Genomic DNA, 57671 nt, shown 5'->3' on the forward strand with positions numbered 1-57671 from the left:
CGATCGACATGTTGCAGAGGGTCATCCGCTCTTCCATCGACATCGCCTCGACGGCGGAGCCGCCGTACTCGTAGGCGAAGCCGGCGCCGCCGTTCACGCCGAGGCGGCGGATGATCTCGAGGATGACGTCCTTGGCGGTGACGCCAGCGCCGAGGACGCCGTCGACGTCGATCCGCCTCACCTTCAGAGGGTCGAGCGCGAGGCACTGCGAGGCGAGGACGTCCCGCACCTGCGACGTGCCGATGCCGAACGCGATGGCGCCGAAGGCCCCGTGCGTCGACGTGTGGCTGTCGCCGCAGGCGATCGTCAGGCCGGGCTGCGTCAGGCCGAGCTCGGGTCCGATGACGTGGACGATCCCCTGCCGGTCGGAGCCGAGGGCGTGGAACGGAATTCCGAACTCCACGCAGTTCCTCTCCAGCGTGGCGAGCATCTCTTCGGCCATCGGATCGGCGAAGGGGCGCTCCTGCGAGGAGGTCGGAACGATGTGGTCGACGGTCGCGACGGTCCGGTCCGGGAAGGCGACGCGAAGGCCGCGGAGACGAAGCATGTCGAACGCCTGCGGGCTCGTCACCTCGTGGACGAGGTGCAGCCCCACGAAAAGCTGCGTCTGCCCCGTCGGGAGGATCCGTACCGTGTGGGCGTCCCAGACTTTCGAGAAAAGCGTCGCGGCCATGAAGCGGGAAACGGTAGCACCCGCGTCAAGGCGAAACGGTTCGGGCGAGAGTCGCCGCCTTCGCCTTCGGCGGGCCGTGCGCCGGAGGCGGCTTCCCTACGCGGGCTGCCCCCGCTCCACGGCGAGCCGGACGAATCCGGCGACGAGGGCGGCGAGGCGTTCTTCGCCGCGGGCCTTCGCCGCTTCGAGCTTCTCGCCCTCCGTAGGCGACTCGCGGAGCTCGAAGTAGTACTTGATCTTCGGCTCGGTTCCCGAGGGGCGAAGGGTCACGCGCGAGCCGCCTTCCAGAAGGTACGCGACGACGTTGGACTTCGGCAGGCCGGGGACGCCCGCGCGGTAGTCGCGGGTCTCGACGACCGCGAGGCCCCCGATCGAGGCCGGCGGCGCGGCGCGGAAGCCGTCCATGACCGCCGCGATCGTCGCGGCCCCTTCGGCGCCCGGAATCGTCACGCTCTTCTGCGCCGAGAGGAAGAGGCCGTGGGCCCGCTGGATCTCCTCGAGGTAGCCCCACGCCGTCACTCCCCGGGCGCGGCACCAGCCGGCGAGGTCGGCGAAGACGAGCGCCGCCGAGATGCCGTCCTTGTCGCGGACGACGTCGCCGACGGAGTAGCCGAGCGCCTCCTCGTAGCCGAAAACGGTGGTCCGGCCTTCGGTCCGCTCCAGCTCGAGGGCGCGGTTCTCGATCCACTTGAAGCCGGTCAGCGTCTCGGCGTAGGCCGCGCCGAGGTCGCGCGATGGCGCCGGAGCTGGCTGGAGGAGACGATCGTCGTGACGACGAGCGGCCGTTCGGGCCGTGGCGTCCGCCACGTGAGGCAGTAGGCGCCGAGGAGGACGCCGAGCTCGTTGCCCGAGAAGAGGCGCATCCGGCCGTCCCGGTCGCGCGCGCCGGCGGCGAGGCGGTCGGCGTCGGGGTCGTTGGCCAGGAGCAGGTCGGCGTTCGTCTTCTCGCAGAGCGCGAGGGCGAGGTCGAGGGCGCCGGGCTCCTCGGGGTTCGGGAAGCTGACGGTGGGGAAGGCGCCGTCCGGCTCGTTCTGCTCGGGCACCGGATGGACGTTCGAGAAGCCGGCGCGCGCGAGCGCGTCGAGGGTGAAGCGGGCGCCGACGCCGTGCATCGCGGTGTAGACGATGCCGAGGTCGCGTCCCGGACCCGGATGGAGGACGAGGGCCGAGATCGCCTCCTGGTACCGGTTGGCCAGGTCGTCTCCGAGAGGGATAAAGAGCCCGCGCGCCTCGGCGTCGGCCCGGGAGAGGAACGGAATCGCGTTCGCCGGGCCCGACGCCGCGATCTCGGCGGCGATTCCGGCGTCGACGGGCGGGACGATCTGCGCGGCGTTGTCCCAGTAGACCTTGTAGCCGTTGTAGGCGGGCGGGTTGTGGCTCGCCGTGACGACGACCGCGGCGGCCGCGCCGAGCTCTTTTGCGGCGAAGGCGCCGAGCGGCGTCGGGGCGAGGTCGACGAAGTAGTGGACGCGGATGCCGTGCCCCGCGAGGACCCCGGCGGTGTCGAGGGCGAAGGCGTCGCTGCCGCGACGGGCGTCCCGGGCCACGACGACGCCCCGTCGGGCCGCGTCCGGCACCGTCGCGAGGAGGTGCCGGGCGACCCCGGCCGTGGCCCGGCGGACCACGGCCCGGTTCATCCGGTTCGGCCCGGCGCCGAGCAGGCCCCTCAGGCCGGCGGTGCCGAATTCGAGCTCGCCGCGAAAGCGGTCTTCAAGCTCGTCTTCGGCACCGCTCGCCAGGAGGCGGTCCAGCTCGCGGGCGGTAACGGGGTCGGGATCGGAGTCGCGCCAGGCGCGAGCTTCATCGAGAAGGGCAGCGTCCATCCGGGCGATGGTAGGGGGGGGGGGGGGGGGCCGGGGGGGCGGGGGGCCCGGGGGGGGGGGGGCCGCCGGGGGGGGGGGGGGCCGCCGGCGGGGGGGGGGGGGGGGGGCCGGGGCCGGGGGGGGCGGGGGGCCGGGGGGGGGGGGGGGGGGGCGGCCGGGGGCGGGGCGGGGGGCGGGGGCGGGGGCCGGGGGGGGGGGGGGGCGGGGGGGGGGGGGGGCGGGGGGGGCGGGCGGGGGGGGGGGGGGCGGGCGGGGGGGGGGGGGGGGGGGGGGGGGGGGGGCGCGGGGGGGGGGGGGCGGGGCGGGGGGGGCGGGGGGGGCGGGGCGGGGGGGCGGGGGGGGGGGGGGGGCCGCGCGGGGGGGGCGGCGGCCGGGCGGCGCGCGGGGGGGGGGGGCGGCGGGGGGGGGGGGGGGGGCGGGGGCGGCGGGGGCGGGGGGGCCCGGCCGCCGGGGGGGGGGGGGGCGGGGGGGGCGTGGGGGGGGGGGGGGGGGGGGGGGGGCGGGGGGCGGGGGGGGGGGGGGGGGGGGGGGGGGGGGGGGGGGGGGGGGGGGGCGGGCCGGGGCGGGGGGGCGGGGGCGGGGGGGGGCGGGTGGGGGGGGGGGGGCGGGGGGGGGGCGGGGGGGGGGGGGGCGGGGGGGGGGGGGGGGGGGGGGGGGGGGGGGGGGGGGGGGGGGGGGGGGGGGGGGGGGGGGCGGGGGCGGGGGGGGGGGGGGGGGGGGGGGGGGGGGGGGGGGGGGGGGGGGGGGGGGCGGGGGGGCGGGGGGGGGGGGGGGGGGGGGCCGGGGGGGGGGGGGGGCGGGGGGGGGGCTGGGGGGGGGGGGGGGGGGGGGGGGCCGGGGGGGGGGGGGGTCCCGGGGGAGCGGGGGGGCCGGGGGGGGGGGGGGGGGGGTACAGGGGGGGGGGGGGGGGGGGGGGGGGGGGGGGGGGGGGGGGGGGGGGGGGGGGGGGGGGGGGGGGGGGGGGGGGGGGGGGGGGGCGCCGTCCGCGCCTACTGCACCTCGCAGAAGCAGTGGGCGTAGATTCCCTCGGGGTCGTTCCAGACGGAGAGGCGGTCGGCCTCGTTCGCGACGGCCCGAAGGATCGCGGCGCCCGGGCCTGACCGGCTCCGGGGCCGGCGCGAGGACATAGCCAAACGCCGCGGCGACCCGGGTGGCCGGACCGACAGGCCCGCCATCAGCTTCTCCTTGAACGACTGTTCCTTCTCGACGTACGTCACCTGGTACGTCTTGCCGAGCTTCGCCTTCTCTGCCGCGGAGGCAATGGCTTCCTGCAGGCCGCCGAGCTTGTCGACGAGGCCGCGTTCCTTTGCGTCGGCGCCGCTCCAGACCCTGCCGCGCGCGATCTTGTCCACGTCGTCGCGGCTCATCTTGCGGGCCGTGCTCACCCGGGTCAGGAACTCCTCGTAGCCGTGGTTGATCATCGTCTGGATCGTCTCGCCGAGCCTGGGGTTGAGCTCGCGGTCGATCCGCAGAGACCCGGCCCAGGAGGTCGTCCCGACGCCGTCGACGTGCATGCCGAGGTACTTCGCGAGCGGCTTCTCGACGGTGGGGAACATCCCGAAGATGCCGATGGAGCCGGTGATCGTCTCGGGGCTGGCCCAGATCTCGTCGGAGGAGGTCGCGATCCAGTAGCCGCCCGAGGCGGCGACGCTCCCCATCGAGACGACGACGGGCTTCTTCGCTTCCTGGGCGAGCTGGAGCTCGCGGCGGATGACCTCGGAGGCGAAGGCGCTGCCGCCGCCGCTGTCGACGCGGAGGACGATCGCCTTGACCTTCTCGTCCTGCCGGGCCTTCCGGATGAGGGCCGCGGTGGAGTCGCCGCCGATCCGGCCCGGTCCGGCCGACCCGTCGACGATCTCGCCCTTCGCGACGACGACGGCGACCTTGTCGCCCTTCCCGTTCGCTCCGGGCCTGTCGGTGCCGAGCGCCTCGAGGTAGTCGGCCATCGAGACCTGCTTGAACGACTTCGACTTCTCGTCCTCGCCCGCGAGGGCGATCATTCGCTTGCGCACCTCGTCGCGGGCGGCGAGCTTGTCCACCAGCTTCGCTTCGAGGGCGATCTTCGCCGTGTCGCCGCCGGTGGCCTTCAGGAGCTCCGGCATTCCCTCGATGAAGGCGGTCAGCGCTTCCGGCGTCGTCTTGCGCGCCTTGGCGACGCTGGCGAGGTAGGCCCGCCAGATGTCGCCGAGCCACTCGAGGTCGGCTTCCTTCGCCTCGGGAGACATGTCGTTCCTGAGGTAGGGCTCGACGGCCGACTTGTACTCGCCGACGCGGAAGACGTTCCAGGTGATCCCGAGACGGTCGATTCCCTCCCGGTAGTAGGTCCGGTAACGGCCGAAGCCCTCGATGAGGACGATGCCGTCGGGGTTGAGGAGGATCTCGTCGGCCTGCGCGGCGAGGTAGTAGCCGCGCATGTCGAAGCCGTCGCCCGCGGCGATCACCTTCTTGCCCGACTTGCGGAAGTCGCGCAGGGCGGCCGCGGCGTCCTCGAGGACCGTCATTCCGGCCCCGCCCATCTCGTCGAGGTTCAGGTAGACGGAAGAGATCCGCTTGTCGTCCTTGGCGGCGGCGAGGGCGTCGAGGACGTCCTTCAGGAGGGTCTCCCCTGACCGTTGCCGGCGAGGCCGGCGAGGAGGTCCTGCGGCGAGCGGGCCGCGACCTGCTCGACGAGGTTGCCCTTCGGGGCGACGACGAGCGCGGCCCCTTCGGGACCTTCGGGCCCCCGGCGAGAAGGCGGCGGCGAGGAGGCCGACGACGATCACGAGGAAGAGGACGTTGACGAAGACGCGGCGGGACTGGTCGAGGCCGCGGCCCAGGGCCGGAGGACGCGGCGGGGAGGGAGCGGGGGCGGGTGTCGTTCATCGGGCTCATTCCTCTTTCGGAGGACTGTACGGAGGAACGGGCGCCGGGGGTTCGAGAGAGGTCGCAGCGGAGGGCCGGTGTGCGCGAGCCGCTCAGGCCCGCGGAACGAGGTGGATCGACGGCGCCTTGATGACGGCGAAGACTTCGGCGCCATCCTCCAGGGCGAGCTCGGTCCGGGAGGCACGGGTGACGAGGGCCGAGAGGCGGGTGCCCCCGCAGGTGAGGACGATTCTCACGAGCGGTCCCTCGGGGGTGACGGCGATGACGACGCCGGGAAGGTGGTTTCGGGCGCTGCTCCGGGCGCCGCCGCCCCGTTCCAGGACGACGTCCTCGGCGCGGAGGAGGACCCAGACGTCTCCTCCCAGCCCCCGGTCGACGGCAGCGAGGCGCAGGCCGTGCGCTTCCACCGTGACGAGGCCGTCGCCGGCCCCGACGACGCGGCCTGCGAGGACGGTGTCGACGCCGACGCAGCGGGCGACCTCCCGGTCGGCCGGGCGTTCGAAGACGTCCGCCACGCGCTCGTGCTGCCGGATCCGGCCGTCCACCATGACGGCCATCCGGTCGCCGAGGGCGAGCGCCTCGATCCGGTCGTGCGTGACGACGACGGCCGGGACGCCGAGCCGGAGGAGGAGGGCGCGCAGCTCTCCACGGAGCTCTTCGCGGGTCGGTCCGTCGAGCGCCGAGAGGGGTTCGTCGAGGAGGAGGAGGCGGGGAGAGGGGGCGATGGCGCGCGCGAGGGCGACCCGCTGTCGCTGGCCGCCGGAGAGCTCGGACGGGCGGCGCGCGCCGAGGCCTTCGAGCTTCAGGAGGGCGAGCATCTCGGCCGTCCTGCCGGTCCGCTCGGCGGCCCGGATCCCGTGCAGGCCGAACGCGACGTTCTCGTGCGCCGTCAGGTGGGGGAAGAGGGCGTATTCCTGGAAGAGGAGGCCGACCCGGCGCCTGCGGGCCGGGAGGAACAGACCGGCGGGAGGTGTCGAGCCACGTCTCGCCGCAGCAGGCGATCGTCCCCTCGTCGGGGCGGTCGAGCCCGGCGAGGGCGCGCAGGACGGTCGTCTTTCCGGAGCCCGACGGGCCGAAGAGGACCGTCACGGGGCCGTCGCCGCCGGGGAGGACGAGGTCGGCGGAGATCGCCGGCCCTCCCCGGAACCGCCTTACGAAGCGGGCTTCGAGCGGTGCGGCCATGCGGAGACGGTTCGGCGCTGCAGGGCGTAGGTGGCGGCGAGGACGGCGAAGGAGACGGCGAGGAGGACGAGCGAGGTGGCACCGGCCGAGTCGTAGTCGAGGGCCTGGACGTGGTCGTAGATGGCGACCGAGACGGTCCGGGTCTCTCCCGGAATGTTCCCGCCGATCATGAGGACGACCCCGAACTCGCCCAGGGTGTGGGCGAACGAGAGGACGATGCCCGTGACGACCCCGGCGCGGGAGAGGGGAAGGACGACCCGGTGAAAGGTCCTCGAAGCGGGAGGCGCCGAGAGAGGCGGCGGCCTCGAGGAGCGACCGGTCGACCGCCGCGAACGAGGCGGCGAACGGCTGGACCGCGAACGGAAGGCTGTAGAGGACCGAGGCGACGAGAAGCCCCTCGAAGGTGAAGGGGAGCCGCGCGCCGAAGAGGGACTCGACGGCACGCCCGACCGGGCCGTGCGGCCCGAGCAGGAGAAGGACGTAGAAGCCGAGAACGGTCGGGGGGAGGACGATCGGAAGGGCCACGACGGCCTCGACGAGCGGTTTCCAGCGGGCGGTCGAGAAGGCGAGCCAGGCGGCCAGCGGAAGGCCGAGCGCGACGAGCACGGCCGCCGTGGCGGCCGAGAGCTTCAGGCTGAGGAGAAGGGCCGGAACGTCGACGCTCAGCGCGCGCCTCGCGGGCCGGGGCGGAGGAGCACGGGAAGGCGCTGGCGAGGGGCTGGGCGGCACGGGCCGGGATTATCGCGCCCGGCGGGGAGCGGGAGGCCGGCTCCGGGCGGCGGGAAGCCCGGGTGGGAATCCCCGGTGAACCTGATTGACGCCGGTGGCGCGGAGGTACCGTTCCCATGTAAACGATTACATACGCGATGACGCGGCGTCGCCGAACCGCCCCCCGGGACCAGCAACGCCGGACGCAGCGCCGCCGAGGCCGGCCGCCGCCGGGTGTCACGATCCGGGACGTCGCGCAGGCCGCGGGGGTCTCCGTCGCGACGGTCTCCCGCGTCGTCAACGGGACGGCCGTCGTGAAAGACGCGACCCGGCTCCGGGTCGAGGCGGAAGTCACGCGCCTCCGGTATTCGCCGAACGCAGCCGCGCGCAGCCTGATCACGAACAGGACGAGCACGATCGGCGTCGTCCTGCCCGACATCTGGGGCGAGTACTTCTCCGAGGTGATCCACGGGATCGACCTCACGGCGAGGCAGGCCGGGTATCACGTCCTCGTCTCTTCGTCCCACAGCGACGTCGCCGAGACCCGGGACGTCCTGCGGGCGATGCACGGACGGGTCGACGGCGTCATCGTCATGTCGCCGAACGCCTCGCCCCGCGAGCTCGAGGGCTGCCTTCCTCCCTCGCTTCCGGTCGTCTTCCTGAACTCCGCCCCGGGAATCGCTCTTCACGCGTCGCTCCACGTCGACAACCGGGGAGGGGCGCGGGCCATGGTCGCCCACCTCCTCGACCTCGGCCACCGGCGCCTCGCCTTCGTCACGGGCCCGGCGTCGAACTTCGATGCCGCCGAGCGCCGTCGCGGGTGCCGGGACGCCCTCCGCGCGGCGGGCGTGGCGCCGGACGCGGTGACCGAGATCGAGGGGAATTTCGGGGAGGAGTCGGGCCAGTCCGCGGGAGAGTCCCTCGTCCGGCTCTCGCCGCGGCCGACGGCGATCTTCGCGGCGAACGACTCGATGGCGATCGGCGTCCTGTTCGCGCTCCGGCGCGCGGGCGTGCGGGTCCCGGAGGAGATCGCCGTCGCCGGCTTCGACGACATCCCGATCGCCCGCTTCGCGAGCCCTCCGCTCTCGACGGTGCGCCTCGACATCCGAACCCTCGGCGAGCGGGCGCTGGCCCGGCTCCTCGTCGAGCTCTCCGGGGAGGGAGCCTCGCACGCGGCCCGCGAGGTCCTTCCGATCCGCCTCGTCCTCCGGGAATCGACCGGAGGTCGCGGGGCGGACGCCACGACCGGGCCGCCTCGCGTCGCGTCCGCTTCCCATCCCGCATCCAACAGCTCAACCGTTCGAAGGAGGAAGGCATCATGAGACGAAACGCAGGGCTGAAGGCCCTCCTGACCATCCCGGCCGTCGTCCTCGTCGCCGTGACCCTCGTCGCCCTGCCCGCGTTCGGGCAGACGACGACGGGCCAGGTGCGGGGTACGGTCACCGACTCGCAGGGACCGATCCCCGGCGTCACGGTCACGGCCGTGAACACCGCGTCCGGCGCGAAGATCCTCGGCAGCGGTCGCGGTGAACGGCACGTACGTTCTCGTCGTCCCGGCCGGGAGGTACGAGGTCGCCGTCGCCACCGGCGCCCACGAGCCCTGGAAGAAGGCGATTCAGGTCGGCGTCGGCCAGAGCCTGACGCAGGACATCGCGCTGAAGCCCGGCAAGCTCGCCGCGGAGATCTCGGTCGTCGCCACGTCGGCCGAGGCCCAGGTGGAGCGGATCACGTCGGAGATCGGGACGAACGTCGGCACGGACCAGCTCCAGATGCTCCCTCAGTCGTCGCGGAACTTCCTGAACGCCGCCGTCATCGCCCCCGGCGTCCGCATCTCGCGCGACGAGGAGCGTCAGGAGTTCAGCTACGGCGCCCAGCGCTCGATGAACACGAACGTCTTCATCGACGGAACGAGCTACAAGAACGACATCCTCCAGGGGGGGTCGGTCGGGCAGGATTCCAGCAAGGGGAATCCCTTCCCGCAGAACGCCGTCCAGGAGTTCAAGGTCATCACCCAGAACTTCAAGGCGGAGTACCAGAAGGCGTCGAGCGCCGTGATCACCGCCGTGACGAAGTCCGGGGGCAACGATCTCCACGGCGAGGTCTTCGCCTACTACCAGAACAAGAGCCTCGTCGCGATCGACGGCGTCACGCAGCGGAAGGCGGACCAGGGCGGGTATGAAGCCGTCAAGCCCGAATACACCCGCTGGCAGCCAGGGCTGAGCCTGGGCGGCCCCATCGTGAAGGACAAGGTCCACTTCTTCGCCGCCTACGAGGGGAACTCCCAGGACCGCGAGAACGAGGTCCGGCCGGACACGTGGGGGGCCTGGTCCCCGGCCTTCCGGCAGGGCTTCACCCAGTACGAGGGGCTCTACCCGAGCGAGTTCCGGTCGACGCTCCTCTTCGGCAAGCTCTCCGCGACCCTCAACGACAGCTCCAACGTCGACGTCTCCGGGGACTACCGTCACGAGACCGACATCCGCGGCTTCGGCGGTGCGACGAGCTATCAGGCCGCCGAGAACGTCAAGAACGACGTCTGGACGGTCCGCGGCAAGCACACGATCATCCTCGGGAACGTCCTCAACGAGGCCACGGTCAGCTACCAGAACTACAAGTGGAACCCGGTCCCCGAGGACTCGAGCATCTACGGGCAGAACTACGAAGGCCTGATGCGGATCGGGAGCAAGGACTCGCAGCAGAACTTCACGCAGAAGCGCTTTGCCTTCCGCGACGACGCGACCTTGCTGAACCTGCAGTGGGCCGGTGAGCACGTCCTCAAGGCGGGCCTCGCGGTCGACTTCATGGACTACACGGCGATCAAGGAAATCAACGTCAACCCTCTCTACTCCTACCGCGCCGACCTCTACGTCTCCACTCCGGGCGACATGCCGTACCGGGCGAATCTCGGCTTCGGCGACCCGGACCTCTCGGCGTCGAACACGCAGTTCGGCATCTACCTCCAGGACGACTGGCGCTTCAGCTCCCGGGTCACGGCGAACATCGGCCTTCGCTGGGACTACGAAACCAACATGTACAACAACGACTACGTCACGCCGGACGCGATCGTCGCGGGCTACGGGCCGCTCTACCCGGCGAACTACTTCACCGACGGGACGGATCGGCCCGCGTACACCGGGATGATCCAGCCGCGGCTCGGCCTCTCCTGGGACGTCACGGGAGAGGGGAAGACGGTCGTCCACGGCGGTTGGGGCATCTACGCCGACCGGACCCTCTTCAACGACATGCTCGACGAGAAGTACCGCACCCAGTGGAACAGCTCGGAGATCTGGTTCTCCAAGGACGGCAGCCCGCAGGACGGCCGGCCGGCCCTGAAGTGGAACCCGGCCTACTACGACCCGGCCGTCCTCCGGCAGCTCGTCGCTCAGGGAATCGCGGGGCAGCCCGAGGCCTATCTCTTCAACAACGACAACCTCGAGCCGCCCTCGTCGAACCAGTGGAGCATCGGCATCCGGCAGAATTTCGGTCTCTTCAACGCCTCCGCCGCCTATACGGACGTCCACTCGGAGAACCAGCTGACCTGGACCTGCGCCGTCAAGAAGGCGGGCCAGACCGAGTGCGACTGGGGCGCCCGGCAGGTCCCGGGCTTCGCCATCGCGAACCTGTCGAGGACGAAGGAGTCGTGGTTCCAGTCGTTCCAGGCCGTCGTCGAGAAGCCCTACAAGAACGGGTGGAGCGCCTCCCTCTCCTACGTCTACGGCAAGGCCGAGCAGACGGGGAACGACTTCTACAGCGCCAACGCCCTCGACCCGGCCTACGGCTTCAAGCAGCGGAGCAACCTCGCCCAGGACCACCAGATCACGCTGTCGGCCCTGGCCGACCTTCCGTGGGGCTTCCGCCTCTCGACGCTCGTCACGACGGGCTCGGGCTTCCCCTTCGAGGTCACGGACTGCTCGGCCGGCTGGACGACCTGCACGCTGTACGTCGGCGGGGGCGACCCGCCGAAGTGGACGCAGAGCGTGGACTTCCGCCTCGAGAAGCGCTTCGTCCTCGGCGGCCCCTACAGCGTGAACGTCTTCGCCGAGGTCCTCAACATCTCGAACTACACGAACGAGAAGAACTACGAGGGCTTCAAGCCGGCCCTCCCCGACGTGAACGCCAATTTCGGAAAGGCCAACAACGGCTACAACCCGCAGCGGCTCCAGTTCGGCGCCAGCTTCGCTTTCTGAGGAGGCTCGGGTGATTCCGCGGCCCGCGGTCCGAACCGTCGCGACCCTCCTCCTCGCGGCGTTCCTCGCGGGCTGCGGAAGCCCGTCTTCCGCGCGCGCGGGGAGCGTACAGACCGCTCCCGCGCGCGTCGTCCCGGCAGCCGGGGGGGAGCCGATCGCGGCTCCCTCCCGGGTTCTCGACCCGTTCGTCGAGGAGCTCCAGCACAAGACGTTCCGCTGGTTCTGGGACACCGCGAACCCGACGAACGGCCTCGTCCCGGACCGCTGGCCCGCGCCGTCGTTCTCGAGCGTCGCCGCCGTGGGATTCGGCCTCTCGGCCTACGTCGTCGGCGCCGAGCGCGGCTGGGTGACCCGGGAGCAGGCGCGGGATCGCGTTCTGCGGACCCTTCGCTTCCTCTGGAACGCCCCGCAGGGACCGTCCTCGGACGGGATGACCGGCTACAAGGGGTTCTTCTACCACTTCCTCGACATGGAGACGGGCCGCCGCTGGGGCCGGGACGTCGAGCTCTCGTCCATCGACACGACGCTCTGCCTCGCCGGCGCTCTCTCCGCCGGGGTCTATTTCGACCGCGACCATCCCGCCGAGGCCGAGGTGCGAGACCTCGCGACGCGGCTCTACGAGCGGGTCGACTGGCGCTGGATGCAGCCGCGCCCGGCCCGGGTGGCGATGGCGTGGCACCCGGAATCGGGCTTCGGCGTCGCCGACTGGAACGGCTACGACGAGTCGATGATCCTCTACGTCCTCGCGCTCGGCTCCCCGACGCACCCGGCGACGGACGGGGCGTGGGAGGCCTTCTGCTCGACGTACAGGTGGGCGGAGCACGAGGGCCAGACCTACCTCAACTTCGCGCCTCTCTTCGGCCACCAGTTCTCGCACGCCTGGATCGACTTTCGCGGCATCCGCGACGCCTTCATGCGGCAGAAGGGGATCGACTATTTCGAGAACTCCCGCCGCGCGCTCCTCGCCCAGCGGGCCTACGCGATCCGCAACCCAGAGGGCTTCCGGGAGTACTCCGCGGACGTCTGGGGCCTCTCGGCCTGCGACGGGCCGGCCGACGTGACCCGGACCGTGGACGGACGGGAGAGGACGTTCGTTACCTACGGGGCGCGGGGCGTCTCGTCCTTCTGGTCTCATGACGACGGCACGATCACCCCGATGGCGACCGCGGCTTCGCTGCCGTTCGGGGCGGAAATCGTCCTGCCGGCCGTGAAGGAGATGAAGCGGCTCCACGGCGAACACCTCTGGGGCGAGTACGGCTTCTTCGACGCTTTCAACCCGACGTTCCGCCTCACCGACGTCCCGACGCCTCTCGGCAGAGTCGTGCCGGAGGCCGGGTGGTACGCCACCAACTACCTCGGTATCGACCAGGGCCCGATCGTCCTCATGATCGAGAACCAGAGGAGCGGGCTGGTGTGGCGCCTCATGAAGCGGTCGCCGCCGATCCTCGCCGGCCTGCGCCGAGCGGGGTTCTCGGGCGGCTGGCTCGACGCGGTGCCTGTGCCGTGAGAGCCCTGGCCGCGGGCCTCGTCCTGGCCGCGGCGACGGCCTGCTCGCGCGGTGGGGATCGCTCCGACCCCGTGCGGCTCTGGGCCTTCGGCCGCGAAGGGGAGGTCGTTCGCGAGCTCGTTCCCGAGATGGAGCGGCGCCACCCCGGCCTGAAGGTCGAGGTGCAGCAGATTCCCTGGACGGCGGCCCACGAGAAGCTCCTGACCGGCTTCGTCGGCCGGGAGATGCCCGACGTCGCGCAGATGGGGAACACGTGGATTCCCGAGATGGCGGCCCTGGACGCCATCGAGCCGCTCGACGCGCGGGTCGCGGCGAGCACGTCGGTTCGTCCGGACGACTACTACCAGGGGATCTGGGAGACGAACGTCCTCGACGGCGTTCTCTACGGGGTGCCCTGGTACGTCGACACGAGGCTCGTCTTCTACCGGAGCGACCTTCTCGCGGCGGCCGGCGTGCCGGAATTCCCGAAGAGCTGGAGCGGCTGGCGGGCGGCGATGGAGGCGGTGAAGCGATCGGGACGGGTCGGCCGCTACGGTCTCCTCCTCCCGACGAACGAGTGGGCGCAGCCGGTGACCCTCGCCGTCGCCGCCGGCGCCGAGCTGCTGTCGGACGGCGGGCGGCACGGGGCCTTCCGCGCTCCCGAGTTCCGGCGGGCGGCGGAGTTCTTCATCGGCCTCTACCGCGACGGCCTCGCGCCGCCGCTGGCGAACTCGCAGGTCGCGAACCTCTACCAGCAGATGGCCGCCGGCGAGTTCGCGATGTACGTGACAGGGCCGTGGAACCTCGGGGAGTTCCGGCGCCGGCTCCCGGCGAGCCTCCAGGGCTCGTGGGCCACTGCGCCGCTCCCGGCACCCGACGGGATGCCGTGGCCCGGAGTCTCCCTCGCCGGCGGATCGAGCCTCGTCGTCTTCCGCTCCTCGCCGCGGAAGGACGCGGCGTGGAAGGTCGTCGAGTTCCTCTCCGAGCCGGCGACGCAGAAGCGCTTCTGGGCGCTCTGCGGAGACCTGCCGGCCCGGCGCTCGGCGTGGGACGAGCCGGCTCTTGCCGGCGACGCGAGGACCGCCTCGTTCCGCCTCCAGCTCGAGCACGTCCGCGCGACGCCGAAGGTCCCCGAGTGGGAGCAGATCGCGGCGAAGGTGTGGGAGCGGCTCGAGCCGGTGGCCAGGGGGGCGAAAGGGCTGGATGCCTCGCTCGCCTCGCTCGACGCCGACGTCGACGCCATCCTCGAAAAGCGGCGCTGGCTGCTCGACCGCAAGTCCGCGGAGGCGCCGCGGTGAGGGGTCTCTCCACCTGGAGGGCGCGCGAGGCGAAGGCGGGTCTCCTGCTCGTGGCGCCCGGCCTGCTTCTCCTTTCCATCTTCCTCGCGCTTCCGGTCCTCGCTTCGCTCGTCCTGAGCCTGACCGACTTCGACCTCTACGCCGTCGGCGACCCCTCCGCCGCGCGCGTCGTCGGCCTGCGTAACTACGCCCGGCTCCTCCACGACCCGGTCTTCTGGAAGGCGCTCGGGAACACGTTCTTCTTCGTCCTCGTCGGCGGGCCGCTCACCGTCTCCCTCTCCCTGGGCGCCGCGCTCCTCCTGAACCACAAGCTGGTCCGTTTCGCCGGCCTCTTCCGGACGATCTACTTCGCCCCGGTCGTCACGACCCTCGTCGCCGTGGCGGCTGTCTGGAAGTACCTCTACCACCCGCGATTCGGCCTCCTGAACGCCGCGCTCGGCCTCGTCGGCATCCCGGCGGTCGACTGGCTCGGAGACCCGCACTGGGCGATGCCGGCGATCGTCCTGATGGCGGCGTGGAAGAACTTCGGCGCGAACATGATCATCTTCGTCGCGGGGCTGAAGGCCATTCCCGAGAGCCTCCACGAGGCGGCCCGCATCGACGGCGCGGGCGCGGTCCAGCGCTTCCGGCTCATCACGGTGCCGCTCCTGGCGCCGACGTTCCTCTTCGTCGGCCTCACGACGACGATCGGCTACTTCCAGCTGTTCGCCGAGCCCTACGTGATGTCGGGAGGCGACGGCGGCCCGATGAACGCCACGCTGAGCGTGGCGCTCTTCATGTACAAGCAGGGCTTCCGCTGGTGGAGCATCGGGTCGGCGGCCGCGATCGCGTTCGTCCTCTTCGCCGTCATCCTCGGCGCGACGCTCCTGCAGCGCCGCCTGCAGAGGGGGAGCGAGGCGTGAGAAGGAAGACGCTCTCCACGATCGGCGTCCACGCGGCCCTCGTCGCCGGCTCGGTCGTGACGCTCGCCCCGCTCCTCTGGATGGTCTCCGCCTCGTTCATGTCCGCCGGCGAGGCGAACACCTCGCCGCCTCCGCTGGTGCCCGACCGCGCGACGTTCGACCAGTACCGCGAGCTCTTCGTGAGGCTCGACATGGGCCGGAGCTTCCTCAACAGCGCCCTCCTGGCCTCGTGCGCCGCGCTCCTCTCGGTCGTCGTGAACGCGGCGGCGGGCTACGCGTTCGCCAAGCTCCGCTTCCCGGCGCGGGGGCCGCTCTTCGCGGGGCTCCTCGCGGCCATGGTCATCCCCGGGCAGGTCGCGATGCTCCCGGTCTTCCTCCTCCTGCGGTCGATGGGGCTCGTCAACTCGTACGCGGGGGTGATCCTGCCTGGCGTCGCGAGCATCTTCGGCATCTTCCTCGTACGCCAGTTCGCGTCGTCGGTTCCCGACGAGCTCCTCGACGCGGCCCGGATCGACGGGGCGGGGGAGCTGCGGATCTTCTGGTCGATCGTCCTGCCGCTCTGCCGCCCCATCCTCGTCACCCTCGGCGTCCTGACGTTCCTCGGGACGTGGAACGACTTCATGTGGCCCCTGATCGTCCTGACCGACGACACGAAGTGGACGCTCACGGTGGCCCTCGCGAGCCTCTCGGGCGAGCACGTCCAGGACACGGAGCTGATGATGGCCGGCGCGGTGGTCACCGTCCTTCCCGCGCTGCTGCTCTTCCTGGCGCTCCAGCGCTCCTACATCGACGGGATCACCGCCGGGGGGATCAAGGAATGACACGCCTCCGTCCCGTCGCGCTCATGGTGTTGCTCCTGCTGGCTGCCGCGCCGGCTCCGGGTGCGACGCCGATCTCCACCGGAGATCCCCTCGCGTGGAAGGGGGCTCCGGCCCCGGGCGTCCGGCTGGCGGTCTCGCACCCGGCGTCCGCTCCCGGGGGCGCGCTCCGCCTCGATTTCGACTTCAGCGGGAAGGCGGGCTGGGCTGCGGCGACGCGCAAGGTGGACCTCGTCCTGCCCGCGCGGTGGGAGATCCGGCTCCGCCTGCGGGGCGAGGCGCTGCCGAACGACCTCGAGCTCAAGCTCGCGGACCCTTCGGGCGAGAACGTCTGGTGGTTCCGGAAGCGGAACGCGACCTTTCCGCGCGAGCTCGAGCCGCTCCGCGTGAAGCAGCGGCAGGTCGAGTTCGCCTGGGGCCCGTCCGGCGGGGGCGCGCCGTCCCGCGTCGGTTCGATCGAGGTGACGGTGACCGCAGGACGCGGCGGGAAGGGGTGGCTCGAGGTGACGGACCTCGTCCTCGTCGACCTGGGGCCGGAAGCGACGCCGGAACCCGCGTCCGTCTCGGCGTCTTCGGCTGCGAGAGGGCACGACGCCTCGAGGGCGTTCGACGGGGACCCGGTGACGTCCTGGCGTGCTGCATCCGCGGGACCGGCGGAGTGGACGGTAGACCTCGGCTCCCTTCGCGAGATGGGAGGCCTCGTCGTCGACCACGGCGCTTCGTTCGCGAGCGGCTACGCCGTGGACCTCTCGGAGGACGGGGCGACCTGGACGACGGTGCGCCGGGTGTCGGCCGGAAACGGCGGGCGGGATTACCTGTTTCTCCCCGAGGGCGAGGCCAGGAAGGTCCGCCTCCGGCTTCTCGAGGGCACCGGAAAGGAGCCGTTCGAGGTGAGGGATGTGGCCGTGAAGCCGCTCGCGTTCGGCGCGACGCCGAACGCCTTCGTGGCCGAGGTCGCGAAGGACGCGCTGCGCGGCTCCTGGCCGAGGTACCTTGCGAACGAGCAATCGTACTGGGCCGTCGTGGGCGTCGACGGGGACACGGACGAGGGCCTTCTCTCGGAGGACGGGGCGCTCGAGGCGGGCGCGGGGCTCTTCTCCGTGGAGCCGTTCCTCCTCGACGGGCAACGTCTCGTCACCTGGGCGAACGTGACGACGCGTCACGCGCTCGTGGACGGCGATCTGCCGATTCCGTCGGTGACGTGGGAGACGAAGGACGTTTCGCTCGAGACGACGGCGCTCGCCGCCGGCCTCCCCGGCGCGTCGGCGCTCGTGGCCCGGTATCGCCTCACGAACCGGACGAACGCGGCGAGGCGCATTCGTCTCGTCCTGGCCATTCGGCCTCTCCAGGTGAACCCGCCGTGGCAGTTCCTCGGCACGCCGGGGGGCGTCTCCGAGATTCACTCGCTCGCCTTCGCGAACGGCCGGGCCGTCGTGAACGGCACGCGTCTCGTGGTCCCGCTCGTGGCCCCGTCGGCGACAGGAGCAACGACGTTCGACGCCGGTGACGTCTCGGACTTCCTGCGCGCCGGGGCGCTCCCGACCTCCCGCGCGGTGACGGACCCGTCCGGCCTCGCCTCCGGGGCGTTCGCGTTCGAGCTCGACGTGCCGCCCGCCGGCTCCCGCGAGGTCGTGGTCGCGATGCCGTTCGATCCGGCTCACGCCCCTCCGGAGGTCGCCGCGGCGGCCTCGAGCGAGGCCTGGAACGGTCTGGAAGAGCGCGCCGCCTCCGCCCTCTTCGAGACCCTCCTCGCGAAGGAGCGGGACGGTTGGAGGAGCCGCCTCGACCGCGTCGACTTCGACGTCCCACCCGAGGCGGAGCGTTTCGTGAAGGTACTGAGATCCCAGCTCGCCTGGATCCTCGTCAACCGCGATGGACCGGCGATCCAGCCCGGCTCGCGCGCGTACGCCCGGTCCTGGATCCGCGACGGCGCGCTCACGTCGGAGGCCCTCCTGCGCCTCGGGCACTCCGGCGCGGCCCGGTCGTTCCTCCTCTGGTTCGCCGGCTTCCAGGGGGAGGACGGTCGCGTGCCGTGCTGCGTCGACGCACGGGGCGCGGACGGCGTCCCCGAGAACGACAGCCACGGACAGCTCCTCTTCCTGATCGCCGAGACGGTGAGGTACACCGGCGACAGGGGCCTCGCCGGACGGATGTGGCCGCACGTCGTCTCGGCGGTCTCGTACCTCGATCGGCTCCGCGAGAAGCGGCGGACACCCGAGTTCGAGACGCCGGGAAAGCAGGTCTTCTACGGGCTCCTTCCCGAGTCGATCAGCCACGAGGGGTACTCGGCGAAGCCGATGCACTCCTACTGGGACGACTTCTTCGGCCTCCGAGGGCTGAAGGACGCCGTATTCCTCGCGACGTTCCTCGGAAAGACCGCAGAAGCCGCGAGCTTCGCGCGGATCCGCGACGCGTTCGCCGCAGACGTCCACGCCTCGATCCGTCTCGTCATGGAACGCCACGGGATCGACTATCTTCCCGGCTGCGCCGAGCTGGGCGACTTCGACGCGACCTCCACGACGGCCGCGCTCGCACCCGGAGGGGAGCAGGCGCGGCTGCCGCAGGCGGCGCTCGAGCGGACGTTCGCGAAGTACCTGGAGAACGTCGCGAAGCGCGAGGCGGGCGAAGGGGAGATCTACACGCCCTACGAGTGGAGGACCGTCGGGGCGCTCGTTCGCCTCGGCCGTCGGGACGCAGTGCCGCCCCTTCTCGACATGTTCTTCCGGGACCTGCGTCCCGCCGCGTGGAACCAGTGGGGCGAGGTCGTCTGGCGAGACCCGAGGATGCCGAAGTTCGTCGGCGACATCCCGCACACCTGGGTCGGCTCCGACTTCGTCCGCTCCTTCCTCGACCTCTTCGCCTACGAGCGGGAGGAGGACGCGTCGCTCGTCGTGACGGCGGGCGTTCCCCACGCCTGGGTCCGCTCCGCGCGCGGTGTCTCCGTGAAGCGCCTCGGCACGCCCTGGGGCCCTCTCGATCTCGCGCTCTCGGCCGAGGGAAAAGGCGTCCGCGTCCGGCTTTCCGGTCTGAAGTCCCTTCCGCCGGGTGGCCTCGTCGTGCGTCCGCCCATGCCGTCCGGACCGTGGACGGCGACCGTGAACGGGCGACCGGTGCCTCTCTCCTCGTCGGGAGAGGTCGTCGTCCGCTCCCTTCCCGCGGACGTCGTCGTGAAGCCGTGACGACCTCTGCCGCCTTCTTCTGCCTTTCATCCGGAGGATTCGATGAGTGAGGCTCCCTCACGCTCCGTCCAGGCCGCCAACGCCTACGGGCGATTCACCGAGGACGGACGCGAGTACGTCATCACCGACCCGCGGACGCCCAGGCCCTGGGTCAACGTCATCTCCAACGCGCGTGCCGGACTCGTCGTCAGCCAGACGGGCTCCGGCTTCACCTGGGTCGACAACTCCCAGCTCGCCGTGGTGACGCGCTGGGAACAGGACCTGACCCGGGACGCCTCGGGCCGCTTCCTCTACCTGCGCGACGTCGACACGGGCGAGGTCTGGTCGCTTTCGCCCGCGCCGTGCCTCCCTGCCTACGACCGTTTCGAGTGCCGGCACGGGCTCGGCTACACGACGTTCCGCACGGCGCTGCGCGGGGTCGCGGCCGACTGGACGCTCTTCGTCGATCCGGAAGCGACCGCCGAGCTCTGGCGCCTGACGCTGACGAACGAGCTCCTCACGCCGCGGCGGCTCGAGCTCGTCGCTTTCGTCGAGTGGAACTGCGGCGTGACACCGTCGCCGCGGCGGGAGTTCACGAAGCTCTTCCTCGAATGCGAGAGGGACGCCGGCGCGAACGCCGTCTTCGCGCGCTCCCACATGTGGGAAGTCGGCTCCGCGCGCTGGGGCCACTGGAACACCGGCTTCCCGTACGTGAGCGCCCTCGCCTGTACCGAAACCGTCTCGGAGGCCGAGGGGGACAAGGCCGCCTTCCTCGGCCGCCTCGGGAGCTTCGCGGCTCCCGCCGCACTCTCCGGGAACCCGTGGCCCGGCTTCTTCGGACGGCACGGTGACGCGGTCGGAGCGCTGCGGGTCCCGATCGAGCTCCCGGCAGGAAGTGCGTGCGAGCTCGGGTTCGTCCTCGCGACGGCGGAGACCGACGAGAAGACGCGGGGGCTCCTGAAGCGCTTCGGAAACGTGGAAGCTCTCGACGCCTCGCTCGCCGCCGCGAAGGCCCGCTGGACGCATCTCCTGGCCGCGCACCGTCTGGAAACGCCCGACGCGACGTTCGACGCCTTCCTGAACGACTGGGTCCGGTACCAGGCGATCTCGGCGCGCATCCAGGGGCGCTGCGGCTACTACCAGCAGAGCGGCGCCTACGGCTTCCGCGACCAGCTGCAGGACTCGCAGGTCTGGCTGACGATCGACCCGGCGCTCTGCCGCGAGCAGATCGCCCTCCACGCGGCGCACCAGTTCGCCGACGGCTCCGTCTACCACTGGTGGCACCCCCTTTCGGAGACGGGGCACGTCACGAAGATGACCGACGACCTCCTCTGGCTCGCCTTCGTGACGGCGGCCTACGTTCGCGAGACCGGGGACCTCTCGATCCTGGCCGACAGGACGCCCTTTCTCGACGACCCGCAGCCGGCGCCGCTCGTCGAGCACGTCCTGCGCGCCTTCGAGCGCGTCTTCCGCCGGACGAGCCCGCGCGGCCTCCCGTACATCGGGGCGGGCGACTGGAACGACGGGCTCTCGGCCGTCGGCCTCGAGGAGAGAGGGGAGTCGGTCTGGCTCGCCCACTTCCTGGCGGGGCTTCTGGGTGAGTGGGCCGAGCTCTTCACGCGGACCGGCGAGCCGGCGCGCGCCGCCGATTTCGCGCGGCGCCGCGAGGCGCTCGTCGCCGCCATCAACGAGCACTGCTGGGACGGCGAGTGGTACTGGCGCGCGACGCTCGATTCGGGCGGCAAGATAGGGAGCCGCGAGAACGAGCGGGGGAAGATCTACCTCAACGCGCAGACCTGGGCCGTCCTGAACGACGTCGCCCCGCCCGGCCGCGCCGCGGCCGCGATGTCCGCAGTGAAGGAGCACCTCGTCAGCTCCGCCGGGGCGCTCCTGCTCGGACCGGCCTACGACCGACCGGTCCGCGAGATCGGCTACATCACCCGATACGCGGCCGGGATGCGCGAGAACGGCGGTGTCTACACGCACGCGGCGACGTGGGCGATCTCGGCGGCAGGAAAGTCGAAGGACGCCGGGCTCGTCGAGACGCTCCTCGCCGCCATCGACCCGACGCGCAAGGACCCCGAAGCCTACCGGGCCGAGCCGTACGTCCTCCCCGGGAACGTCGACGGCCCGGACTCGCCTCTCCACGGCCGCGCCGGCTGGACCTGGTACACGGGCTCGGCGCAGTGGCTCCACCGCGTCGTCTGCGAGTGGGTGGTCGGCGTGCGGCCCGAGCTGGACGGCATGCGCTTCGACCCGTGCCTCCCGCCGTCGTGGGACGGGGTGCGGATGACCCGCCCGTGGCGCGGCGCGATGCTCGACGTGACCGTCGTCCGCGACGGGACGCTCGCCGCGGGCACCGTCCGCGTCGAGATGGACGGACGCGCGCTCTACGGGACGCTCCTGCCGCCGCTCCCGGCGGGCGCGAGGGCGAAGGTGAAAGTCAGCTACCGCCCGGCCTGAGACACGCTCCGTTCGTCCGGATGACCTCGGCGTAGAAGCGGGCGCTCGCCTTGGGCGTCCGCTTCTGCGTGGCGAAGTCGACGTGGACGATGCCGAATCGCTTGCGGAAGCCGTGGGCCCACTCGAGGTTGTCGAGGAGGGACCAGGCGAAGTAGCCCCGCACGTCGACGCCGTCGGCGATCGCCCGGCGGACGGCGCCGAGGTGCGCGTCGAGGTAGGCGACGCGGAGGGGGTCGTGGAGAAGCGGCTCGGGGGCGACGGGCGGGTCGTAGAACGCGGCGCCGTTCTCGGTGACGTAGAGCGGGATGCTCCCGTACCGCCGGCGCACCCAGGTCAGGACGTCGTAGAGCCCGTCGGGGTAGACCTCCCAGCCGGTCTCGGTGTGCGTGGCGTTGCGCTGGAGGGCGCGCCCTTCCATGACGGGGAAGCTCCGGGGGTCGTCGTGGACGACGGCGCGGGTGTAGTAATTGATGCCGAGATAGTCGATCGGCGCCTTCATCGCGGCGAGCTCGGCGTCGGTGGGGCCGTCCCAGGCCTCGCCGAAGATCTCGGCGAGGCCCTCGGGGACCTTTCCGAGGAGCGCGGGATCGAGGTACTGGCGGTTCATGTAGGCGTCGGCGCGGGCGACGGCGGAGAGGTCCTCCGGGCGATCGGAGGCCGGGTACTTCGGCTCGAGGTTGACGACGAGGCCGATCTGGCCCTTCCCTTCGGTGCGGTAGGCCGCGACGGCGCCGGCGTGGGCGAGGAGGAGGTTCTTCGATGCCCGTGGCGCCTCCCAGGGGCTCGCGTGGCCCGGTGCGAGGACGCCGTGGAGGTACCCGCCGTCGGCGATGACCCAGGGCTCGTTGAGGGTCGTCCAGAGGTCGATGGCGCCGTCGAGGGATCGGAAGCAGGCGCGGGCGTAGTCGGCGAACCAGCCGGCGACGTCGGGGTTCGTCCAGCCTCCCCGGTCGTCGAGCGCGGCGGGAAGGTCCCAGTGGTAGAGGGTCGCCATCGGGCGGATCCCCGCCTCGCGGAGCGCGTCGGCGAGGCGGCGGTAGAAGTCGAGACCCTTCTGGTTCACCGTGCCGCGGCCTTCGGGCATCACCCGGCCCCATGAGATCGAGAAGCGATAGGCGCCGAGCCCGAGCGACTTCATGAGCGCGACGTCCTCGGCCCAGCGGCGGTAGTGGTCGCACGCGACGTCGCCCGTGTCGCCGTCCCTCACCTTGCCGGGAATCCGCGTGAAGCGGTGCCAGTTGCTCGGCCCGGCACCGTCGGCCAGGGGCGAGCCTTCGATCTGGTAGGCCGAGGTGGCGGCTCCCCAGAGGAAGCCATCGGGAAAGGCGGCGGTCTCGGGCATCTGGGCTCCTCGCTTGGCGGGTCGTGCGCATCCGGCGGCGGGTTCCCGATTATCCGCGCGGGACGCAGAATCCGGGGATGAGCGACGTCTCCCTCCTCGGCACCGGCCTCCTCGGCACTCCCATCGCCCTCCGCCTCGCGTCGACAGGCCTCGAGGTGACGGTCTGGAACCGGACGGTGTCGAAGGCGGAGCCGCTCAGAGAGGCGGGCCTGGCGGTGGCCCGGACGGCGGCCGGCGCGCTCCTGGCTTCGCCCGTCGCGATCCTGATGCTCGCGGACGCACCGGCGATCCGCGAGGTGCTCTTCGCCGCAGATGCCCTGGCCGCCCTCGCCGGCCGCACCGTCGTCCAGATGGGGACGATCGGCCCGGACGAGAGCCGCGCCTTCGCCGCGGAGGTGGCCGCCGCGGGGGGCGAGTGGGTCGAGGCGCCCGTCCTCGGGAGCATCCCCCAGGCGGATTCCGGGACGCTCCAGGTGATGGTGGGCGGGGCGGCGGTCCAGCTGGAGCGGCTCGGACCGCTCCTGGCGCGCCTCGGCACCGACGTGCGGCACGTGGGGGCCGTGGGGAGCGCGGCGGCGCTGAAGCTCGCGCTGAACCAGCTCATCGGTTCTCTGACGGCCGCGTTCGCCTCCAGCCTCGCGTACGTCCGTGCGGAGGGGCTCGACACGGAGACCTTCATGGAGGTCCTACGGCCGAGCGCTCTCTACGCGCCGACCTTCGACAAGAAGCTCGGGCGAATGCTCGACGCCGAGTACGCGAATCCGACGTTTCCGCTCCGGCTCCTCAGAAAGGACATCGAGCTCTTCATCCGCGGCGCACGGTCGGCGGGCGTGACGCCGCGGGTCGCCGAGGCCGTTCTCGCCGTCGCGGACACGGCGCTCGCGAAGGGGCTCGCGGACGGTGATTACGCGGCCCTGGCCGAAGGGCTCGTCACGGCGCTTCCAGCGCGGGCCCCGCGCCTGTAACCTCGTCGCGTCGTGAGCGCCGCCGCAACGGAAGGGCCTGTCGCCGAGGTGCCGCTCGTCGTCGACCTCGACGGGACCCTCGTCCTCACCGATCTGCTGCACGAATCGGCCGTCCTGGCCGCCGTCCGGTCGCCTGCCGCCGCGCTGCGAGCCGTTCCGGCGCTGCTGCGGGGGGACCGTGCCGCCCTGAAGCGGCGGCTGGCCGAGGCCGGTCCTGTAGACGCCGGCTCCCTTCCGCTCAGGGAGGAGCTCGTCGCTCTGCTGGCCGTGGAGAAGGCCAAGGGGAGACGGCTCGTCCTGGCGACGGCGGCCGACGAAATCCTCGCCCGTCCGGTCGCCGCGCGGGTCGGTCTCTTCGACGAGGTCCTCGCGAGCGACGGAGCACGGAACCTGAAGGGGGAGGTGAAGCGGCTCGATCTCGTCGCCCGCTACGGCGAAAAGGGCTTCGACTACGCCGCAGACGACAGGGCCGACCTGCCGGTTTTCCGAAGCGCCCGCAAGGCGATCCTCGTCGGCCCGGGAGTTCACCTTCGGGCCGAGGTGGAACGCGCTGGCACCCCCGTGTCCGCCGTGCTGCCCGGCCGTTCCGCCGTCCTGCGGACGCTCCTCTCGGCGATGCGCGTCCGCCAGTGGGTGAAAAACGCTCTCGTGTTCGTCCCGCTCGTCACGGGGCACGTCTTCGAGGCCCCGGCCCTGGGGGCGGCCGTCTTCGCGTTCTTCGCGCTCAGTCTCCTCGCCTCGGCCGTCTACCTCCTGAACGACCTCGGAGACCTGGCGGCAGACCGGCAGCACCACGCCAAGAGGAAGCGACCTCTCGCGAGCGGGGACCTCTCCATCCGCACGGCGCTCGGTCTCGTCCCGCTCCTCCTGGCGGGCTCGCTCGCCTTCGCGCTGGCCCTCCCTGCCGGCGCGCGCGTGCTGCTCGCCGTATACCTCGCGACGACGACGTTCTACACCCTGTCCCTGAAACGCAAGGTCCTCGTCGACGTCTTCACCCTGGCTTTCCTCTACACGCTCAGGGTCCTGCTCGGAGGGGCGGCGACCGCGGTCCCCGTGTCGCCGTGGCTCCTCGCGTTCTCGGTCTTCCTGTTCCTCTCCCTCGCCTTCGCCAAGCGCGCTTCCGAGCTGCTCGCGATGAAGGAACGGGGGCACGACGCCGCGGCGGGCCGGGACTGGTTCGTCTGGGACTCTCTCGTCGTGCACGTCCTCGGCGTCGCGAGCGCGTACCTCTCGAGCCTCGTCCTCGCCATCTACATCCACAGCGACGTGACGAAGAGGCTGTACGCCCATCCGGGCTGGCTCTGGCTTCTCGTGCCGACGCTTCTCTACTGGACAAGCCGGGTCTGGGTTCTCGTCGGACGGGGGGAGATGGACGAAGACCCGATCGTCTTCGCCGCCCGCGACCGGGTGACGTGGGCGCTCGCCGTGGCGTCTGGCGCCGTCCTGCTCATGGCGGCGCGCGGACGGTTCGGCATCCCGGGCCTGATGGAGTGAGGCGGGCGCGCGGGCGCACCGTCTCGCGACGCCCCATCGGCACTCCAGCAGTCCGGCCTCCGGACCGACGCCGTTGACGCCTCGAGCCGCCGGCAATAGAGTCCCGCGAAACAATCAGCTGGTCCCGAGCGCCACGGCGTGGCGCCGAAAGGAGACGGTGAATGATGCGACTCCGTTCCATCTTTACCCTGTCGCTCTGCCTTGGCCTCGTCCTCTTCGCCCTGCCAGCGGGTGCACAGTCCGCGGCGACGACGGGCGCAATCGAGGGTACCGTCACGGACGATTCCGGAGGAGTCCTTCCCGGAGTCTCCGTGGCCCTCCGGAACACGGCGACGAACTACGAGACGACAGTGACGACGGGTCCGAACGGACGGTTCCGCGGGCTCCTCCTGCCGCTCGGCCCCTACCGGATCTCGGCGAGCCTGTCGGGATTCGCCAAGGTGGTTCGCGAGGGGATCAACGTCTCCGTGGGTCAGTCGGTCAACGTCGCGATCACGATGAGCCTCGCCGCCAAGGTGGAGGAGATCCTCGTCACGGCCGAGAACCCGGTCGTCGAGACGACGCGGCCGGAAGGGTCGACCCGGATCGACGCCCTGGCGCTCAAGGAGATCCCGAACAACGGACGGAACTTCCTCGAGTTCACGAAGCTGACCCCGGGGGTCTCGATCGTCCAGGGGCCCGACGGGGACGAGCTGACCGTCAACGGCCAGAAGGGGATCCAGAACAACGTCTCCGTCGACGGGGCGGACTTCAACAACCCGTTCTTCGGCGAGCAGCGGGGCGGCCAGCGCCCGGCCTTCACGTTCAACCTCGACGCGGTCCAGGAGGTCGTCGTCGTGGCCGACGGCGCGAACGCCGAGTACGGGCGCTCCTCATCGGGCTTCGTGAACGTCGTCACGAAGTCGGGGACGAACGCGTTCGCCGGCACGGTGAACCTCTTCTACAAGGACGACGCGCTCGCGTCGGCCGCCAAGAACCCCGACGGGACCTCGTCCGAGAAGTTCGACTCGAGCCAGGTGCAGGGCGGCTTCACCCTCGGCGGCCCGGTCGTGAAGGACAAGGTGTTCTTCTTCGTGGCGGTCGATGCCCAGGGCGGCGATTCCACGAAGCAGACCGACCCGAACCGGATCGAGCAGAGAGTCGTCGACTACTTCGCGAGCGTCGGGAGCCCCGACGAGAACGGGGCGATCGACCGGTCGAACGACGCGTTCGTCGCGCTCGGAAAGGTGGACTGGTTCGTCTCCCCGCAGCACGTGGCGACCCTGCGCGGGACGTACACGAACTCGACGCAGGAGAACGGGACCTTCGACGTCGACTCCTGGGGCCGGAGCGCGAACGCGATCGAGGACAACTGGTCGAAGTCGCTGACCGGCACCCTGATCTCGAACTTCACGACCGTCATGAACGAGTTCCGGTTCCAGCTGGCCCGGGAGGACCGGCCGAGGCCGTACAACGGGCCGAACATCGACGGCCAGGACCGCCCGCTCCCGGACACGGCGTTCGACTTCGGAAAGAGCTACCGGTTCGGGATGCCGTTCTTCATCCCGGTCGACTACTACGACACGCGCCTCCAGCTCAACGACAACGTGACGCTCCTGAAGGGGACACACGAGATCAAGGCGGGCGTCGAGTACAACCGGGTCAACGCGACGCAGGTCTTCCGCGGCTTCGCAAACGGCCGGTTCATCTTCAGCTCGACGGACGGCTTCCTGAACTACGCGAGGAACCGGAGCTACGTCGAGTGCTCCGACGGCTCCACGAACGCGAACGGGATCTGCCCCCCCGGGACGACGGTCACCGGGCCGGTCCTCCTCTTCCTCCAGCAGGCGGGCGTCGGCGGCCTCACCGCGGAGGAGGCGGGGACGCAGTCGATCGTCCAGGACGAGCCCGCGGTCTTCATCCAGGACAAGTGGCAGCCGCTCCCGAACCTCACGATCCAGGCCGGGCTCCGTTGGGAAGCCCAGATCCAGCCCGACCCGATCACACCCGCGGACGAGGTGTTCTACGCCGGGTTCATCGGCGAGTCGTCACAGGGGCAGGAGTTCCCGTCGGACGGGACCATGCCCTCCGACAAGAGCATGTGGCAGCCCCGGCTCGGCATCACGTGGGACCCGACGAAGGACGGAAAGACCGTCGTCCGGGCGAACGCGGGGATCTACAACGCCCGCGTCCCGGGGCTCTCGTTCGCGTCGACCCGCTCGACGAACGGCAGCCGCGGGCAGAGCATCTACCGCGACAGCTCCCTCACGGGGATCCTCGGCGCGGTGCCGGCCTACCCGAACCTGGTCCCGACGTCGGCGGTCGGCACGCCCTTCCGGCCGGACATCTACGTCACGGCGAAGGACTTCCAGAACCCGAGGACGTTCGCCACGAGCATCGGGGTGGAGCGGGAGTTCCTCAAGGACTACGGGTTCCTCCTGAAGTACAACTACGCGAAGACGACGCACCTGACACGGTTCATCAACCGGAACGACGCGCTCCTCGGCTCTCCCTGGACGTCGGGGCTGAACGGCGGGCCGAACGGGGTCAGCACGCTGACGACGGTCGAGTCGTCGGCGAAGAGCGAGTACAACGGCATCACGTTCGGGATCAACAAGCGCTGGTCGCACAACTACCAGTTCCAGATCAACTACACGCTCTCCTGGGACAGGTCGGACGACGACAACGAGCGTGACCCGTTCACGTTCCGCTACGCGAAGGTGACCGACCTCGGCGCCGAGTGGGGCTACTCCGACCGCGACCAGCGGCACCGGCTGAACTCCCTCTTCGTCTGGAAGGGGCCGGGAGACGTCAACTTCAACTTCCGGTACGCGTACCGGTCGGCGCAGCCGAAATCGATCACCGCGACCGGCGCCGACGCGAACACCCCGCAGGACCGGATCAATGCGGACGGCTCGGTCACGCAGCGAAACCTGGGGCGGAAGGACAACGAGTTCTCGTCCCTCGACATCCGGCTCTCCCGCCCGTTCGACCTCGGCGGATTCCAGATCGAGCCGATCGTCGAGTGCTTCAACGTCTTCAACTCGAAGAACCTGAAGAAGCCCGAGGTGACGAGCCTGATCTTCAACTTCGACGGGACGGTGCAGAGCGGGCTCGGCGACGCCCGCCAGGTGCAGCTCGGCCTCCGCGTCATCTTCTGAGCCGGCGGGGTATCGGCGCCCCGCGTGCTAGATTCCATCTCAGGGCGCCCGGCGGGAGCGCCGGGCGCCCTTGCCCCTTCCGGGGCCGGAGTCGATCCCGTGACAGAGAACGACGTGGCGCGTCCGCTCACCCGCATCACCACCAGCGCGACCTTCAGCTCGGCGCACCGGCTCCACAACCCCTCGCGCGACGAGGAGTGGAACCGGGCCGTCTTCGGGAAGTGCAACAACCCCCACGGGCACGGGCACACGTACGGCCTCGAGGTCACCGTCGAGGGGCCGATCGACCCGGAGAAGGGGTGGGTCCTCGACTTCTCCGAGCTCAAGAAGATCGTCAGCGAGCGGATCGTGAAGAAGTGCGACTGCCGGAACCTGAATACCGACGTCGACTTCCTCGAGGGAGCGATCCCGACGGCGGAGATCCTCGCGATCCGCTTCTGGGACGAGCTCGCCCCACGGGTCGCGCCCGGGCGTCTCGTGGAGCTCGTTCTCCACGAGACGGAGCGCAACAAGGTCGTCTACCGGGGCGGGGCGTGATGCGCGCGCTCGTCTCGAACGACGACGGGATCCACAGCCCGGGAATCGAGGCGCTGGAACGGGCCGCGAAGGCCGCGGGCTTCGAGACGTACGTCGTCGCTCCCGACCGCGAGCAGAGCGCCACGTCCCACGCGCTGACGCTCCACCGGCCGCTCCGGGTCGTGAAGACGGCGGAGCGTTCGTGGGTCGTCGACGGGACTCCGACCGACTGCGTGAACCTCGGCATCTGCAGCATCCTGCGCGAGGTGCGTCCCGATTTCCTCTTCTCGGGCATCAACCAGGGGCCGAACCTCGGGGACGACGTGACCTACTCCGGCACGGTCGCGGCCGCCTTCGAGGGGACGCTCCAGGGAGTTCCGTCCATCGCTTTCTCCCTCGACTACCGCCGGGACCAGGCCGACACCCCGCCCGATTTCACGCACGCCGAGTCGATCGCGGAAGAGGTCATCCGCCTCGCGCTCTCGCGCCCGATGAGCCCGGAGATCCTCTGGAACGTGAACATACCGGCCGGCAGGCCCGCCGGAATCCGCGCGACGCGGATGGGGCGCCGCCGCTACGGCGAGAGCGTCGTGGAGAAGATCGACCCGCGCGGCCGTCCCTACTTCTGGATCGGCGGTGCGCACATCGACACGCACGAGGACGGGAGCGACCTGACGACCGTCGCGGGCGGCTTCGTCTCCGTCACGCCGCTCCACCTCGACCTGACGGCGTACAAGGCGCTCGAGGACCTGGCCGACCGCCTGAGCGGGAGCCGCGCCAACGGCGCGAACGGACGCTAAGATCCCGGCGTGAGGCCGGAGGACCCCGAAGTCGCGCGTGCCGCGAGGGCGGGCGCGGAGGCGCGGCGCGAGATGGTCGCCCGGATCGTCGCGGCGGGCCTCGTCTCCGACCCCCGGGTCATCGAAGCGCTCGGCGTCGTTCCCCGGCACCTGTTCGTCCCGAAATCGCTCGCGGCGGAGGCCTACGGCGACCACGCCCTGCCGATCGGCGCCGGGCAGACCATCACCCAGGCGGCCAACGTCGGACGGGCGGCCGAGCTCGCCGCGATCCGGCCGGGAGCGCGCGTCCTCGAGGTGGGGACCGGGTCGGGGTACCAGGCAGCCGTGCTGGCGCGTCTCGCAGGGCAGGTCTTTTCCCTGGAACGGATCCCGGAGCTGGCCGCCGAAGCCCGGCGGGTCCTGGCGTCGCTCGGAGTGCGGAACGTCTCGGTCAAGGTGTTCGACGGAACCTACGGCTGGCGGGAGCACGCTCCTTACGACGCCATCGTCGTCGCCGCCGCCGCACCGGAAGTCCCGGCTCCCCTCGTCTCGCAGCTCTCGGCGACGGGCCGTCTCGTCGTGCCGGTCGGCGCTGCGAGCCGCCAGCGCCTTCTCGTCGTGAAGAAGCTCCCGAGCGGCCGGACCCGAACGGAGGACGCCGGAGACGTCGCCTACGTTCCCCTCGTCGGGAAGTTCGGTTGGGCCAGGCCCCCGGCCGAGGAGCGGAGGTGACCGGTGGTTTCGAGGCCGAGGCGCGGCGCTGGCTCGTCTCGGGAAGGGTGCAGGGCGTGGGCTACCGCGCCTTCGCGGCGCGGACGGCGAGAGGGCTGGGCCTGACCGGGGGGACGTCGAACCTTCCCGACGGCCGGGTTCTCGTCGTGGCCGAGGGACCGGCGCACGCGCTCGACCGGCTCGAGGCGGCGCTCTGGGAAGGGCCGCGCTTCGCCCGGGTCCAGCGCGTCGACGGGTCGGTCGCCACGTCGGCCGACGCACTCGGGTCTTTCGACGCCGAGTTCCGCCGCGAGCGCTAGAATCGGCCACTCCTGATGTCGAGAAAAAGGATACTGGTCGTGGACGACGACGCCGACGTGCGCTCCGTCGTCGAAGCCACCCTGTCTGCCGCCGGTTTCGAGCCGACCGGAGCGGCGGACGGGAGCGAGGGAATCGAGCGGGCGGTCCTCGAGCGGCCGGATCTCGTCCTGCTCGACGTCGTGATGCCCCATCTCTCCGGGTGGGAGGTCTGCGCGACGCTCCGGAGCCTGCCGGAGACCTCCTCGATCCCGGTCGTCCTGCTGACGGGAAAGTCGGAGATCCGGGATTTCGTGGTGGGCCGCCAGGCCGGCGCCGTCGACTTCGTCACGAAGCCCTTCACGCGGGCGCGTCTCGTGGAAGCCGTCGAGGCCGCACTCGCGGGGCGCGACGACGCGCGACCCGAGCCTCTCGGCCGCGAGGTGCCGGAGCGCCGGACCCGTGGCCTGCTCCTGGACGCCCTGACGGGGCTCCCGACCGTTCCCCTCGTCGTCGACGCCCTGAGGGAGAAGCTCCTCGTGGACCAGGACCTCGGGGTCTTCCTGATCGACGTCGACGCCGTGGCGTCCCTGGAGGACCACTATGGCTGGGAGGTCCTCGACGAGGTCGTGCGGGAGGCCGCGACGGGGCTGCGGCGGCTCGTCGGGACGCTCTTTTCGACGGGCGACCTCCTGGCGGTCTCGCGGCCGGGCTCGTCGGCGCTCGTCGCGTTCGTCGCCCTGCCCTTCGGCCTCGGCGAGGAGGAGGCTGCCGCCCGGCTCGGGAGGAAGGCCCGGCAGGTCGAGGAATCCCTGGGGGCGCTCCTCGGAGAGAGCCTTCTCGGCCGCGTTCACCGGCGGCTCGAGGTGACCGTCGCGGCTTCGCGCCTGCGGTACAACCCGCAGGTCCGCGTGGAGCGGCTCGTGGAACGCGCTCTGGCGGAGGCGGCGGCCGCCGCCTCGACGAGAGAAGGTGAGAGGGTCGTCTCGCAGCGCGAGGAGTTCGCCGCGATCCTGAGACGCCGCGCCATCGAGACGGTCTACCAACCGATCCGCGACCTGGCGACAGGACGCACCGTGGCCTGGGAAGCGCTCTCGCGCGGACCCGCGGGCTCTGGCTTCGAGAGCCCGGAAGTCCTCTTCGACTACGCCGCGCGGCATGGCCGGGTCCTCCCGCTCGAGGAGATCTGCGTCCGATATTCCGCGTCCCGGTTCGGGGCGAGTGAGGCGGGCCTCCTCTTCGTGAACGTGGAGACGAACGTCGTGAACGAGCTCGCCCGGGGAGGGCTCGAAGTTCTCGGCCCGCTCGTCGCGCTCGGCCCGTCCGTCGTCCTCGAGATCACCGAGCGGGGCGCAATTCCAGATTTCGACGCGTTCCGGGAGGGGATCTCCGCCCTCCGGCGGGCAGGTTTCCGGATCGCCCTCGACGACGCCGGCTCTGGCCACGCCTCCCTCCACGCACTGGCTGAGCTGAGGCCCGACTACCTCAAGATCACCCAGTCCCTCGTGACGGGGCCCCACCGGGACGGCATCAAGAGCGAGATCGTCGAGATGCTCGTGCGGCTGGGGGGGCGGATCGGCGCGGTGACGGTGGCCGAGGGGATCGAGACGGAGGCAGACCTGGCGGGCGTCCGGCAGCTCGGCGTCGCTCTCGGGCAGGGATTCCTTCTCGGCCGGCCGGCGCCGGTTCCCGAACCCTGACGGGATCTCCCGTTCCAGACGGTATTCGCGTCGCGGGGCCGAATCGGAGCGATCATGGGGCGAGGAGAGCCTCATGAACGAGCACGAGGACGACGGCCCCCAGCTTCCCGAGGGTTTCGAGGAAGTGGAAGCGACCGTCTGCCGGCGGGGAGAGGAGCTGATCGTCTTCGGCACCCTCGAGGAGGGCCCGTTCGTCTTCCACCTCAAGCTGGCCCGGAAGGAGGAGGATCCCGGACCGCCGCCGCCGGGTTTCGGGTGGACCGGCGAAGAGCGCCCCCCGAAGAAGGGGGAGTGGTTCTGGTCGGAGCTGAGAGGTCGCGCCATCCAGGCCGTCAAGGACGAGACGGGCGTGAACCAGTTCGGGGAGCCGACCGGTGGCCGGAGGATCCTGAAGCCGCTCGGTACGTCGGGCCGGGCCGTTGCACCTCCCAGGACGGGCCTCCGCCTCGTGAAGAACGAAGATCCGGCGGAGTGATCAGGCGGAGGCGGCCGGAGGAGTCCCTGCGGGCGGATCGCCCTCGTCCTCGGCGTGGCGGGTGACCGCGAGGTAGACCCTCAGGTCGTCGAGAACCGCCTCCAGGGCAGCCTCCTTCGAGGAGGCGAAGAACGGCTCTTCGGTGACGAAGCCTCCGGGGACGGACCACGGTACGAGAATCGTCTCCCAGGACGTGGCAAGGCCGTCGTCCTCGTCCCGGATGCCTGGGGGATGGATTCCGTACTCGAGGAGTCTCCAGGTCCGGCAGCGGTACTGACCCGGGTGCGCGGCATCCTCGAAGACCTCGATCCGGATGTCGGCAGGGTCGCCGTCGAGCAGCGTTTCCACCTCGGCCACCTCGACGAGGCGAAAGACGGCGAGGGTGGGGCGCTGCGACGGCATGACGTGATCTCGACTCTGATCGGGCCGGCCGGGGAGGCCGCGGTTGGCAGGGGCCTGGCCGAAACGGAATAAGTGGTGGGCCCGGCGCGACTCGAACGCGCGACCTGCGGTTTAGGAAACCGACGCTCTATCCACCTGAGCTACGGGCCCGTTCCTGGGGAGCCGCACGGAGGCGGCGGGAGCGGGAGTGTACCGGAGTCAGAACATGAGGAGGAATCGAGCGGACGTCCTTGCGCGGTTCGGGGGGTCCGGGGGGTGGCGAGGTGCACCCCCCGGGAAGGGTCACTCCTCGAACGGCACGACGCGAAGGTGCCTCACGAGGAGGACCTTGTTCGACCTCACGGCCTCGGCCTCTCCGAGAGGAAGGAAGTTGTCCTCCTGGCGGGCGATGTACCGCGAGCAGGCGTCGATGGCCTGGATGACGTCGTCGGTCTCGAAGGGCATCAGGAACTCCCTCGGCTCGGCGAGCCCTTCGACGACCAGCTGGAACGTGTGAAGGTGCTTTCTGTCCATGCGCTCCTCGGGGCGGCAGGATGTCGCCCGTGGGGCGGCCGCTCCCGGCATCGTATCCTCCAGCGCGTGGCGCGTCCCCTTCCTCGCCTGGAAACCACGGCCCGGCTCGAGGTGATTCCCGGCGCGGCGGGGTATCCGGCCCGGCACGACGTCCGCGACGCCCTGCTCGTCCGCGGAGACGAGCGGATTCCGGTCGTCGTCAAGAGGATCCGCCGCGACTTCCGCCAGCCCGAGGGGAACACGAGAGCCGAACGGGCCGTCCGGATCGCGCGGCACCTCCTCGCTCACGGTCTCGACACCCCCGAGCCGCTCGGGCTCGAGGTGACGGCCCAGGAGAGCGTCCTCGTCGTGCGGAAGCTGGAGAGGGCTGTCCAGATCAGGTCCTTCTTCCTGCGGCGCGACGAGCCCGGCCGGGAAGCCCCGGCCGTCAGGGCGACGTTCGAGGAGGTCGTGACGGCCCTCGGGCGATTCGCGAGGCGCCTCCACGACGCAGGAGTCTTCTTTCGCGATTTCACCGACGGCAACATCCTCGTGACGGAGGGAGAGACGGGACCTCGTCTCTGGCTCGTCGACCTCGACCGGGCGCGGATCCGAAAGGGCCCTCTGATGACCCTCAACCGGCTGCGGGACCTGGCCCGGCCCGGCCTGAGACGGCCGGAGGACCGACGCCTCCTCCTGGAGGCCTACTACGCTCCGGGCCCGGTCCCCCCGGCAGTACCGCTGGTGCACGCGGCGCTCAAGCGCCGGATCGTCCTCTGGGACGGCCTGAAGAGGGTCCTGAGGCCCTGGAGGCGCTGAAGGGCTATCCTCGGGTCGGGTAAACCACTGACCCGCCCTGTGCGTCCATGACGTCATGTCGATGGCCGTGACTGCCCGGGTCCTGGGTTTCGAGGCAGCCCCTCGAGGGAGGAGCACGAACGTGGCGAATGACCTCCCGGGCGAAAGCTCCCGAGCCGCGGACCCGGGGCGCAGGGAACGAGAAAGCGAAATCCTCGGACGGGTCCGGGCGGGAGACCCCGAGGCTTTCGAGTACTTCGTGAAGACCTACCAGCGGAAGGTCTTCCGGCTCGTCTACACCCTGGTTCGGAATGCTGCCGAAGCCGACGGCCTGACCCAGGACGTCTTCGTGAAGGCGTGGCGTGCGGTCCCCGACTTCAAGGGGGAAGCCGCCTTCGAGACCTGGCTCAACCGGATCGCCGTCAACGCCGTCCGCGACTCGGTACGGCGCCGCAAACCGGTCGTCTCGTTCTCCGACCTCGTCGCGGCGGAGGAGGTCGACGGTGCGGATCTCCCGCGGGCAGCCGAACCGACGGATGGTACGTCTCCCGAGAGGGACGCCTTGTCGCGGCAGATCCGGAGGAGGATCGGCGAGGCGCTCGAGGCGCTCTCCCCGCGGCAGCGGGCGGTGTTCGTCATGAAGCACTACGAGGAGCGGTCGATCGCCGAGATCGGGGCCGCGACCGGGCTGGACGACGGGACGGTCAAGTCGCACCTGTTCCGGGCGGCGCGCAAGCTGCGCCAGAAGCTGGAGGACCTGCGATGAGCGGCCGGCATTTGACGGAAGACGAGGTCGTGGGACGAGTATTCCCGGTCGAGGAAGGACCGGCGCCCATTCCCATCCACCAGGCGGTCTGCCCCGAGTGCCAGCAGCGGGTGGCGAAGCTGCGCGAGGCCTTCCTTCTCGACCGAGGGGCCGTGACGGGCGTCGTCGAGTCCCTGCCGGGCGATTTCTGGAACGCCCAGCGAAAGGCCATTCTGGGGCGCATCTCCGAGCTGGCCGCCGTCGAGGCGGAACAGAGGGCGACGCCGTTCCCCGCCCGCTTCACGCGGTCGGTCCTCCACCGCCCGGCGCTCGCGTTCGGGAGCCTGGCCGCCGCGCTCGCGCTCGTGGCCGGTCTCACCGTCCTCAGGGGCGGAACGGAGGCTGGCCCTTCGACCGCCGTCGCGACCGTGGCGGCCGCTCCAGCGGCCGGTCCGGCCGAGCTTTCCGCGGCGGACCGCGAGGACGACGATCTTCTCCGCGCGGTCGACAGCGTTCTTTCCACCGAGGCGGCGCACGAGGCGCTTCTCCCGGAGGCGATGAGATGAAGAGGATCGTGATCCACGCCGCCCTCCTGGCGGCATTCCTGGCGACGATCCCGGCCGCTGCCCAGATGCTCGAGATGCCGGGCGGGAAGTGGTGGAAGCGGCCCGCCGTCGTCGACACGCTGAAGCTCTCGCCCGAGCAGCAGCAGCGCCTGGACGAGGTCTTCCAGAAGAACCGGCGGGCGTTCGTCGACCTGAAGGCCGACGTCGACCGGCGGACGATCGACCTGGAAGACCTCCTGGAGGCGCACGACGTCGACCCCCGAAAGGTCGGTGCCGCCTCGGAGGCCCTGGAGCAGGCCCGGGGGAGGCTCGGAAAAGCCCGGACGATGATGGTCGTCGAGATGAGAGGGATCCTGACCGAGGCGCAGTGGCGGCAGATTACCGACCGTCGCGACCAGTGGCGCGCGGAGCGGGAAGGGGAGATGCGGAAGCGTTTCAACAAGCAGCGCGGCAACGCTCGCCCCGGCGGGGCACGCCCAGGGCAGTCGCCGATGCCGGAGGCGGCTCCGGACCTTCCGGAAGAGCCCTAGCGGAACGCCCGGGTGGGACGCTCGCTCCTGCGGGCGAGGACCAGCCAGCGGGTCCCCTCCGGCTGGAACGACAGCCAGCCGGAAGCGTCGGCGAAGAGCCGGGCCGTCAGGCCTGCCTGTCGGAGCGCCCGCTCCACGGCCCGCTTCGGCCACGCGATCTCCCGGTAGAGCTCGCGGGTCCGCCGGAAGCGGGTCGGGTCGCCCTTCTCCGGGAGGAACCAGTCACGCGTGACGGTCCCTTCGCCGGTTACCGGGTCGAAAGAGCCCCTCTCGGCGGAGAGCCCGCCGCCTGCGAGCGACGTGACCCTGTGGTGGTCGGGGAAGGCTTCGATCGTCTCCGGCGTGTTGAGGTCGAAGAGGAAGTGGCCGCCCGGCCGGAGCGCCTTCGCGACCCCTGCGAACGCCGGCGCGAGGTCTTCGTGGCTCCCGAGGTGGTTCAGGACGTCGAACGTCGCGAGGGCGAGGTCGAACGCTTCGCCGGTTCGGAGGGGGAGCGAGAGCGCCGCACCCCGCCGAACCTCGATCGGCAGGCGCCCGGTCCGGGCCGCCTGGCGGAGAGGGCGAAGGAACGCCGCGACCGGGTCGACGGCGACCACCCGGCAGCCTCTCCGGGCCAGCTCGAGGCTCTGCCATCCGCTTCCGCAACCGACGTCCAGGACGCTCTCGAACCGGACTCCGTGAGCCCGCAGGATCTCGTCGCGGGCCGGGGACAGCAGCTCGCGCCAGAGACCGTAGACCTCGTCGTAGTAGCCGGCGAGAACGGCGTAGGGGGGCCGCTTCCTGGCCGTCACGGCGCGGCGCTCCCGAGCGCTTTCGGAGCGCCGCCTCGCGTGGACGCGAGGGCGAGCGCCACCAGCGCCACGAGGCCGGGAAGGGCGATGAAAAAGGCGTAGGGGAGCCCGAAGCCGCCGGCCTGGAGCTGGTACTGGAGCGCCGTCACCCCACCGAGAAGGAGCGCGGCCGGCAGCAGGGCGAGGGGCTTCCAGCGCGCGAAGACGACGAGCGCGAGTGCCAGGAAGCCACGCCCGGCGGTGACCCCTTCGACGAACGTCGGTGAGACCGTGAGGATGAGCATCGCCCCTCCGAGTGCGCCGAGGACGCCGGACGCGGCGGCGGCACCGCTTCGGACGGCGACCACGGACAGGCCGAGCGAGCGCAGCGCCTCCGGATTCTCTCCTGCCGCTGCGAGCCTCAACCCGGCGCGCGTTCGCGCGAGCCAGAAGTGGAGGACGACCGGGGCGAGGAAGCTCGCCGCAACCACGTCGGGAACTCCGAAGAGGCCCCGCGGCAGGGTCCGCACCTCGAGAACCGCCCCCGTATCGCCGGCAGCGAGCCTGTAGGCAAACGCGGTGGCGCCGAGCGCGAGGAGATTCCAGACGGTGCCTACGAGAATCGGATCGGCCCGGCGGGCGACGGCGAACAGGGCGAAGAGGAGGCCCGCGAGGAATCCTGCGAGAGCGGCCGCCGCGAGGCTGGACGCAGGTGGGAGGCCGCCGCGTCCCGCCGCGAACGCAATGTAGGCCCCGACGAGCATCGTCCCCTCGAGACCGATCTGGATCGACCCGGCCCGCTCGAGCAGGAGCTCTCCGGTCGCTGCGAGAAGGAGCGGCGCCGCGAGGAGCAGGGCGATCTCGACGAAACCGGTCATCGGGAGCCCTCCGCCGATCGTCCGCCCCGGGCCAGGAGGAGGCCCAGCACCGCGAGGGCCGGAACGATGGACGCGAGGGCCGACGGAACGCCGGCGTCGCGCTGCAGCGCGCTCGAGCCCGTGCCGAGCGCGGCGAAGAGGACGCCCGAGGCGGCGCCTCCGAGAGGCGTCATGCCGCCCAGGAGCGCCGCCGCGATTCCGGAGTAGCCGACGCCCGCGGTGAACGGGTCGTAGAGCCGCCCCGTGAGCGCGAGGACCTCCAGGCCTCCACCGAGGCCGGCGAGCGCTCCCGACACGAGGAAGGCGCCGGAGCGGAGGCGGACGTCCGGGAGCCCGGCGGCGCGGGCGGCGCGCGGCGCCTCGCCCACCGCACGAAGCGCGAGCCCCAGAGGCGTGCGCGAGAGGAGAAACGCCGCCAGGGCGGCGAGGCCGAGGGCGGCGAGGACGGCGGCCGTAGCGCGGGAGCCGGGGACGAGAGGCGAGAGGAGAACGGCGTCCGAGAGGGCGCGGCTCTGGGGGTAGTCGCCCGCCGGATCGCGCAGCGGACCCCGGACGAGCCACGTCACGCCCGCCGCCGCGACGAGGTTGAGGAGGATCGTCGAGAGCACCGGGGGGACCTTTCGCACCTCGGCGAGCCACACCGCCGGAGCGGCCTGGAGCGCCCCGGCCAGCGGTGCGGCGAGGATGACGGCCGCGCGCGCCGCGAAGGAGAGGTCGGGGACGAGCGGCCCGACGGCCGCCGCCGCGGCGGCTCCGGCCAGGAATTGCCCTTCGAGCCCGACGTTCAGGACACCGGCCCGGAAGGCGACGACGGCGGCCACCGCCGTCAGGACGAGGCCGGTCGATCGCGCGGCCGTCTCGCCGGCAGCGGCTTTCGAACCGAAGGCGCCGCGGAGGAGGGCCGCGAAAGCGTCGGCCGGCGAAGCCCCGGCCAGGAGAACGAGCAGGGCCGCGGCCGCGAGTGTTCCGAGCGCGACCGCGAGAACCGTACGCGTCTTCACGCCGCGAGCCCTGCCATGAAGCGCCCCAGCTGGGCGAGGCTCGTCGACGCGGGAAGGTGCGGAGAGAGCGCTCCGCGGTAGACGACGCGAACGGGGGCGCCGAGCTCCTGCGCCTCCTCCGGATCGGCCGTCACGACCAGGACCCCCGCGCCGGAGCGGGCGGCGTCGAGGAGGCGCGCCCTGACGTCTTCCGACGACGCGATGTCGAGGCCGCGTGTCGGGTGAATGGCGACGAGGAGCCTGGGGAGCGGCTCCAGCTCGCGGGCCAGGAGGAGCTTCTGCTGGTTCCCGCCGGAGAGATCGCTCGCACGGGCGCCGGGCCCCGAGGCGCGGACGCCGAAACGGCGGAGCCGGTCCGTGGCGGCGGCGGCCAGTGCGGCGCGATCGATGGTGAAACGGCCGGGAGGGCGCCTCAGGAAGAGGTTCTCGGCGAGTGAGAGGCCGGCGACGAGCCCCTCGGCGCGCCGGTCGGCAGGAATGAACGCCCCTCCCGCGGCGCGAAACGCGAGGGAGCTGCCCGGGGTGACGGACCGGCCGGCGACCCGAAGGAAACCGTCCGCGGGCCGTGCGCCCGCGACGGCCGCTCCGAGCAGGTCGGCGCCGTTTCCGTCTATGGCCAGGAGCGTGAGCGCCTCGCCCGCCGCGATCGTGAGCGACACGGGAGGCGCGCCCGAGCCCGACGGAGTGAAGGCCTCCAGGGCGAGAGCCGGGAGATCGCCTTCGTTGCGAATCCGCGGGGCGAGAGCCAGGGGCCGGGACGTCGCCTCCGCGCCTCCGAGGAGGAGCGCGGCGACCTCGCCCGTCGTCGTCGCGGCAACGGGTGTCTCGAGCAGCGTGCGGCCTCGCGACAGGAGCGTCAGGCGGTCGGCGCCCTCGAAGACCTCGGCGAGGCGGTGCGTTATGAGGACGACGCAGCGTCCCGAGTCCGCTCGTTGCCTCAGGGCCCTGAAGAGAACGACGGTCTCGTCGGGGGAGAGGACCGCCGTCGGCTCGTCGAGCATGAGGACCTCCGGATCGGTCTGGAGCGCTCCCGCAATGCCGATCCGCTGCCGGGTGCCGACCGCGAGCTCTGCGACGAGCGCCTCAGGACTCCCGAGGTCGAGGCTGGAGGCGCGCGCGAGGCGGACCACCCGTTCCCGCCGTGCGCGACGGGACTCGATCGCCGGCGCAAACGGGTCGAGGAGGGCGAGGTTGTCGGCGACGCTCGCGGCCTCGACGAGGAGGTCGTGCTGTGGAACGAGCGCAATTCCGGCCCGCCGGGCCGCGCGCGGGTCGGCGTACGACACCCGTGCTCCGTTGCGGCGGATCTCGCCGGCGTCCGGGCGGAGGACCCCCGCGGCGATCGCGACGAGCGTCGACTTCCCCGCGCCGTTCTCGCCGAGCAGGGCGTGGATCTCGCCCGGACGAACGACGAGCCGTGCGCCGTCGAGGGCGCGAACGGCTCCGAACGACTTCGCGATGCCCGCGAGCTCGAGCGCGAACGGGGGCGTGGTCACCTCGGGGCCGCGGAGAAGGCCGGCGCCGGCATCAGAAGTTGCCCCTCGGGACGACGAGCTCGCCCGAGATGATCCGCTCCCTCGTCCGTTCCACCTCGTCCACGACCGGGGCCGGAACACGCCCGAGGACGGCGGGGCTCCAGACGAACGAGATCACGCCGCTCTTCAGGCCGTATCGCATCGGCAGGCCTTCGAAGCGCCCGTCCTTCACGGTTCGGGCCGCCTCGACGAAGGCGCGGGGCAGGTCGATGACTGCCGAGGCGAGGACGCTCGGCGCCAGGGAGTTCTGGTCCCTGTTCGAGCCGAAGGCCCAGACCCCGCGCTCCGTGGCCGCGTTGAAGACGCCGAGGGCCGCCGCGTTGGCGTTGTGGAAGAGGAAGTCGTTCCCCTGGTCGACGAGGGCGAGCGCAGCGGCTTTCGCGCCGGCCACGTCCTCGAAGGAACCCGTGAAAACGGTCGTCGCCTTGGCCCCGGGGTTTCCGGCTTTCAGCCCGGCCTCGAACGCGAGGAACGTGGAACGGATCGACGGCAGCTCGACACCGCCCACCATCCCCGCCTTCGCCGTCTTCGACATCCGCCCGGCCACGAGGCCGCAGAGGTACGTCGCCTGCTCCAGCTCGAAGACGAGCGGCGCCTGGTTCGCCGCCACGCGCGAGCCCGAGGTCGTCACGAAGACCGTGCCCGGAAACTCCTTCGCCACGCGAGCCGCCGCGTCCTGGAACTCGAAGCCGTGGCCGAAACAGAGGGAGTAGCCGTCCGCGGCGTAGGCCCGGAACTGCTCCTCGAACTCCGACGGCGTCTTCACCTGGACGTGCGAGACCTTCGCATCCAGCTCCTTCTCGATCGCTTTCAGCCCTTCGTACGCCCCGGCGTTCCATCCCGCGTCGGATACGGGACCGGGCGTCAGCAGCGCCACCCTGAACCCGGCCGGCGCCTTCGGCGTCTCCTCCTTCCGGCAGGCAGGGAGCGTCGCGAGGAGAGGGACGGCGAGGAGGGCGATGAAGAAGCGGCGCCGGCTCGTCATGTCGTTCGAGTTTAGTCCGGTCAGACGACGGACCGGCCGGCGTCCACGGCGAGGACCTGGCCCGTGATCGAGCGGTTCGTGGCGAGAAGGAGCGCCGCCGAGACGAGGTCTTCGACCGCAACGAGGCGCTCCAGCGGCGTCTTCGCCACGAGCCTTCCGATCGTGTCCGCGGGGAGGTCATCGGGCGGCAGGACGATCCCGGGAGCGATCCCGTTCACGCGCACGGAAGGAGCCAGGGCCACGGCCAGGTTCCGGACGAGGGCGTCGACCGCCGCCTTGGCGGACGCGTGGGGAACGTGGTGCGGCCAGGCCTTCGTGGCGGCCACGTCGGAGACGAGGAGAATCGACCCGGCGCTCCCGGCGAGAGCCGGGGCCGCAGCCTGCGCGAGAAAGAAGGCGGCGCGCGGTCCGACGGAGTAGACGGCGTCCCAGTCGTCCCCGGAAACTGCTGCGACCGTTTTCTCGAGCCACGGGGACGCGGAGTGGACGAGGAGGTCGAGCCGGCCGAAGTGGTCGAGGACCGCCTCCACGAGCCTTCGCGGTGCGCCTTCCACCCGAAGATCGGCCGCGAAGGTCCCGGCGACGGCGCCGAGGGCGCCGACCGCCGCCACCGTCTCCGCCGCGGCAGCCGGGTCGCTCCGGAAGTGGACGGCGACGTCGTATCCCGCGCCGGCCAGTCCCTCGGCGAAGGCTCGCCCCAGGCGGCGGGAAGCCCCGGTCACGAGCGCGACGGGTCTCACGGGAGAAGTGTCTCACCGTCGGGCGGCACGCGGGGCTGCACCTATAATGCTGCGTTGCTTCCAAAGGCCGGGAAGGGGTGGACGATGACGACACCGCGCACTCTCGTCGACGTATTCCGCAACCTCGAGACGCTGGGCAAGCCCGATCTCCTCCTGTACAAGAAGGACGGGCGATGGCGGCCGGTTTCCTCCTCCGCTTTTGCGGACGACGTGAAGGCCGTGGCGGGCGCGCTCGGGACCCTGGGCATCCCGGACGGAGGCGCCGTCATCATTCTCTCGGAGAACCGTCCCGAGTGGCCGACCATCGACTTCGCCAGCCAGTGCTACGGGGGCGTCCTCGTCCCGGTCTTTCCGACCATGGTCACCGACCAGGTCGAGTACATCGTCCGCGACTGCGGCGCCACCGTCGCCTTCGCCTCGACCCCCGACCAGGCTGCCAAGCTCGTGGCGGCCCAGCCGAAGTGTCCGAAGCTGAAGCACGTCTTCGTCTTCGACCACGCGGGCGGCGGAGGGAAGCCCTTCGCGAAGCTGCTCGAGGAGGGACGAAGGGCGCACCTGGCGGCTCCGGCGGTCTTCGACGAGCGGGCGAACGCGCGCAAGCCCGGGGACCTCGCCACGTTCATCTACACCTCGGGAACGACGGGCGAACCGAAGGGGGCGATGCTCCTCCAGAGCAACTTCGTCTCCAACGTCCTCGCCGGCTGCACGATTCTCCCGTTCGACTCCTCGGCCGTCGCTCTCTCGTTCCTTCCCCTCGCGCACGTCTTCGAACGCCTCCTCGAGTACTGCTACTACCACCGGGGCGCCACCGTCGCGTTCGCCGGAGTCGATCGACAAGCTGCGCGACAACCTCGGGGAGGTGAATCCCCACATGTTCGGCGCCGTCCCGCGCGTCTACGAGAAGGTCTACGCGCGCGTCCTGGACAAGGTCGACGCGGGCTCCCCGGCCAAGAAGAAGCTCTTCGAGGCCGCCATCGCGGTCGGGAAGGAGGTCCTGAACCTCCGCGCCGAGAAGAAGACGCCGGGTGGGGCCCTCGCGCTCCAGCACTTCCTCTACGAGAGGCTCGTCTACCGAAAGATCCGCGAAGCGCTCGGCTCGCGTTTCCGATTCGCCGTCTCGGGCGGTGCGCCCCTTTCGAAGGACCTCGCCGAGTTCTTCTGGGCCATCGGGGTCGAGATCTACGAGGGGTACGGCCTGACGGAGACGAGCCCGGTCATCACCGTGAACGGGCCCGCCGCCTGGAGGCTCGGAACCGTCGGCCGGATCCTGCCGGGGGTCGAGTGCCGCATCGCCCCCGACGGCGAGATCCTCACCCGCGGCCCGCACGTCATGAAGGGCTACTACGGCAAGCCCGAGGCGACGGCCGAGGCGATCGACGCGGACGGCTGGTTCCACACGGGCGACATCGGCGTCTTCGACGGCGACGGGTTCCTCAAGATCACCGACCGCAAGAAGGAGATCATCGTCAACTCGAACGGGAAGAACATCGCCCCGGCGCCCATCGAGAGCGCCCTGAAGGGCGACGCGTTCGTGTCGCAGCCGGTCGTCATCGGCGACCGCCGCAAGTTCCTCTCCTGCCTCATCGTCCCGAATTTCGAGAAGCTGAAGGACTGGGCTGGCAAGAACGGACTCTCCGGCCTCCCGGAGGACGAGCTCCTGAAGGACCCGCGCGTCCTCCAGATCTACCAGGGGATCATCGATCGCTGGAACCTCGACAAGCCGCACGAGCAGGTCATCAACGCCTTCAAGCTGCTTCCGCACGAGCTGACGATCGAGGGGGGCGAGCTGACCCCGACCCTCAAGGTCAAGCGCCGCATCGTCGACCAGAAGTACAAGGCGGTCATCGACGGGCTGTACAAGGGAGACTGACCAGGGACGGGAGCAGCGGCAGCGGGCCGCCGCTCCCTCCCGTACCACCGGACATGCGGGGCCGACTCCCTTCCGAAGATCAGAGGAAGAAGAGGCCGGGGAACCGGGGAACCGAGGGAGCACCAACTTCACCGTCACGTCGCTTCGGCAGGGGGCCGCGTGCGGGGCGGTACGTCTCACGGCCGCCGCTGCGCGCGCCCGACCCGCTTCCGAGCTCAACGCGGCCGGGCGGGGGGCCCGTGCGAACTCCTACCTTCGGTCGTCAAACAGCGCGCGGGCCTGATCCCCGCCCGCTCCTCGCGAACTCGAGCGGGTCCCCGGGCGTGCTCGAGGTCGGCTCGCGAGACGCACCGCCCCTCCCGCGGCCGGCGAGCTTCAGAGATCGAATGGGAGCCGCCGTGGTTAACGGCCGTATGGCAGAAGACCGAGACCTGGCTGATCCTCCTCGAGCCCGTCCCTGCTTATCTTGCCCTTGCCGGGGGTCTGAGCGGGTGGGAGGGGTGTCCCGCGAGCGACGTGTGAGCACGGGCGGGGACCCGCCCGGCTCCGCGAGCAGGCCGCCGGATCAGGCGAGCGCACGTGTCCGACGAGCGGTGCGAGGAGTTTGCGCTCGCCCCGGCGGCCCGCGGAGCGGGGTCGATGCGGGTCGCCCGCGCGGAGCAGTCGCCGTGGGACACCCCTCCCACCCGCGACTCGTGCGGCACGGTGCGATGGATGGGCGGCGCACTCGGTCGGTCCGGTCTCCTCGACTCCTCCCGGCGCGGAGCCGGCCCCACCTCAGCCCGGATCGGTTACCGCAGCCTCAGCCGGCGACGTGCCTCTCCCAGAGATCGATGCCGGCGGGGGAGAGGCGGACAGTTCCTTCGACCGGCTCTACGACGCCCTGCGCCGACAGGTAGGCGAGCTCGGCTTTCAGGCGCGGCTCGCCGAGGGCGGCGAGGCGGGCGAGGAGATCGGCCTGGGAGAGCGGCGATCCCGCGTCGCGCCACTGCCCGTAGAGCGTGGCGACGAGGGCGGTCCGGACGGAAAGATCGACCGGCGGCCTGGCTGCGCTCTTGAAGAGCGGCATGCCGAGCGTGAATACCCGTCGTCCCGTGACCGGGTTCAGGAGGAGCGCGAAGGCGATCCAGAGCGAAATGACCGCGAGTCCCACAGTCAGGAGGGCGATCGGGATCGCGAACGCCCTCGTGTCGAGGAGATGTCCGGCGACCTTGAGTACGTAGAGGAGATCGATGTCGAGGAGGAAGACGAAGAGAAGACTCGAGAAGTGGCCGAAGCCCCAGCTGATGAGAACGAAGATGACGAGGAAGGCGGCCTCGGTGGCGAAGATCACCGTCGGGTCGGGGACGAAGCCCTTGGCGAGCGAGTGGAGCGCCCAGGCGTTGACGACCCAGTTGAAGGCGAACGTGAGGAAGAGGGTCCCGCCGTAGAGGTTCTTGTTCACGAGGTTCAGGAGCCCTGCGAAGAGCTGGCAGCCGGCGCCGAAGAGGAGGCAGAAGACCGCGGCCGTCTCGAGCCCGGCGGGCGTGAGGCTCTTCCCGAAGGCGATCGGCGTCAGGGCGGCGCAGCCGATGGCGAGACCGAGGAGGCCCATCGGGGTCGGGTCGGCCACGACTTCCTTGCCGTGGAGCGAGACGGGAGCGAGCTGGACCATTCGTACCTCCGGCCGGCGATGGTCGCGTGCGGGGGTTGGTTGGTCAAGCGAAGGCGCTCGAGCGTGGACGCGGGAGTAGCCGGACATCGTAAATGGGACCGCCCCGGTCCTCGGCGGGGCGACGCGATCCGCTCTTTTGATTGACTCCCGCCGCAGTGCAACATAGTCTATGAGTGATGGCTCATTCAGCCGTGCTCGCCGGGGCGGAGTCCAGAACCCGCAAGCTCCCCGTCCAGGGCCGACGGGCCCTTCCTGCCGCCGACCCAGAGAAGAGAAAGCGGCTCCTCCACGCGGCCGTCCAGACCTTCGGCCGCCGCGGGTTCCACGAGGCGAAGATCGCCGAGATCGCCGCTGAGGCAGGAGTCGCCGAGGGGACGGTCTACCTCTACTTCCGGAGCAAGGAAGATCTCCTCGGCTGCGTCTTCGACGAGACGATGGACGGCGTCCTCTCCCAGGCCCGGGCAATTCGGGGGGCCGAAGGGCCGGCCGGAGAGAAGCTGAAGCAGCTCGTCGGTCTCCACCTCTCGTTCCTCGCCCGCGACCGGGACCTCGCGTCGGTCTTCCAGATCGAGCTGCGCCGCAGCGCCCGCCTCGTCGAGCGCTTCTCGCGTACCAAGCTCTCCGAGTACTTCCGTCTCCTCGACGGCGTACTCAGGGAAGGGATCGCCTCCGAAGAGCTGAGAAAAGACCTCGACCCGCGCCTGGCGGTCCGAATCCTCTTCGGTGCGGCCGACGAGATCCTCTCCGAGTGGCTCCTCTCGGGGGAGTCGAAGCCTGCGGCCGACGCGGAGAAGCTCGTGGGGACTCTCCTGCGCGGTTTCCTCGCCTGCGAGAACGAACCAGAACAACGGCGGGCTCCCCGCCGCAGGAGGACGACGAGTTGACGCGAGCCGCCTACATCCTCAACGGAGCCCGTACCCCGTTCGCGAAGATCGGGACCGATCTGAAGGCCGTTTCCGCCACCGACCTGGGGCGCGCCGCCGCCGTCGAGGCGATGGCCCGCGCGCGCGTCGAGCCGGGCGAGATCGACCAGGCCATCTTCGGCAACATCGCGACGCCGCCCGACGCCGCGAACATCGGCCGGGTCATCGCGCTCCGCGCCGGCATCCCGAAGGAGCGGCCGGCCCACTCCGTCGCGCGCAACTGCGCCTCGGGAATCGAGTCGATCGTCCAGGCGGCGCGCCTCATCCAGACGGGAGAGGCCGACGTCGTCCTGGCCGGGGGCGTCGAGAACATGACGCTCATTCCCTTCATCTACCGGGAGCGGGCGAAGGCCGCCCTGGCGGAGATCGGGATGGCGCGAACGACGGGAGCGCGCCTCGCCGCCTTCAGGAAGATGCCGTGGGGCGAGCTCCTCAATCCCGTCATCGGCCTGAAGTTGGGCCTCACCGACCCGGTCTGCGGCCTGAACATGGGGGAGACCGCCGAGCTCCTCGCCAAGGAAGGCGGGATCACGCGCGAGATGCAGGACGCCTTCGCGCTCCGCTCCCACCAGCGGGCGCACGCGGCCCGGGAGAGGCTCGCCGAGGAGATCGTCGCCGTTCCTCTCCCGCCCGCGTTCGACAAGGTCGCGACGATCGACAACGGAGTGCGCGAGGGACAGACGATGGAGGCGCTGGCGAAGCTGAAGCCATTCTTCGACCGCGTCTACGGCTCCGTCACGGCGGGTAACTCGTCGCAGATCACCGACGGCGGGGCCGCGGTCGTCGTCGCTTCGGAGGAGTTCGTCGCGAAGCGGAAGCTCCCGGTCCTGGGACGTATCGCGGGCTGGGGCTTCGCAGGCCTCGAGCCCGAACGAATGGGCCTCGGCCCGTCGCGTTCGACGCCCGTCGCCCTGAAGCACGCGGGGGTGCCGTTCGGCAAGATCGGCCTCCTGGAGCTGAACGAGGCGTTCGCGGCGCAGGTCCTCGCGAACCTGCAGGCCTGGGAGAAGGACCCCGCCCTCGGTGCGGTCGACCCGGAGATCCTGAACGTGAACGGCGGGGCGATCGCGCTCGGCCACCCGGTCGGGGCCTCGGCGACGCGCCTCGTCCTGACCCTTCTCATGGAGATGCGGCGACGGAAGGTCTCGCACGGCGTCGCGACGCTCTGCATCGGTGGAGGCCAGGGAGCCTCGATCGTCCTCGAGGGGGCAGCGTGATGAGCGCGACCACCGGGAACGCGTTCCGTCTCGCCGTCGAGCCCGACGGTCTCGCCATCCTCACCTTCGACCTTCAGGGCGAACGGGCGAACAAGTACTCCACGCCGGTCATGGCCGAGCTGGAGGCCGTCCTCGACGGCCTTTCGAAGAGAAGCGACCTCAAGGCGCTCCTCCTCGTCTCGGGCAAGCCCGACATCTTCATCGCCGGGGCCGACGTGAACGAGATCGCGAAGGCCTCGGACCCGGCGGCCATCGCGAACGGTGTCCGCAGGGGCCAGGAGATCTTCGGCAAGCTCGCGAACCTCCCGTTCCCGACGGTGGCGGCGATCGAGGGGGCGTGCGTCGGCGGCGGCTGCGAGACGATCCTCGCGATGGACTGGCGCCTCGCCTCCGACTCGAAGAAGACCCAGATCGGCCTCCCCGAGATCAAGCTCGGGATCCTGCCCGCGTGGGGCGGGACGACGCGCCTGCCGAGGGTCGTCGGCCTCACGGGCGCGCTCGACGTCATCCTCGCGGGCAAGGTCATCGACTCGAAGCGGGCGCAACGGATGGGACTGATCGACCAGCTCGTCCCCGCCCCGATTCTCCTCGACGCGGCGAAGAAGTTCGCGCGTGGCAAGTTCGGGACGACGAAGCGGTCGAACGCCGCTCCCGACGGCGGGCCGCTCCGGGTCGCCCCCGCAAGGGCGATGGACAAGCTCCTGGAAGGGATCGGTCGGTCGGTCGTCTTCAGCAAGGCCCGCGCGTCGGTGATGAAGGAGACGCACGGCAACTACCCGGCTCCTCTCGAGGCGCTCGCCGCGGTGGAGAAGGGCTTCGGCCGTCCGCTCGCGGAGGCGCTGAAGCTGGAGGTCGACGCGGTCTCCCGCCTCGTCGGCACGCCGGCGATGAAGAGCCTCGTGAACCTCTTCTTCCGGATGGAGGAGGTCAAGAAGGAGACCGGCGTGGCGGCGGGCGTCGCCGCGCTCCCGGTGAAGCGGATCGGGGTCCTCGGAGCGGGAGCGATGGGGGGCGGCATCGCCCAGCTCGCCGCCGACAAGGGGTGGCCCGTCCGGATGAAGGACATCCGTCACGAGGCGCTCGCCGCGGGCTACGCACAGGCCGCGAAGATCTGGCAGGACAAGGTGAAGAAGCGCCGGATGACCCGCACCGAGTTCGCGGGGAAGATGTCGCTCCTGTCCGGCGGCCTGGCGTGGGACGGTTTCGACGGCTGCGACGTGACGATCGAGGCGGTTCTCGAGAAGCTCGCGGTGAAGCAGGCGGTCCTGAAGGAGTGGGAGGCCGTCGCACGGCCCGACGCGATCTTCGCGTCGAACACGTCCACCCTCCCGATCACCGAGATCGCGAAGGCAGCCTCCCGCCCCGAGCGCGTCGTCGGCATGCACTTCTTCAACCCGGTCCACAAGATGCCGCTCGTCGAGGTGATCTTCGGCGAGAAGACGGCGCCCGAGGTGACGGCGACGATCTTCGACCTGGCGAAGAAGATGGGGAAGACGCCGGTCGTCGTGAAGGACGCGCCGGGCTTCCTCGTCAACCGGATCCTCGCGCCCTACCTCGGCGAAGGGGTGCGGCTGCTCCTGGAAGGTGTCCCGATGGAGGCGATCGACAAGGGGATGCGGAAGTTCGGAATGCCGGTCGGGCCGATCGAGCTCCTCGACGACGTCGGGATCGACGTCGCGGCGAAGGGGGCCGAGACGCTTTCGGCTGCCTGGCCCGAGCGGATGCCGATCGATCCGGCGTTCGGGAAGCTCGTCACGTCGGGCCGTCTCGGGCGGAAGACGAAGAAGGGCTTCTACCGGTACGAGGGGGACAAGCGCGTCGGGCCGGACCTGCAATCCTACGCCGACCTCGGCGTCGTCTCGCCCGGCTCCGCGTCGATCTCGCCGGAGGCGCTCGAGGCGCGATTGATCTACCCGATGGTCAACGAGGCGGCGTACTGTCTCGCCGAGGGAATCGTGACGGGTCCCGACAAGCTCGACCTCGCGATGATCTTCGGAATCGGCTTTCCGCCGTTCCGGGGCGGTCTCTGCGCCCACGCCGACGCCCGCGGAGCTTCCGCCGTCGCCGACGCCCTCTCCAGGCTCGCCTCGGAGAAGGGTCCCCGCTTCACCCCCGCCCCGCTCCTCGCCGACATGGCGAAGCAGGGGAAATCGTTCTTCGGGAAGGAGTAGCCATGTCGACCGTCAAGACCGAGAAGACCGTGAAGACCGTGAAGACCGACACCGAGACCCCGTCGTTCCTGAAGGCGCTCTACCAGGGGCGCTTCGACGAGTCGCTCGTCTTCCCCTTTCCGGAGATTCCGGAGGACACGAAGGAGCTCGTCACGGCGTTCGCCGACGCCTACCGCGACTTCGACGCCCAGTTCATCAACTCCGAGAAGATCGACGCCGACCACTTCTTCCCGCGGGACGTGGTCAAGGGGCTCGGCGACCTCGGGGCGATGGGGATGTCGATTCCCGAGGAGTACGGCGGGAGCGGCTTCAGCGCGACCGCGTACTGCAAGATGATGGAGGTCATCGGGCCGCTCGACGCCTCGGCGGCCATCGTGGTCGGGGCGCACCAGTCGATCGGCATCAAGCCGCTCCTCCTCTTCGGGTCCGAGGAGCAGAAGAAGAAGTGGCTTCCCGATCTCGCAGCCGGGAAGATGGTCGGCGCCTTCTGCCTGACGGAGCCGGAAGCGGGCTCCGACGCCGCCTCGCTCAAGACGACCGCCGTCTACGACTCCGCGACCGACGAGTACGTCCTCACCGGGACGAAGCAGTGGATCAGCAACGGCGGTTTCGCGAGGTTCTTCACGATCTTCGCGCGCATCCCCGAGGCCGGCGTCGAGGCCGGGTCGCACAAGGAGATCGCCTGCTTCGCCGTCATCGCCAGCGAGGACGGGACGCTCCCCGGCTTCTCGCGCGGGGTCGAGGAGAAGAAGCTCGGCCTCTGCGCGTCGTCGACGTGCCAGATCATCCTCGACGGCTGCCGCGTCCCGGCGTTCAACATCATCGGCGGCAAGGGGAACGGCTTCCGCGTCGCGGTCGAGACGCTCAACACCGGGCGGACCTCGCTCGGCGCCGGCTCGGTCGGCGGCTGCAAGCAGATGATCAAGCTCGCGGTGGAGCACGCGACGCAACGCAAGCAGTTCAAGACGCGGATCGCCGACTTCGAGATGATCCGGGAAAAGATCGCCGAGATGACGGCGCACACCTACGTCCTCGAGTCGATGGTCTACATGACGGCCGGGCTCGTCGACAAGAAGGTCGACTACTCGCTCGAGGGCGCCTGCTGCAAGGTCTGGGGAACCGAGCTCCTCTGGAAGACGATCAACGAGGCGCTTCAGATCTCGGGCGGCAACGGTTTCATGAACGAATACCCGTACGGCCGAGGACTGCGCGACAGCCGCATCAACATGATCTTCGAGGGGACGAACGAGATCCTCCGCCTCTTCATCGCCCTGACGGGGATGAAGGAGGCGGGCGACGTCCTGAAGGACGTGCAGCACGCGCTCCACAAGCCGATCGCGGAGTACGGCGTCCTCGTCGGGCACGCGCAGAAGTGGATGCGCGGAACGGTGACGCACTACAAGCTCGAGAAGGTCCATCCGTCGCTCGCCCCCGAGGCGGACCAGGCGGCGAAGTACGCGGCGGTCCTGCGCAATGCCTGCGAGACGATGGTCTACAGGAACAAGAAGAACGTCGTGAACCGGCAGTACCTCCTCCACCGGATCGCCGACGTCGTCATGGATCTCTTCGCGCAGATCGCCACGCTCTCGCGCGTGACGGCGGCCATCGAGAAGAAGGGCGAGGAGAAGGCGAAGCCGGAGATCGAGATCGCCCGCTGGTTCGCCTTCCAGGCCCGGCACCGGATGGTGGCGAACCTCAAGGCGCTCGACCGGCACAAGGACGCCGAGGCGACCGCGATCAGCGACGCGGCGTACGAGGCGGGTGGCTACCCCTTCGACCTCTGGGGCTGGTGAGTCGCGGGCGGGGAGCCGGAGAGGTCCGGCTCCCCGCCGTCGTTCCACCGCCCTCGTCCCCATTTTCACGATCCCCGTGCCGACGCCGTTCCCGGTCGGGCCGATCAACGTTCATCTGATCGCCCGGGAGCCGGTCACGCTCGTCGACACCGGTCCGCTGACCGGGGACGCGTGGGAGGCGCTGCGGCACGGTCTCGCCCGGCACGGGTTCCGGGTGGAGGACGTGGAGCGGGTCCTTCTGACGCACGGGCACCAGGATCACTTCGGTCTCGCGGCCCGGATCGAGCGGGCCGGGAGGGCTCAGCTGCTGGGGGGGCGACTGGATCGAGGGCACTTTCGCGGCGTGCGGAACGGACGGCTCCTCCTGGAGGCCCTGACGAGGGCCGGGTTCGGAGGCGTGGCGCGGTTCACGATGGTCGCGATGACCGCCGCGGTGGACCGGTTCGCGGAACCGCTCTCGTCCTGGGACGAGCTCGCGGGCGGCGAGGTTCTGCCGGGCGACGGCTACTCCGTGGCCGTCCGATCCGTTCCGGGGCACACGCCCGGAAGCCTCACTTTCGAGGTGCCCGAGGCGGGGGTCCTCTTCACAGGAGACACCGTCCTGCGCGACATCACGCCGAACGCCATCGTCGACGAGGATCCCGAGAGGCCTGGCGAGGCGTTCCGGAGCGTCAGCCGCTACTTCGAGTCATTGGACGGGATCGAGGCCGGGGAAGCTCAGCTGCTGACGGGGCACGGTCGGAGCATTCCCGACTTCGGGGCGCACCGGGCGAAGCTCGAGGGCAAGTACGCCTTCCGGACCGCGCAGATCGAGCGGGCGCTGGCGGGGAGGCCGAAGTCCGTCTCCGAGCTCTGCGAGCGCATCTTCCCGACCGTTCGGCCGATGGACCTCTACCTCGCCTATTCCGAGGTCCTCGGATTCCTCATGTACCTGGAGGACCTGGGCCGCGTGCAGCGACTTCCCGGTCGCGTCCGTGAGCACTGGGCCGCATCGCCGCACCGAAAAGTGCGCGCCTGACGACGGTCCCCCTGCCTGGGGTCTGGTCTACGCTCTACACTCTGCGCGCGCGCAGAGTGTAGAGCGTAGACCAGACCCCCTTCCCCGAGCTATCTCAGCGGGACGGCGGGCCAGCCGGCGGCGAGCGCCTTGTGGACGAAGGCGATTGCACGGGAGACGGCGTCGGGGAGGGTCTCGCCGCGGGCGAGCCAGGCGGTGACGGCCGCCGAGAGGAGGCCTCCGGCGCCGCAGGCGAGGGGAGTGTCGGCCCGGGGGCTCTCGAAGCGGTGCCACGTGCGGCCGTCGAGGAGCCCGTCGATGACGGTCGCGCCCTCCGCGCATCCTCCCGTGACCAGGACGGCGGAGGGGCCGAGGGCCTGGATCCGCCGTGCCGCGACTTTCGCGTCGGCCTCGCTCCGAATCGCGAAACCGGCGAGGGCGGAAGCCTCGAGGAGGTTCAGGGTGACGAGGGCGGCGGCCGGGAGGAGGTCGCGAACGACGGCGTCCACGACCGTCGACCGAAGGTGACGAACCCCCGAACGGGGGACGAAGCCGGGGTCGACGACGACCGGGACGGAGCCGGGGGCCAGAGCCCTGGCGACTGCTCTGACCGCAGGAACGGTCGTCAGGAGGCCCACCTTGACGGAAGACGGCGGGCGGGTCGAAAAGGCGGCCTCGAGCGAGGCTCGCAGCATGGTCATGGGGGCGTCGTGCAAGGAGCCCGGCTGCCGGATGCCATGGGAGGTCAGCGCCGTGACGACGCCGGATCCGAGTACGCCGAGGGCGTCGAAGGCGAGGAGGTCCGTCGCCAGCAGGCCCCCGCCCGGGTCGGCGGCCGAGATCGCGAGAGCGGACGGAACGGACATCGGTGTGAGTTTAGACGCCCCTCCTGCTATTCTCGACGCCCGGGAGGACGTCAGAAAGTGGCTGAAGAAATGCACGCCTCGACCCCGCTCGTGGCCGGCGCGACGGCCCCGTCATTCACTCTTCCCGGACGCTCCGGGAACACGGTCTCCCTGGCGGATTTCGCCGGGAAGGGCCACGTTCTCGTCTATTTCTACCCGAAGGACGACACCCCGGGCTGTACGAAGGAAGCGTGCAGCCTGCGCGACGGCTTCGGTGGCCTTCGCGAGGCGGGCGTCACCGTGCTCGGCATCTCGCCGGACGACGCCGATTCCCACAACGCGTTCGCGGGCAAGTACTCGCTGCCGTTCGAGCTCCTCACGGATGCCGACCACGCGGTCCACGAAGCCTACGGTGTGTGGGGAAGAACCGCGTGGGGCGTCGGAACGATCCGCAAGTCCTTCCTCGTCGGCCCGGACGGCAACCTCGTCCACGTCTTCGAGAAGGTCGACGTCGAGCACCACGCCGACGAGGTGCTCGCCGCCCTGAAGCCCGCTCCGGGGGCAGAGGCGAAGGCCGCCGTCGGGGCAGCAGTGGAGGCGGCGGGTGCCGCCGTCACCACGGCCGTCAGGGAAGCGAAGAAGGCCGTAACGGGTGCGATGAAGTCTCCCGAGGTGAAGGAAGCCGTCGCCGCGGCGAAACAGGCCGTCGAAGACGTGAGGCAACAGCCCGCCGTGAAGAAGGCGGTCGCCGGCGCCCGGAAGGCCGTGGCCGACGCGAAGCAGGCCGTGTCGGACGTTCAGAAGAAGCCGGCCGTGAAGAGGGCCGTGGCGAAGGCGAAGAAGGCCGTGGCGGACGCGAAGAAGCGGCCCGCGGTGAAGAAGGCGGTCGCGTCCGTGAAAAGGGCCGTCGCGAGCGCGAAGACCGCCGCTGCGAAGAAGCCGAAGGGTGCCTTCGCGAAGCTCGTGGCCCTCGTGACGCCGAAGAAGGCTGCACCGAAGAGGAAAGCGACTCCCGCCCGGGCGAAGAAGGCCGCACCCGCCAGGGCGAAGACGTCCGCCCCGAAGAAGGCCGCTCCGAAGAAGGCGAGCCCGGCGAAGGCGAAGAAGGTCGTCCTCAGGAAGGCGGTCGTCAAGAAGTCGGCGCCGAAGCCGAAAGCCGCACCGAAGAAGCCCGCCGCGAAGAAGGCGGTCTCACGCAAGGCCGCGCCGAAGAAACCGGTGCGGAAGAAGGCCGCGCGCCGCTGAATGGAGAAGGCCCCCGCGGAAGGATTCCGGGTGACCGATCGGGCCCTGGCGGCAATACGCGCCGCCGGGCTCGATCCCGCCGGAACGTTCCTCGTCGTCCAGCACGTCCTCGGTTGCGGAGGGTCGGGTTACCGGATCCTGTTCCGTGAAACCCCTCTCGACGCAGGTGCGCTGGTCGACGGCCCCGAGGGCCTCCGGATCTCGCTCTGTCCCTACTCTCACCGCCGCCTCGAAGGGGCGGCTCTCGACTACGACCTCGAAAAGGAGACCGAGGGCTTCTGGCTCGACCATCCGGACGCGGCGTTCGCCGCGTTCTGCTGAGACGGCCAGGCCCCGACCGCGACATGTCCAAGGACAAGATTTCCCGGAAAGACCTGAAAGAAAACGAGCTCGAGCACGCCCTCGTCGGGGCGCGAGACTACGTCGTCAGCCACGAGGCGACGGCGAAGAAGTGGACGATCCTCGGCGTCGTTGCCGTCGTCCTCGTCGGCTTCGTCTGGGGCGGCCTCGCACTGCGCGGCCGGCGGCTCGACACGCGCCTCTCGGCGGCGCTTTCCGTCTTCGACGCCCCGCTCGTCGCCGACGGCGCGGGGGTCGCCCCGGGTGTGACCGCCTACAAGGACGCCGGCCAGAGGCTCGAGGCGGCGAAGATGCAGCTGCGCGAGCTGGCCGCCGACGCGCCCGGCTCGAAGCCCGGGCAGGTGGCCCGGACGATGCTGCTCGCTCTCGAAGGAGGGCCGACTCCCCCCGCCAAGCTCCTCGACGGAGCGCGCGACCTCGCGAAGCGGCAGCCCGGCTCGATCGCCTCGGGCGTGGCGGCTCTCGCCTACCTCGAGGCCGAGGCGGCCGCCGGGCGCGTCAAGGAGGCGATCACCTCGGCGAAGGGCTACCTCGACGCGGCGAAGCCGCCCCTTCCGAAGGACGTCATCCTCTTCACGCTCGCCCGCCTCTACGAGAAGGACGGCCAGCTGGCGGACGCGAAATCGAGCTACCAGCGCATCGTCTCCGACTTCCCCGACTCGCCGATGAGATTCGAGGCGCAGCAGAAGGCCCAGGGGCTCTGAGGCGTCTCGAGTGAGACCGCGGGCCCTCGTCGTCGTTCTCGACGGCGTCGGTGTAGGTGCGCTTCCCGATGCCGCCTCCTACGGCGACGCCGGCGCGAACACGCTCCGGAACGTCCTCGACGCCGCCCGTCCGAGCCTGCCGAACCTCTCGGGGCTCGGCCTGTTGCACACGCTGTACGACGCAGGGCCTCGCGACCTTCCGGCGCCTTGCGGCGCGTACGGCCGTCTCTCGCCGGTCTCGCCGGGGAAGGACACGACGTCCGGACACTGGGAGCTGATGGGGCTGTCCGTCGTCGAGCCGTTCCCGGCGTTTCCCGACGGTGTCCCGCCCGAGGTCCTCGCCGCGTTCGAGAGCGCCATCGGCCGCGAATCGCTCGGGAACAGGGCCCGATCCGGAACGATCCTGCTCGACGAGCTCGGCGCCGAGCACGTGAGGACGGGAAGGCCCATCGTCTACACCTCGTCCGATTCCGTCTTCCAGATCTCGGCGCACGAGGAGATCGTCCCGGTGGAGACGCTCTACGCATGGTGCGAGGCGGCCCGGACCGTTCTCGACGGGCCCAGCCGCGTAGGCCGGGTCATCGCGCGGCCCTTCGTCGGCGTGCCGGGGAGTTTTCGCCGGACGGGCCGTCGCCGCGATTTCGCGGTTCCGCCACCGGGCGAGACGCTGCTCGACCGCCTGCAGGTCGCCGGAAAGCGGGTCCTGGCGATCGGAAAGGTGTCGGAGGTCTTCGCGGGCCGGGGCGTGACGGAGTCGATTCCGACGGACTCGAACCGCGACGGTGTGGAAGCGGCCCTCGAGGCACTGCGCGACGACGGGGGCGATTTCGTCTTCCTGAACCTGCGGGACTTCGACACGCGGTACGGGCACCGCAACGACCCGAAGGGGTTCGCGCGCGCGCTGGAGGAGCTGGACGGGCTCGTCCCGGGCCTTCTCGGGGCGCTCGGGAGAGACGATCTCCTCCTGCTCGCCGCGGAGCACGGGTGCGACCCGACGGACGTGTCGACCGAGCACACGCGCGAGTACGCGCCGCTCGTGGCGGTGGGCGCCGGCGTCCCGCCGGGAACCGACCTCGGGACGCGCGAGACCCTCGCGGACGTCTCCGCGACGGTCGCCGGCCACCTCGGGGTCGCCCCGCTGGCGGGCCGGGACTTCCTGGCCGCCTCGCGGAACTGATCGGACGCGGGCGGAAAGGTCCTTCTCGGGTATCCTTCCCGGATCGCTTTGCACCGACTCCTCCAGGCGCTCGCCGTCGTCTTCGCTCCCCGGGATCGGGCCGGGGCCGCGGAGCCCGTCCGGTGACCTCCCGGCGAGCGCGGATGCGGGGAGCGATGCCGCACCAAATCTGACCGCGTCTTCAGGAGGACTTCTTGGACCGTTTCACCGGTTTCATCGGGCTCGCCGTCATCCTCCTCGCCTGCTTCGCGCTCTCCCACGACCGAAAGCGCATCCGCTGGGCGACCATCGCCTGGG

45 protein-coding genes, 1 tRNA gene and 4 pseudogenes (1 of these 50 running past the window's edge) are annotated in these 57671 nt (G+C 70.9%); 33 read left to right on the forward strand and 17 right to left on the reverse strand.

Annotated features, from left to right (window positions below; translation table 11 throughout):
- The 5 genes and pseudogenes from IPN03_00130 to modB form a co-directional block, all read right to left on the reverse strand.
- Nucleotides 1–673 (reverse strand): 3-isopropylmalate dehydratase large subunit (locus IPN03_00130; GenBank protein ID MBK9372174.1); only part of this gene is annotated, 673 nt, incomplete at its 3' end.
- Between the two features lie 96 nt (nt 674–769).
- Nucleotides 770–2496, reverse strand: a pseudogene (locus IPN03_00135) (phospho-sugar mutase).
- A 989-nt stretch (nt 2497–3485) separates the two neighbouring features.
- Entirely contained in the window at nt 3486–5258 is a 1773-nt protein-coding gene (gene sppA / locus IPN03_00140) for a signal peptide peptidase SppA (protein MBK9372175.1), read from the reverse strand.
- A gap of 192 nt (nt 5259–5450) precedes the next feature.
- Nucleotides 5451–6540, reverse strand: a pseudogene (locus tag IPN03_00145) (ABC transporter ATP-binding protein).
- Nucleotides 6510–7206, reverse strand: a pseudogene (modB, locus tag IPN03_00150) (molybdate ABC transporter permease subunit). Before modB ends, IPN03_00145 begins: the two co-directional pseudogenes overlap by 31 nt.
- Nucleotides 7207–7406: 200 nt before the next feature.
- On the opposite strand from modB, the gene IPN03_00155 reads away from it, so the two are divergent.
- The 8 genes from IPN03_00155 (at nt 7407) to IPN03_00190 (ending at nt 21557) form a co-directional block, all read left to right on the forward strand.
- On the forward strand, nt 7407–8570 hold the full coding sequence (locus tag IPN03_00155) for a LacI family DNA-binding transcriptional regulator (protein MBK9372176.1): 1164 nt from the start codon (nt 7407–7409) through the stop codon (nt 8568–8570).
- A gap of 204 nt (nt 8571–8774) precedes the next feature.
- Entirely contained in the window at nt 8775–11432 is a 2658-nt protein-coding gene (locus IPN03_00160) for a TonB-dependent receptor (GenBank protein ID MBK9372177.1), read from the forward strand.
- A gap of 10 nt (nt 11433–11442) precedes the next feature.
- Complete coding sequence (locus IPN03_00165; protein ID MBK9372178.1) at nt 11443–12939, forward strand: Tat pathway signal protein; 1497 nt, start codon at nt 11443–11445, stop codon at nt 12937–12939.
- On the forward strand, nt 12936–14216 hold the full coding sequence (locus tag IPN03_00170) for a sugar ABC transporter substrate-binding protein (GenBank protein ID MBK9372179.1): 1281 nt from the start codon (nt 12936–12938) through the stop codon (nt 14214–14216). Before IPN03_00165 ends, IPN03_00170 begins: the two co-directional genes overlap by 4 nt.
- Nucleotides 14213–15118, forward strand: a complete 906-nt coding sequence (locus IPN03_00175; GenBank protein MBK9372180.1) for a sugar ABC transporter permease — start codon at nt 14213–14215, stop codon at nt 15116–15118. Before IPN03_00170 ends, IPN03_00175 begins: the two co-directional genes overlap by 4 nt.
- Before the next feature lie 80 nt (nt 15119–15198).
- Nucleotides 15199–15939, forward strand: a complete 741-nt coding sequence (locus IPN03_00180) for a carbohydrate ABC transporter permease (protein MBK9372181.1) — start codon at nt 15199–15201, stop codon at nt 15937–15939.
- Nucleotides 15936–19115: a discoidin domain-containing protein gene (locus IPN03_00185; GenBank protein ID MBK9372182.1), complete on the forward strand. Its 3180-nt coding sequence runs from the start codon at nt 15936–15938 to the stop codon at nt 19113–19115. Before IPN03_00180 ends, IPN03_00185 begins: the two co-directional genes overlap by 4 nt.
- Before the next feature lie 42 nt (nt 19116–19157).
- Nucleotides 19158–21557, forward strand: a complete 2400-nt coding sequence (locus IPN03_00190; GenBank protein MBK9372183.1) for a glycosyl transferase family 36 — start codon at nt 19158–19160, stop codon at nt 21555–21557.
- On the opposite strand, the gene IPN03_00195 is transcribed toward IPN03_00190, so the two are convergent.
- Entirely contained in the window at nt 21538–22899 is a 1362-nt protein-coding gene (locus IPN03_00195) for a beta-glucosidase (GenBank protein ID MBK9372184.1), read from the reverse strand. The genes IPN03_00190 and IPN03_00195 overlap by 20 nt on opposite strands.
- A 77-nt stretch (nt 22900–22976) precedes the next feature.
- Between IPN03_00195 and IPN03_00200 the strand changes: the two genes are divergently transcribed.
- From IPN03_00200 to IPN03_00240, 9 genes are all read left to right on the forward strand, one after another.
- Entirely contained in the window at nt 22977–23864 is an 888-nt protein-coding gene (locus IPN03_00200; GenBank protein ID MBK9372185.1) for an NAD(P)-dependent oxidoreductase, read from the forward strand.
- Between the two features lie 12 nt (nt 23865–23876).
- Complete coding sequence (locus tag IPN03_00205; protein MBK9372186.1) at nt 23877–25358, forward strand: UbiA family prenyltransferase; 1482 nt, start codon at nt 23877–23879, stop codon at nt 25356–25358.
- A gap of 161 nt (nt 25359–25519) precedes the next feature.
- Nucleotides 25520–28498: a carboxypeptidase regulatory-like domain-containing protein gene (locus IPN03_00210; protein ID MBK9372187.1), complete on the forward strand. Its 2979-nt coding sequence runs from the start codon at nt 25520–25522 to the stop codon at nt 28496–28498.
- Between the two features lie 135 nt (nt 28499–28633).
- Nucleotides 28634–29035 carry a 6-carboxytetrahydropterin synthase gene (locus IPN03_00215; protein ID MBK9372188.1) on the forward strand — a complete coding sequence of 134 codons (402 nt, stop codon included), beginning with the start codon at nt 28634–28636 and terminating at the stop codon, nt 29033–29035.
- Nucleotides 29035–29814 (forward strand): 5'/3'-nucleotidase SurE, encoded by a 780-nt coding sequence (gene surE / locus IPN03_00220; protein ID MBK9372189.1) that lies wholly within the window; start codon nt 29035–29037, stop codon nt 29812–29814. Before IPN03_00215 ends, surE begins: the two co-directional genes overlap by 1 nt.
- A 72-nt stretch (nt 29815–29886) precedes the next feature.
- Nucleotides 29887–30525, forward strand: coding sequence for a protein-L-isoaspartate(D-aspartate) O-methyltransferase (locus IPN03_00225; GenBank protein ID MBK9372190.1), 639 nt, complete (start codon nt 29887–29889; stop codon nt 30523–30525).
- Nucleotides 30522–30824 carry an acylphosphatase gene (locus IPN03_00230; protein MBK9372191.1) on the forward strand — a complete coding sequence of 101 codons (303 nt, stop codon included), beginning with the start codon at nt 30522–30524 and terminating at the stop codon, nt 30822–30824. Before IPN03_00225 ends, IPN03_00230 begins: the two co-directional genes overlap by 4 nt.
- 39 nt (nt 30825–30863) lie before the next feature.
- Nucleotides 30864–32501: an EAL domain-containing protein gene (locus IPN03_00235; protein ID MBK9372192.1), complete on the forward strand. Its 1638-nt coding sequence runs from the start codon at nt 30864–30866 to the stop codon at nt 32499–32501.
- Nucleotides 32502–32574: 73 nt separating this feature from the next.
- The gene (locus IPN03_00240) at nt 32575–32976 is read left to right on the forward strand and encodes a hypothetical protein (GenBank protein ID MBK9372193.1); all 402 of its coding nucleotides are present in this window, start codon (nt 32575–32577) and stop codon (nt 32974–32976) included.
- Here IPN03_00240 and IPN03_00245 read toward each other — a convergent pair whose 3' ends face one another.
- From IPN03_00245 to IPN03_00255, 3 genes are all read right to left on the reverse strand, one after another.
- Nucleotides 32977–33378 (reverse strand): hypothetical protein, encoded by a 402-nt coding sequence (locus IPN03_00245; GenBank protein ID MBK9372194.1) that lies wholly within the window; start codon nt 33376–33378, stop codon nt 32977–32979.
- A gap of 73 nt (nt 33379–33451) precedes the next feature.
- Nucleotides 33452–33528 (reverse strand) — tRNA-Arg (locus tag IPN03_00250).
- Between the two features lie 132 nt (nt 33529–33660).
- Nucleotides 33661–33891: a hypothetical protein gene (locus IPN03_00255; GenBank protein ID MBK9372195.1), complete on the reverse strand. Its 231-nt coding sequence runs from the start codon at nt 33889–33891 to the stop codon at nt 33661–33663.
- A 162-nt stretch (nt 33892–34053) separates the two neighbouring features.
- Here IPN03_00255 and IPN03_00260 point away from each other — a divergent pair, with 162 nt between their 5' ends.
- The 4 genes from IPN03_00260 to IPN03_00275 all read left to right on the forward strand — a co-directional run bounded on the left by IPN03_00260 (nt 34054) and on the right by IPN03_00275 (nt 36509).
- A complete protein-coding gene (locus IPN03_00260) occupies nt 34054–34689 on the forward strand; it encodes a hypothetical protein (GenBank protein ID MBK9372196.1) in 636 nt (211 codons plus the stop codon).
- A 121-nt stretch (nt 34690–34810) separates the two neighbouring features.
- Entirely contained in the window at nt 34811–35434 is a 624-nt protein-coding gene (locus IPN03_00265) for a sigma-70 family RNA polymerase sigma factor (protein ID MBK9372197.1), read from the forward strand.
- A complete protein-coding gene (locus tag IPN03_00270) occupies nt 35431–35979 on the forward strand; it encodes a hypothetical protein (GenBank protein MBK9372198.1) in 549 nt (182 codons plus the stop codon). The genes IPN03_00265 and IPN03_00270 overlap by 4 nt, the downstream gene beginning before the upstream one ends.
- The gene (locus IPN03_00275) at nt 35976–36509 is read left to right on the forward strand and encodes a periplasmic heavy metal sensor (protein MBK9372199.1); all 534 of its coding nucleotides are present in this window, start codon (nt 35976–35978) and stop codon (nt 36507–36509) included. The genes IPN03_00270 and IPN03_00275 overlap by 4 nt, the downstream gene beginning before the upstream one ends.
- On the opposite strand, the gene IPN03_00280 is transcribed toward IPN03_00275, so the two are convergent.
- From IPN03_00280 to IPN03_00305, 6 genes are read right to left on the reverse strand one after another with little or no spacing between them, the layout of a single operon-like run.
- Complete coding sequence (locus tag IPN03_00280; GenBank protein ID MBK9372200.1) at nt 36506–37300, reverse strand: class I SAM-dependent methyltransferase; 795 nt, start codon at nt 37298–37300, stop codon at nt 36506–36508. The genes IPN03_00275 and IPN03_00280 overlap by 4 nt on opposite strands.
- Nucleotides 37297–38157 (reverse strand): ABC transporter permease, encoded by an 861-nt coding sequence (locus tag IPN03_00285; GenBank protein MBK9372201.1) that lies wholly within the window; start codon nt 38155–38157, stop codon nt 37297–37299. Before IPN03_00285 ends, IPN03_00280 begins: the two co-directional genes overlap by 4 nt.
- A complete protein-coding gene (locus IPN03_00290) occupies nt 38154–39158 on the reverse strand; it encodes an ABC transporter permease (GenBank protein ID MBK9372202.1) in 1005 nt (334 codons plus the stop codon). The genes IPN03_00285 and IPN03_00290 overlap by 4 nt, the downstream gene beginning before the upstream one ends.
- The gene (locus tag IPN03_00295) at nt 39155–40654 is read right to left on the reverse strand and encodes an ATP-binding cassette domain-containing protein (GenBank protein MBK9372203.1); all 1500 of its coding nucleotides are present in this window, start codon (nt 40652–40654) and stop codon (nt 39155–39157) included. The genes IPN03_00290 and IPN03_00295 overlap by 4 nt, the downstream gene beginning before the upstream one ends.
- A 31-nt stretch (nt 40655–40685) precedes the next feature.
- The gene (locus tag IPN03_00300) at nt 40686–41678 is read right to left on the reverse strand and encodes a BMP family protein (protein ID MBK9372204.1); all 993 of its coding nucleotides are present in this window, start codon (nt 41676–41678) and stop codon (nt 40686–40688) included.
- A gap of 20 nt (nt 41679–41698) precedes the next feature.
- Nucleotides 41699–42418, reverse strand: a complete 720-nt coding sequence (locus IPN03_00305) for an SDR family oxidoreductase (GenBank protein ID MBK9372205.1) — start codon at nt 42416–42418, stop codon at nt 41699–41701.
- Nucleotides 42419–42502: 84 nt separating this feature from the next.
- Between IPN03_00305 and IPN03_00310 the strand changes: the two are divergent.
- Nucleotides 42503–43243: pseudogene (locus tag IPN03_00310) on the forward strand (AMP-binding protein).
- A 34-nt stretch (nt 43244–43277) separates the two neighbouring features.
- Nucleotides 43278–44288, forward strand: a complete 1011-nt coding sequence (locus IPN03_00315; GenBank protein ID MBK9372206.1) for an AMP-binding protein — start codon at nt 43278–43280, stop codon at nt 44286–44288.
- 802 nt (nt 44289–45090) lie between these two features.
- Here IPN03_00315 and IPN03_00320 read toward each other — a convergent pair.
- On the reverse strand, nt 45091–45942 hold the full coding sequence (locus IPN03_00320; protein ID MBK9372207.1) for a hypothetical protein: 852 nt from the start codon (nt 45940–45942) through the stop codon (nt 45091–45093).
- 176 nt (nt 45943–46118) lie between these two features.
- On the opposite strand from IPN03_00320, the gene IPN03_00325 reads away from it, so the two are divergent.
- From IPN03_00325 to IPN03_00345, 5 genes are all read left to right on the forward strand, one after another.
- Nucleotides 46119–46826: a TetR/AcrR family transcriptional regulator gene (locus tag IPN03_00325; protein ID MBK9372208.1), complete on the forward strand. Its 708-nt coding sequence runs from the start codon at nt 46119–46121 to the stop codon at nt 46824–46826.
- Nucleotides 46823–48082 (forward strand): thiolase family protein, encoded by a 1260-nt coding sequence (locus IPN03_00330; GenBank protein MBK9372209.1) that lies wholly within the window; start codon nt 46823–46825, stop codon nt 48080–48082. The genes IPN03_00325 and IPN03_00330 overlap by 4 nt, the downstream gene beginning before the upstream one ends.
- Entirely contained in the window at nt 48082–50253 is a 2172-nt protein-coding gene (locus IPN03_00335) for an enoyl-CoA hydratase/isomerase family protein (protein ID MBK9372210.1), read from the forward strand. Before IPN03_00330 ends, IPN03_00335 begins: the two co-directional genes overlap by 1 nt.
- A 2-nt stretch (nt 50254–50255) precedes the next feature.
- Entirely contained in the window at nt 50256–52046 is a 1791-nt protein-coding gene (locus IPN03_00340; protein MBK9372211.1) for an acyl-CoA dehydrogenase family protein, read from the forward strand.
- 76 nt (nt 52047–52122) lie between these two features.
- Nucleotides 52123–53064 (forward strand): MBL fold metallo-hydrolase, encoded by a 942-nt coding sequence (locus IPN03_00345; protein ID MBK9372212.1) that lies wholly within the window; start codon nt 52123–52125, stop codon nt 53062–53064.
- A gap of 89 nt (nt 53065–53153) precedes the next feature.
- On the opposite strand, the gene IPN03_00350 is transcribed toward IPN03_00345, so the two are convergent.
- On the reverse strand, nt 53154–53909 hold the full coding sequence (locus IPN03_00350; GenBank protein MBK9372213.1) for a bifunctional hydroxymethylpyrimidine kinase/phosphomethylpyrimidine kinase: 756 nt from the start codon (nt 53907–53909) through the stop codon (nt 53154–53156).
- Nucleotides 53910–53978: 69 nt separating this feature from the next.
- Here IPN03_00350 and bcp point away from each other — a divergent pair, with 69 nt between their 5' ends.
- From bcp to IPN03_00375, 5 genes are all read left to right on the forward strand, one after another.
- Nucleotides 53979–55133: a thioredoxin-dependent thiol peroxidase gene (gene bcp / locus IPN03_00355; protein MBK9372214.1), complete on the forward strand. Its 1155-nt coding sequence runs from the start codon at nt 53979–53981 to the stop codon at nt 55131–55133.
- Between the two features lie 30 nt (nt 55134–55163).
- Nucleotides 55164–55454, forward strand: a complete 291-nt coding sequence (locus IPN03_00360; GenBank protein MBK9372215.1) for a hypothetical protein — start codon at nt 55164–55166, stop codon at nt 55452–55454.
- A 23-nt stretch (nt 55455–55477) separates the two neighbouring features.
- The gene (locus IPN03_00365; protein MBK9372216.1) at nt 55478–56197 is read left to right on the forward strand and encodes a tetratricopeptide repeat protein; all 720 of its coding nucleotides are present in this window, start codon (nt 55478–55480) and stop codon (nt 56195–56197) included.
- Between the two features lie 10 nt (nt 56198–56207).
- The gene (locus IPN03_00370) at nt 56208–57374 is read left to right on the forward strand and encodes a phosphopentomutase (GenBank protein ID MBK9372217.1); all 1167 of its coding nucleotides are present in this window, start codon (nt 56208–56210) and stop codon (nt 57372–57374) included.
- 194 nt (nt 57375–57568) lie between these two features.
- Nucleotides 57569–57671: the 5' portion of a NupC/NupG family nucleoside CNT transporter gene (locus tag IPN03_00375; GenBank protein ID MBK9372218.1), read on the forward strand. 1184 nt of this gene lie beyond the right edge of the window; the window shows 103 of its 1287 coding nt (coding positions 1–103); it begins with the start codon at nt 57569–57571; the stop codon falls past the right edge of the window.

This window comes from Holophagales bacterium, from assembly GCA_016719485.1.
GTDB lineage: Bacteria > Acidobacteriota > Thermoanaerobaculia > UBA5066 > UBA5066 > UBA5066.

Excerpts from the sequence above, each read along its gene's own strand:
- IPN03_00155 (MBK9372176.1), top strand. The coding sequence starts at position 7,407 with ATGACGCGGCGTCGCCGAACCGCCCCCCGGGACCAGCAACGCCGGACG.
- IPN03_00180 (MBK9372181.1), top strand. The coding sequence starts at position 15,199 with ATGGTCTCCGCCTCGTTCATGTCCGCCGGCGAGGCGAACACCTCGCCG.
- IPN03_00185 (MBK9372182.1), top strand. The coding sequence starts at position 15,936 with ATGACACGCCTCCGTCCCGTCGCGCTCATGGTGTTGCTCCTGCTGGCT.
- IPN03_00190 (MBK9372183.1), top strand. The coding sequence starts at position 19,158 with ATGAGTGAGGCTCCCTCACGCTCCGTCCAGGCCGCCAACGCCTACGGG.
- IPN03_00195 (MBK9372184.1), bottom strand. The coding sequence starts at position 22,899 with ATGCCCGAGACCGCCGCCTTTCCCGATGGCTTCCTCTGGGGAGCCGCC.
- IPN03_00200 (MBK9372185.1), top strand. The coding sequence starts at position 22,977 with ATGAGCGACGTCTCCCTCCTCGGCACCGGCCTCCTCGGCACTCCCATC.
- IPN03_00210 (MBK9372187.1), top strand. The coding sequence starts at position 25,520 with ATGATGCGACTCCGTTCCATCTTTACCCTGTCGCTCTGCCTTGGCCTC.
- surE (MBK9372189.1), top strand. The coding sequence starts at position 29,035 with ATGCGCGCGCTCGTCTCGAACGACGACGGGATCCACAGCCCGGGAATC.
- IPN03_00225 (MBK9372190.1), top strand. The coding sequence starts at position 29,887 with ATGGTCGCCCGGATCGTCGCGGCGGGCCTCGTCTCCGACCCCCGGGTC.
- IPN03_00240 (MBK9372193.1), top strand. The coding sequence starts at position 32,575 with ATGAACGAGCACGAGGACGACGGCCCCCAGCTTCCCGAGGGTTTCGAG.
- IPN03_00245 (MBK9372194.1), bottom strand. The coding sequence starts at position 33,378 with ATGCCGTCGCAGCGCCCCACCCTCGCCGTCTTTCGCCTCGTCGAGGTG.
- IPN03_00255 (MBK9372195.1), bottom strand. The coding sequence starts at position 33,891 with ATGGACAGAAAGCACCTTCACACGTTCCAGCTGGTCGTCGAAGGGCTC.
- IPN03_00270 (MBK9372198.1), top strand. The coding sequence starts at position 35,431 with ATGAGCGGCCGGCATTTGACGGAAGACGAGGTCGTGGGACGAGTATTC.
- IPN03_00275 (MBK9372199.1), top strand. The coding sequence starts at position 35,976 with ATGAAGAGGATCGTGATCCACGCCGCCCTCCTGGCGGCATTCCTGGCG.
- IPN03_00285 (MBK9372201.1), bottom strand. The coding sequence starts at position 38,157 with ATGACCGGTTTCGTCGAGATCGCCCTGCTCCTCGCGGCGCCGCTCCTT.
- IPN03_00300 (MBK9372204.1), bottom strand. The coding sequence starts at position 41,678 with ATGACGAGCCGGCGCCGCTTCTTCATCGCCCTCCTCGCCGTCCCTCTC.
- IPN03_00320 (MBK9372207.1), bottom strand. The coding sequence starts at position 45,942 with ATGGTCCAGCTCGCTCCCGTCTCGCTCCACGGCAAGGAAGTCGTGGCC.
- IPN03_00325 (MBK9372208.1), top strand. The coding sequence starts at position 46,119 with ATGGCTCATTCAGCCGTGCTCGCCGGGGCGGAGTCCAGAACCCGCAAG.
- IPN03_00335 (MBK9372210.1), top strand. The coding sequence starts at position 48,082 with ATGAGCGCGACCACCGGGAACGCGTTCCGTCTCGCCGTCGAGCCCGAC.
- IPN03_00340 (MBK9372211.1), top strand. The coding sequence starts at position 50,256 with ATGTCGACCGTCAAGACCGAGAAGACCGTGAAGACCGTGAAGACCGAC.
- IPN03_00350 (MBK9372213.1), bottom strand. The coding sequence starts at position 53,909 with ATGTCCGTTCCGTCCGCTCTCGCGATCTCGGCCGCCGACCCGGGCGGG.
- bcp (MBK9372214.1), top strand. The coding sequence starts at position 53,979 with ATGCACGCCTCGACCCCGCTCGTGGCCGGCGCGACGGCCCCGTCATTC.
- IPN03_00365 (MBK9372216.1), top strand. The coding sequence starts at position 55,478 with ATGTCCAAGGACAAGATTTCCCGGAAAGACCTGAAAGAAAACGAGCTC.